The organism is uncultured Gilliamella sp. (assembly GCA_945271295.1).
Lineage (GTDB): Bacteria > Pseudomonadota > Gammaproteobacteria > Enterobacterales > Orbaceae > Gilliamella.
The window spans coordinates 1-46,747 of the sequence record CALYPG010000022.1; the positions used below are offsets into that span (position 1 = coordinate 1).

At 33.3% G+C, this 46,747-nt stretch carries 39 protein-coding genes and 1 pseudogene; 27 read left to right on the forward strand and 13 right to left on the reverse strand.

Going from position 1 to position 46,747, the window contains the following annotated elements:
• Positions 1-320 precede the first annotated feature (320 nt).
• The 16 genes from Q0K76_RS10210 (at position 321) to Q0K76_RS10285 (ending at position 13,171) form a co-directional block, all read left to right on the forward strand.
• Positions 321-539, forward strand: coding sequence for a helix-turn-helix domain-containing protein (locus Q0K76_RS10210; RefSeq protein ID WP_294615330.1), 219 nt, complete (start codon positions 321-323; stop codon positions 537-539).
• Between the two features lie 11 nt (positions 540-550).
• A complete protein-coding gene (locus Q0K76_RS10215; protein WP_294615333.1) occupies positions 551-778 on the forward strand; it encodes a helix-turn-helix domain-containing protein in 228 nt (75 codons plus the stop codon).
• Between the two features lie 88 nt (positions 779-866).
• Positions 867-1,220: an antiterminator Q family protein gene (locus tag Q0K76_RS10220; protein ID WP_294615335.1), complete on the forward strand. Its 354-nt coding sequence runs from the start codon at positions 867-869 to the stop codon at positions 1,218-1,220.
• 392 nt (positions 1,221-1,612) lie between these two features.
• Positions 1,613-1,939, forward strand: coding sequence for a phage holin family protein (locus Q0K76_RS10225; RefSeq protein ID WP_294615338.1), 327 nt, complete (start codon positions 1,613-1,615; stop codon positions 1,937-1,939).
• Positions 1,936-2,091 carry a hypothetical protein gene (locus Q0K76_RS10230; RefSeq protein WP_294615341.1) on the forward strand — a complete coding sequence of 52 codons (156 nt, stop codon included), beginning with the start codon at positions 1,936-1,938 and terminating at the stop codon, positions 2,089-2,091. The genes Q0K76_RS10225 and Q0K76_RS10230 overlap by 4 nt, the downstream gene beginning before the upstream one ends.
• 216 nt (positions 2,092-2,307) lie before the next feature.
• A complete protein-coding gene (locus tag Q0K76_RS10235; protein WP_294615343.1) occupies positions 2,308-2,979 on the forward strand; it encodes a phage tail protein in 672 nt (223 codons plus the stop codon).
• A gap of 11 nt (positions 2,980-2,990) precedes the next feature.
• Positions 2,991-3,302 (forward strand): phage tail assembly chaperone, encoded by a 312-nt coding sequence (locus Q0K76_RS10240; protein WP_294615346.1) that lies wholly within the window; start codon positions 2,991-2,993, stop codon positions 3,300-3,302.
• The gene (locus Q0K76_RS10245; protein ID WP_294615407.1) at positions 3,302-3,607 is read left to right on the forward strand and encodes a DUF1799 domain-containing protein; all 306 of its coding nucleotides are present in this window, start codon (positions 3,302-3,304) and stop codon (positions 3,605-3,607) included. The genes Q0K76_RS10240 and Q0K76_RS10245 overlap by 1 nt, the downstream gene beginning before the upstream one ends.
• Positions 3,608-3,930: 323 nt before the next feature.
• Entirely contained in the window at positions 3,931-5,202 is a 1,272-nt protein-coding gene (locus tag Q0K76_RS10250) for a phage tail tape measure protein (RefSeq protein WP_294615348.1), read from the forward strand.
• Positions 5,203-5,246: 44 nt separating this feature from the next.
• Positions 5,247-5,588, forward strand: coding sequence for a phage tail protein (locus tag Q0K76_RS10255; protein WP_294615349.1), 342 nt, complete (start codon positions 5,247-5,249; stop codon positions 5,586-5,588).
• 61 nt (positions 5,589-5,649) lie between these two features.
• Positions 5,650-6,384, forward strand: a complete 735-nt coding sequence (locus Q0K76_RS10260; protein ID WP_294615351.1) for a phage minor tail protein L — start codon at positions 5,650-5,652, stop codon at positions 6,382-6,384.
• A 1-nt stretch (position 6,385) separates the two neighbouring features.
• Entirely contained in the window at positions 6,386-7,108 is a 723-nt protein-coding gene (locus Q0K76_RS10265) for a C40 family peptidase (RefSeq protein ID WP_294615353.1), read from the forward strand.
• Positions 7,098-7,712, forward strand: coding sequence for a hypothetical protein (locus Q0K76_RS10270; protein WP_294615355.1), 615 nt, complete (start codon positions 7,098-7,100; stop codon positions 7,710-7,712). The genes Q0K76_RS10265 and Q0K76_RS10270 overlap by 11 nt, the downstream gene beginning before the upstream one ends.
• 10 nt (positions 7,713-7,722) lie before the next feature.
• Positions 7,723-11,442: a DUF1983 domain-containing protein gene (locus Q0K76_RS10275; protein WP_294615356.1), complete on the forward strand. Its 3,720-nt coding sequence runs from the start codon at positions 7,723-7,725 to the stop codon at positions 11,440-11,442.
• A 60-nt stretch (positions 11,443-11,502) separates the two neighbouring features.
• Positions 11,503-12,825 carry a hypothetical protein gene (locus tag Q0K76_RS10280; RefSeq protein ID WP_294615358.1) on the forward strand — a complete coding sequence of 441 codons (1,323 nt, stop codon included), beginning with the start codon at positions 11,503-11,505 and terminating at the stop codon, positions 12,823-12,825.
• Positions 12,826-12,838: 13 nt separating this feature from the next.
• The gene (locus Q0K76_RS10285; protein WP_294615359.1) at positions 12,839-13,171 is read left to right on the forward strand and encodes a tail fiber assembly protein; all 333 of its coding nucleotides are present in this window, start codon (positions 12,839-12,841) and stop codon (positions 13,169-13,171) included.
• On the opposite strand, the gene Q0K76_RS10290 is transcribed toward Q0K76_RS10285, so the two are convergent.
• The 10 genes from Q0K76_RS10290 to Q0K76_RS10335 form a co-directional block, all read right to left on the reverse strand.
• Entirely contained in the window at positions 13,168-13,695 is a 528-nt protein-coding gene (locus Q0K76_RS10290; protein WP_294615360.1) for a tail fiber assembly protein, read from the reverse strand. The two genes, Q0K76_RS10285 and Q0K76_RS10290, sit on opposite strands and share 4 nt — an antisense overlap.
• Position 13,696: 1 nt before the next feature.
• Entirely contained in the window at positions 13,697-14,188 is a 492-nt protein-coding gene (locus Q0K76_RS10295; protein ID WP_294615362.1) for a hypothetical protein, read from the reverse strand.
• Between the two features lie 909 nt (positions 14,189-15,097).
• A complete protein-coding gene (locus Q0K76_RS10300) occupies positions 15,098-15,649 on the reverse strand; it encodes a hypothetical protein (protein ID WP_294615364.1) in 552 nt (183 codons plus the stop codon).
• Between the two features lie 700 nt (positions 15,650-16,349).
• Positions 16,350-21,293, reverse strand: coding sequence for a DNA repair ATPase (locus Q0K76_RS10305; protein ID WP_294615366.1), 4,944 nt, complete (start codon positions 21,291-21,293; stop codon positions 16,350-16,352).
• A gap of 117 nt (positions 21,294-21,410) precedes the next feature.
• Positions 21,411-23,474 (reverse strand): hypothetical protein, encoded by a 2,064-nt coding sequence (locus Q0K76_RS10310; protein ID WP_363322470.1) that lies wholly within the window; start codon positions 23,472-23,474, stop codon positions 21,411-21,413.
• 69 nt (positions 23,475-23,543) lie between these two features.
• Entirely contained in the window at positions 23,544-24,212 is a 669-nt protein-coding gene (locus Q0K76_RS10315; RefSeq protein ID WP_294615370.1) for a hypothetical protein, read from the reverse strand.
• 101 nt (positions 24,213-24,313) lie between these two features.
• On the reverse strand, positions 24,314-25,006 hold the full coding sequence (locus Q0K76_RS10320; RefSeq protein WP_294615372.1) for a PspA/IM30 family protein: 693 nt from the start codon (positions 25,004-25,006) through the stop codon (positions 24,314-24,316).
• 31 nt (positions 25,007-25,037) lie between these two features.
• Complete coding sequence (locus Q0K76_RS10325) at positions 25,038-25,679, reverse strand: YjfI family protein (protein WP_294615373.1); 642 nt, start codon at positions 25,677-25,679, stop codon at positions 25,038-25,040.
• 424 nt (positions 25,680-26,103) lie between these two features.
• The gene (locus Q0K76_RS10330) at positions 26,104-28,416 is read right to left on the reverse strand and encodes a TonB-dependent receptor (RefSeq protein ID WP_294615375.1); all 2,313 of its coding nucleotides are present in this window, start codon (positions 28,414-28,416) and stop codon (positions 26,104-26,106) included.
• A 133-nt stretch (positions 28,417-28,549) separates the two neighbouring features.
• Positions 28,550-29,401 (reverse strand): ABC transporter substrate-binding protein, encoded by an 852-nt coding sequence (locus tag Q0K76_RS10335; protein WP_294615377.1) that lies wholly within the window; start codon positions 29,399-29,401, stop codon positions 28,550-28,552.
• Positions 29,402-29,713: 312 nt separating this feature from the next.
• Between Q0K76_RS10335 and hutW the strand changes: the two are divergent.
• The 8 genes and pseudogenes from hutW to mgtA all read left to right on the forward strand — a co-directional run.
• A pseudogene (hutW, locus tag Q0K76_RS10340) lies at positions 29,714-30,997 on the forward strand (heme anaerobic degradation radical SAM methyltransferase ChuW/HutW); the annotation flags it as partial.
• A 146-nt stretch (positions 30,998-31,143) separates the two neighbouring features.
• Positions 31,144-31,647 (forward strand): heme utilization cystosolic carrier protein HutX, encoded by a 504-nt coding sequence (gene hutX / locus Q0K76_RS10345; protein ID WP_294615381.1) that lies wholly within the window; start codon positions 31,144-31,146, stop codon positions 31,645-31,647.
• Between the two features lie 7 nt (positions 31,648-31,654).
• The gene (locus tag Q0K76_RS10350; protein ID WP_294615383.1) at positions 31,655-32,293 is read left to right on the forward strand and encodes an NAD(P)H-binding protein; all 639 of its coding nucleotides are present in this window, start codon (positions 31,655-31,657) and stop codon (positions 32,291-32,293) included.
• A gap of 47 nt (positions 32,294-32,340) precedes the next feature.
• Complete coding sequence (locus Q0K76_RS10355) at positions 32,341-33,327, forward strand: iron ABC transporter permease (RefSeq protein ID WP_294615385.1); 987 nt, start codon at positions 32,341-32,343, stop codon at positions 33,325-33,327.
• A gap of 16 nt (positions 33,328-33,343) precedes the next feature.
• Positions 33,344-34,117 (forward strand): heme ABC transporter ATP-binding protein, encoded by a 774-nt coding sequence (locus Q0K76_RS10360; protein WP_294615387.1) that lies wholly within the window; start codon positions 33,344-33,346, stop codon positions 34,115-34,117.
• Positions 34,118-34,200: 83 nt separating this feature from the next.
• Positions 34,201-35,202, forward strand: a complete 1,002-nt coding sequence (zntB, locus tag Q0K76_RS10365) for a zinc transporter ZntB (RefSeq protein ID WP_294615389.1) — start codon at positions 34,201-34,203, stop codon at positions 35,200-35,202.
• 173 nt (positions 35,203-35,375) lie between these two features.
• A complete protein-coding gene (locus tag Q0K76_RS10370; protein ID WP_294615391.1) occupies positions 35,376-37,268 on the forward strand; it encodes a DNA topoisomerase III in 1,893 nt (630 codons plus the stop codon).
• 862 nt (positions 37,269-38,130) lie between these two features.
• Positions 38,131-40,839, forward strand: a complete 2,709-nt coding sequence (gene mgtA / locus Q0K76_RS10375) for a magnesium-translocating P-type ATPase (protein WP_294615393.1) — start codon at positions 38,131-38,133, stop codon at positions 40,837-40,839.
• A gap of 362 nt (positions 40,840-41,201) precedes the next feature.
• Here mgtA and Q0K76_RS10380 read toward each other — a convergent pair whose 3' ends face one another.
• Positions 41,202-41,420 (reverse strand): DUF465 domain-containing protein, encoded by a 219-nt coding sequence (locus tag Q0K76_RS10380; protein WP_294615395.1) that lies wholly within the window; start codon positions 41,418-41,420, stop codon positions 41,202-41,204.
• Positions 41,421-41,526: 106 nt separating this feature from the next.
• Between Q0K76_RS10380 and Q0K76_RS10385 the strand changes: the two genes are divergently transcribed.
• Both Q0K76_RS10385 and Q0K76_RS10390 read left to right on the forward strand, forming a co-directional pair.
• The gene (locus Q0K76_RS10385; RefSeq protein ID WP_294615397.1) at positions 41,527-43,032 is read left to right on the forward strand and encodes a helicase HerA-like C-terminal domain-containing protein; all 1,506 of its coding nucleotides are present in this window, start codon (positions 41,527-41,529) and stop codon (positions 43,030-43,032) included.
• A gap of 91 nt (positions 43,033-43,123) precedes the next feature.
• Positions 43,124-44,212, forward strand: coding sequence for an AI-2E family transporter (locus Q0K76_RS10390; protein WP_294615399.1), 1,089 nt, complete (start codon positions 43,124-43,126; stop codon positions 44,210-44,212).
• A 28-nt stretch (positions 44,213-44,240) separates the two neighbouring features.
• Here Q0K76_RS10390 and bcp read toward each other — a convergent pair whose 3' ends face one another.
• Both bcp and hemL read right to left on the reverse strand, forming a co-directional pair.
• Positions 44,241-44,717 carry a thioredoxin-dependent thiol peroxidase gene (gene bcp / locus Q0K76_RS10395; RefSeq protein ID WP_294615401.1) on the reverse strand — a complete coding sequence of 159 codons (477 nt, stop codon included), beginning with the start codon at positions 44,715-44,717 and terminating at the stop codon, positions 44,241-44,243.
• A 68-nt stretch (positions 44,718-44,785) separates the two neighbouring features.
• Positions 44,786-46,081, reverse strand: coding sequence for a glutamate-1-semialdehyde 2,1-aminomutase (gene hemL, locus Q0K76_RS10400; protein ID WP_294615403.1), 1,296 nt, complete (start codon positions 46,079-46,081; stop codon positions 44,786-44,788).
• A gap of 158 nt (positions 46,082-46,239) precedes the next feature.
• Between hemL and erpA the strand changes: the two genes are divergently transcribed.
• Positions 46,240-46,578: an iron-sulfur cluster insertion protein ErpA gene (gene erpA, locus Q0K76_RS10405; RefSeq protein WP_294615405.1), complete on the forward strand. Its 339-nt coding sequence runs from the start codon at positions 46,240-46,242 to the stop codon at positions 46,576-46,578.
• The last annotated feature ends 169 nt before the right edge of the window (positions 46,579-46,747 follow it).

Below are 46,747 nucleotides of genomic sequence, written 5' to 3' on the forward strand. Positions count from 1 at the left end.
ATGGAATAACGCAAGGGGTTAAATATGAAAAAAGCCCCATCGGGGGCTTGAATATCAATTTAAAGTGATTTGTTTTTGAATTAAATACTTTTTTACTTAGCAATAGCTTAATTTTTCTCAGCTAATTGATGTTGAGACATGCCAGATTTTTTCAATGCCAAATTAATTCTATCAGTAAATGAAGTCATAGTTTTATCTCGTGGTAATTGAATTATCAATTCTATAACTCAAGTTATCAAATATCAAATAATAAAAGTTATTGATTTTCGGTATAACATTAGTTATTATTGATAATATATATTATCAATAAGGAGGTTAAGATGAATGAACCTATAGCAAGAGCCATACAAATTTTAGGTAGTCAAAGAAAATTGGCGATTTGTTGCAATGTTTCTCAACCAGCTATTAGTAAATGGTTAAAAGGGCAGAGAGTATCGGCAGAATATGTAAATTCAATTGTTCAAGCTACGGCTGGAAAAGTGCAAGCTTACGAACTTCGACCAGACATATTTAATATCGAACAGACTAATACAATCTAAAAGAGGTAACCATGAGTAAATTACAAGGTGACAAAAAGCAAAATCAATGTTTAAGCATTTTACAACATCTACAGAGTGGTCGAACAATTAATCCTTTACAAGCGTTAAATCAATATAGTTGTTTTAGATTAGCGGCACGCATTTATGATTTAAAACAAAGTGGTTATTTAATAGATAAACGGATGATAAAAACAGAAAACGGTAAAAAGCTTGCTCAATATTCCATGAGGATTGGGTGATGAATTAAAAAACACGAAGTAGAAAACTTAAACAGAGTAAGCCTGACTAACTAATGAATGAAATTAAAGAATAAGAAGGAAAGATGAGATGAGAGAGATTAAAGAGATTTTAAATGCCTGGAAAAATACCCGTGTGCTTACACGGATCGGAACTGAATATCCCTCAAAATCATCAGGTTTTGAAGGTGCCCCGCGCGATATAGATCATCGCCAATATTTAACTGAAACTGAAGCCGAAGAGGTAGATAATGCGGTTTTGAGTTTAAAAGAAGCCAACTATTCACATTGGGTTGTTTTAACTGCTTATTATTTAAGGGGGATATCGTGTAATGCCCAAGCAAAAGTTATAGGTAGGCGTCCTCATGATATTATTAATTTATTAAATGAAGCGGAATGCTTTATAAAAGGGTATATTTTTGAGTTTTTCAAAAAAGCATCATGATATTTTAATTTTTATGATTAAAGGGGGTTGACTTTGCGCAAATGCGCATGTATAATTACCCCATAATGTATTTTTATATATGCGAAATTCAAGCCCAATTACCTAGTTGGGCTTTTTTATTTCTCCTAATTTTCTCATTTCGTCTAAATGCCAGCTTTCAGGTTAAAATTGACTGTAAATGTAATGACAATTAGGTAGCATAAAATCAACGCTTATTAACAGTATTTTTAAATTAAACCGCTTAATTGCGGTTTTTTTATATCCAAAATTTGCCTGAACACCAATATTGGGTTGTTTCGTTTTTCGGGGTGGCAGAACAATCATAGATAATAATTTAACCTAAAAGCTGCTTAACCCTTTCTTATTTCAATAGCCTCAAACGGAGGCACATTATGAAGATTAAACGTATGCCGATAAAAGACCCTGATAATGTCAACTGGCTCGTTGTCATTTATTTATTCATCATCACTTCACTTGGTTCGTTGGCTAGCTACTGTTATCACATTTTGAACGGTGACCAATTCCGAATAGGAACGTTGATAGCGCAAATATTTATTTCCACATTTGCTGGTGCTTTAGTGGTGCTTGCCGCCAGTTATTTTAATTGGGCTTTTGAGTTGGCCGGTGGTATTGCCGGCTTGGCGGGTTGGTCTGGTGCCACATTGATTAAAGCATTGGAAGAACGATTAATAAAAAAAGCCAAAGGGGATGAACAGTGAAGCTTACCGAACATTTTACATTAGAAGAATTTACCCATTCAACTACCGCAAGTCGATTGAAAATTAATAATTGCGTACCTACTGATTTAATGTCCAATATTCAACTTGGCTATTCGAGGATTAATAAAATTATTAGTAAGTTAGCATTGTAAAATTGACTAATACTAATAAGTTAAGTCATAACTAATACTAGAAACGCTTGTTAAGTATTTTCTATCTAATTTAGAGTTTACTCTCAATGAAATTTAACTCTAATCCAATCATAAGTGCTTATCTAACTGTTTTAGATCAAATCACTTACCTAGTACCAAACAGTCTAATTACTGGGCTGATTCATTAATTTAATTATAAATAGGAGATTTTATACTATGAGTTTTGCATTACCTAATGGTGCACGTGTTTATGTACAAAAAGCGAAGGACATTACCTATAATTTTGAAACTATATCAAATGCAAAAGAAGCCGTAATTGTACTTAAAACTGGACATGGAATAGTAGTGGGTGATGAAGTTATTATTACTTCATCATGGAGTAAATTAAATAATGTTGTTGCTAAAATTGTTCGTGTTAATAATACTGAAGTTACATTAGGTAGTATTAATACTACTAATACCAATATATTTCCAGCGGGTGAAGGTAAAGGTACAATAACAAAAATCACAGAATGGGAGCAAATTCCACAAATAAAAGAAGTATCTTCAGAAGGTGGTGAACAACAGTTTGTTCAAATACAGTTTCTTGATGACAATGTAGAAAGACAACTGCCTACGATTAAATCAGCTAAAAGCAAAAATTATATCATTGCTCATGATAGTTCGTTGGCGATTTATGCTTTATTACAAGAGTTAGACCAAACTAACGATATTGTAGCAATGAAAATGTATGTGCCAAAAGCTAAAGAAACTCGCTACGATTCAGTTCGCATTTCTTTTGATCCGACCCCTGAAACTGCTGTTAATGATATTGAAACAGTTAAAATTAGTGCAACAGTTGAATCACCTGCAATTACATTCTATAAAAGTAAAGAAACTGAAAATTAAGGAAATTAATAATGGCCAAATTCAAATTAGTTGCAGAGCCAACATTTAAAAGTAAAGTTTTGATTCCTCGTCCTGGGCAAGAAAATGGCCAAATCGAATTTACTTTTAAGCATTATAAACTAAGTGATATTGCTAAATTTGAGGAAGAGTTGAAAGATAAGTCTGTAGCTGAATTTTTAATGAAAATTCTAACTGGTTGGGATTTAGAGGAAGAATTTAATCAAAATAATTTGGAGATTATGTTAGATAACTATCCTGCAACGGTTCAAGCAATTTCAGATACCTATTACAAAGAGATATTTGGACAACGCGAAAAAAACTAATCAAACTCGTCACTGCACTTTATACTTCTGAACCATCCAAAGAGGAATTAGCCGCATTTGGGTTAACTGAGCTTGATTATGAAGATGAGTATATTGAGATATGGCAAGATAATCTTGATTCGTTTAGATTGTTTAGTGCCATGTCTACGCAGTGGCGAGCGACTGTGGGTGGAATTACGGGTCTTGATTATAATTGTTTACCTTGGGTAATGAAAATGCAACATATCAAGGAAAGCGATAATATTTTCAATGATATTCAGATTATGGAAAGTGAAGCCTTAAGAATAATATATAAATCAAAATAACCGACGTAAGTCGGTTTTTTGTGTTTTATATATATATGATTATTTATTAAATAGTAATTTATCAAATAATGACTTAATTAAAAAAATAATTAATAAAGCCGTTTTTAAAACTTAAAGCGTATCTATTTATAAGTTAAGAAGTTCTATCCTTATTAAATAACATTCAATAGCTAGACTCACTTATGACGTGAAAAACATAATTATTTATTGTAAGACAATTAATTATTAAATTTTACCAATTATCCATAAAAAAATAAGTAGCTAATTATATTTTACAAATTTATAACTCGCACCTTATGTTTTTATGATTTATAGGAAAATATATGCAAGAAGATATCTCATCATTATCCATTCAAGTGAACACAAAAAATATCAATGATGCCACAAAGACTTTAGATAATTACAGAAAAAAAGCAATAGATACGACAAAGGCAAATAATAGTGTTACAAACTCTTTAGCGCAGGTTACTAATAAGTTTACAAAAATGGCAACAAAAGTGAATGGAACTCATCAAATTGTTAACAAATATAATACTTCCATGAAACAAAATCAGCAAGTTCAGTCTGATATCAATGATCCAAAAACAACTGTTGAGAAATTTCTCGAAAACCTTCAAGTATACATTGATAGATTTAAAACTGATAATTCTGTTAACGGAGCGTCATTGCAAAATGACAAAAGGAAAGCACAATTATTAAAACTTGAACAAGATGAAGAAAATGAAAAAAAGGGTGTTCATGATCCATCGGCAATTGCTGATATTATAAAAAAGTATACGGCAATCAAACAACAATTACAGCAAAGTTGGGAAGAAGAGGAAAAAAAACAGGGTAGCTGGTTTGGTTGGTTGACAGCGAGCATTGAAGACTATCTTAATAAAGCTCAAGATTTTTCAAGTATGACAAAAGATTTGGCAAAAAACACAATGGGGCAATTAACCAGTATGGTATTAACATTTGTTAATACAGGTAAATTAAATTTTAAGGATTTTGCAAAATCAATTATTGCAAATATCATCGAAATATCACAAAAACTGTTAATTTTTCAAGCTTTTCGCTCTATATTTAAGTGGATGACTGGGGGTGGGGCTGGTGCCTCAACGGGAGGGCTGCAAACAGTTTATACCGGCGGTTATGTTCGAGGTTTTGCCTTAGGTGGTATTGTTGGTTATAACGATAAACCAGGTGGTTTTACTGGACCAGGCAATAAATATCAACCCGCGGGAATAGTTCATAAAGGTGAGTTTGTGTTTACTAAAGAAGCAACAAAACGAATAGGTGTAAACAATCTTTATGCATTAATGAGAGAAGCTAACAAAGAATATGCAAGTGGTGGCTACGTTGATCTTGGCCAACCATCCACTATTGGGCTGACTCGACAACATAATAATTCATCAAGTGGTTTAAATATTACAGCGAACGTCACGGTAAATATGCCTTTAGAGAATGATTCATCTGTAAGTACAGATAATAGTATTGATCCTCAAGCAGCGACAAGTCAAATTAAGGCGATCATTCAAGAAGAGATCAGTGAAACCTTTAGAAAATCGGTTTCGCCTGGTGGGAATTTGTATAATGTTATTCACGCACGATAAAGTAGGATAATACGGCTTAGTCAAGGTAAAGTTTTGGGGAAAATATGACAATAGATAGATTTATGTGGAAAACAATGGGTACACCAAAAGGTACTGATACATCAAATATTAATGAGGTGAGTTTCGGTGATGGTTATACTCAATTATCAAGTAATGGAATCAATAATGCTAGTGAATCATGGGAATTAACTTATACCGGTCGTGATGAGGAGATAAAGGAAGTGAGGACTTTTTTAAATTCACATATTATCAAATCATTTAAATGGATAAATCCATATGGTGAGGAAAAATTATATCGGGTGGTTAATAAATCCATTGAATCAGAATTTGTTGCAGGTAAAATTGTTTCACTTTCATTCAAGTTTATCCAATCTTATGCGCCATAAATAATTAAAATATATTCACTAAACCACCTTTGGGTGGTTTTTTCATTTATGGAGAAAATAAATGTCAATTACACAAGACCTACAGACACTTGAAGGTAATCAATTAATACAACTTATAGAAGTTGATGGAACAAAGTTTGGACTTGATGAAGTGTTGAGATTTCATGCTCACAATATTTCTGTAGAAGGATGGGCGTCATTTGCCGCTGAGAACTTACCATCTATTAAATGGCAGGGCAAAGAATATCTACCATATCCTTACGAAATCAAGAATATAGAACTTAGTAGTACAGGCGCCCAACCAATACCAAAATTATCGGTCGGGAATATTGATAATAGAGTTACCCGGCTTTGTATCGATTATGATGACTTAGTACAAGCTAAAGTTAAAATTCATACCACTATGGCAAAATATCTTGATGCTGTTAACTGGAAAGATGGCAATCCACAAGCTGATCCCACTCAAGAACGAGTCCAATTATTTTTTATCAATAATAAATCGTTAGAAAATAAAACTACAGTTGAATTTGAATTATGTTCACCGTTCGATATTCAAAATCTACAATTACCCACAAGACAAATAACAACAGTTTGTACATGGTGTATGCGTGGTTGGTATCGAAGTGGTACCGGTTGTGATTATGCAGGTAACAAATATTTTACTAAAGATGGCTTAGCAACTAATGACCCATCAAAAGACGAATGTGGCGGGCTTTTAAAAGATTGTAAAGCCAGACATGGTAATAATCCACTTCCGTTTGGTGGTTTTCCTGCAGCGAATCTTCAAGGTAAATAATATGCGACAAAAATTATTAGATTTAATTAAACAACACGTTGAACGTGAATACCCTAATGAAGCGTGTGGTTTGATTGTTGATACAGGCAAAATCCAAAAATACATACCATGTAACAATATATCAGATAAACCAACCGAACATTTTGAAATATCCCCTGAAGAGCAACTTGAAGCAGAAAAACAAGGGGAAATAATCATGATTATTCACTCTCATCCAGATGTACCAAAGCTAGTACCTTCTGAATTTGATCGTATCCAATGTGACCATTCTGGCATTGAATGGGGAATTATGTCGTATCCTGATGGTGACTTTTGCACCATTTCACCAAGAATAAACCGAGACTACACTGGGCGCCAATGGTTACTTGGTCATGCTGATTGTTGGTCTTTGATTAGGGATTACCATAAGCGCGAGTATGGCATTAAGTTAAATAATTACTCTGTTGATCGAGAATGGTGGGAAAGTGGTAAAGAAAACCTATATGACGATAATTGGCAAACTGAGGGATTTATAGAGGTAAATCTTGAGGATATAAAAGCAGGTGACATCATTATGATGCGTATTAATGCTTCAGTTACCAATCATGCAGCTATTTATATTGGTGATAATCTTATTCTACATCATTTATATGGTCAATTATCTTCACGTATACCTTACGGCAAATATTTCCGAGATAGAACAGTACGTATTGTTAGGCATAAGGAGTTATTCAATGTTATGTAATTTAACACTTAAAGGCGCAATGGCTAAACAGTTCGGTAAAAAACATCAATATAATGTTCAAAATTTCAAAGAATTACTCCGAGCATTATGTGCAACAGTAAAAGGTTTTGAAAAATATATGAATTCTGCACATCTAAAGGGAATTAAATTTGCTTTTTTTGTTGATGGTAAAAATATTGGTATTGATGAATTTGATATTAACGTTAATGGTAAAAACTATATGATTATGCCAGTAACGCAAGGTGCAAAAAGTGGTGGTTTTTTACAAGTCATTATTGGTGCAGTAGCTTTGGTGGCAGCATTTTTCACAGCTGGTATGTCACTGGTTTCATGGGGAGCCGCAATGACTGCTAGTACAATTTCGGCAACATCAATTTTAACAGGTATGGGTATTAGTATGATGTTAGGTGGCGTTGTTCAATTGCTTACTCCCCAACCTAAATTTAATGCGGGTACTTCATCTAGCACAGAAAATAAACCTAATTATGGATTTGGTGGGCCAGTTAATACTAATGCAGTCGGTTATCCGGTTCCAATTTTATTGGGTGAGCGCGAAATAGGTGGTGCGGTGATTAACGCCGGTATTTATTCACAAGATCAATAACAGGTGAAATATGCAACTAATACAAGGTCAAAAAGGTGGCAGTAAGAAACCACATACACCATATGAGCAGCCTGATAACTTACTTTCTACAGCAAAACTCAAAGTACTTTTGGCATTAAGTGAAGGTGAAATTCAAGGCGATTTAACAGCACAAAATATTTTTATTGATGGTACTCCGTTAGCTAATCAAGATGGTTCTTATAATTTTACAGGGGTTAAGTGGGAGTTTCGTAATGGTTCACAACCTCAAGATTATATTCAAGGTATTCCTGAAATTAGTAACGAGCTAAGGGCTGGGTTTACAATCAAAACCGACAAACCATGGGTTCGTTCATTTTCTAATTTAGATCTTGACGCAATAAGAATTAAACTGAGTTTACCTACCCATGTGCAATATAAAGATAATGGAGATACAGTTGGTACTGTAACTCAATATGCCATTGATCTATCAACTGATGGAAGTGCATTTGAAACCGTAGTAAATGGAAAGTTCAATGGTAAAACGACGTCAGAATATCAACGTGATCATCGAATCAATTTACCGGATGCAGTAGAAGGTTGGACGATACGTATTAGAAGAATAACACCTGATTCTAAGTCAAGTAAGTTAATTAATGCTTTTGGTGTATCTTCATATGCAGAAGTAATAGATAGCAAAATGCGATATCCTAATACAGCATTACTGTATTTAGAATTAGATGCAAGTCAGTTTAATGGTTCGGTACCTAAAATCAGTTGTTTGTTAAAAGGCAAAGTTATTCCTGTTCCTGATAATTATGACCCGATAAGCCGAACCTATTCAGGTATTTGGACCGGCGGTTTCAAAATGGCCTATACGAACAATCCTGCTTGGATAGCTTATTATCTTATGCGTGATGAAATAGCAGGTATGGGGCTAAGAATTGGTACTACAATGTTAGACAAATGGTCAATCTATCAATTAGGCCAATATTGTGATCAAATGGTATCTGATGGGCAAGGTGGTAAGGAGCCAAGATTTGCTTGTAATGAATATATACAAAATCAGGAAGACGCTTACACAGTACTTAAAGATCTAGTTGCTTCTTTCCGTGGTATTATTTTTTGGGGTAACGATCAAATATGTTTAACAGCAGATATGCCGCAAGATGAGCCGGATTTTATCTATCATCCGTCAAATGTAATTGGTGATTTTGCTTATTCTGGAGGTTCTTATAAAAATCGCTATACCTCTTGCTTAGTTGCTTATTCAGACCCTAATAACCACTATAATGATGATGTTGAAGCTGTTTGGGATCATGACTTAATGCGTCGATATGATGTTAATGTCATGAAATTAACGGCAATTGGTTGCACATCTCAGGCCGAAGCTCATAGGCGTGGGCGTTGGGCTTTGCTTTCAAATGCAAAAGATGGAGCTGTTACATTTACCGTTGGTTTAGATGGTTATATCCCTTTGCCTGCCAGGATTATTGGTATCGCCGATCCGTCTTTTTCCGGTAAGGAAAACGGAGGGCGCATTCATGAAGTAGTTGGGCGAAAAATAACGCTAGACAGGGCCGTAGATTATCAAGCAGGTGATCGTCTAATTATCAATTTGCCAGATGGCACCGCACAAAGTAGAACAATAAAATCCATTAGTGCAGATAAAAAAACGATTACTGTTACAGCTAATTACAAAGTTGAACCTGTCGTTGGAGCAGTTTGGTGTATTGATAGTGATAATATTGCCATTCAATATTATAGAGTAACATCGATATCAGCAAATGGTAATGGGCAATTCACAATAACAGCTATTCAACACGATCCAGATAAGTTCAAATATATCGATGATGGTGTAAGGATAGAGCCTAAGCCAATAACTATCACGCCTCCTAGCTCAGTTACCGTCCCGAAAAATATTGTGATTACTGAAAATAGTTATGTGTCTCAAGGATTATCAGTAGCATCGTTAAATGCAACTTGGGATGCTGTTGATGGTGCGACTAATTATGTTGCACAATGGCGAAAAGATAATTCATCTTGGATTAATGTTGGTTTCACAAATGGAACAAATTTTTCAGTAGATGGTATTTATTCAGGTGTTTATGATGTTCGTGTGCGTGCAATCAATGCAGTTGAAACTTCGTCGCCGTGGGGTTATTCTGAATCAACCTATATCAAAGGTAAGGTAGGCAAACCCGACAAACCTGTTGGATTTACAGCGAGTGACAACGTTGTATTTGGCATCGATTTAAGTTGGTCATTCCCAGTTGGTAGTGGTGACACCAGTCATACTGAGATTCAATATTCAACTAATGAAAATGAAGAAAATGCATTGCCATTAACTAACGTTACTTATCCAAGTTGCAACTATTCACAAACAGGTCTAACCATTGGTCAGGTATTTTTCTACCGCGCTCGCTTAGTCGATAAAATCGGTAATGTCAGTGATTGGACTGGGTGGGTAAGGGGTATATCTAGTACCAATACTAATGATCTAACCGATCATATTTTTGAGGAAATAAAACAGACTGATGCTTGGAACTCACTTGTTGATTCGATTGATAACACTACTATTAGTTCAATTGAGAATGCTAAATCAATTATTGAAAATGCGTTAGCAATTGATAGCGAAACAAAGCAACGCAGAATTGAAAACGGCAACTTATCAGCAGAGATTAAAGAAACAAATGCTGTTTTATTAACTGAAAAAGAAGCGACAGCAATTGCACTAAAAGAGCTTAATTCCAAATATGGTGATGTAAGTAGTAATTTATCAGAGTTAAAGCAAACGACTGCAGAACAAAATGCCGCAATGGCGCAATCTATCCAAACAATCGGCACTAAAGTTGGTGAAGTATCAACCTCAATTTCAGATGTTAGTAAGACTGTAAATAATCTCGACGGGAAAGTCTCCGCGCATCGCACCATGAAAGTTGAAGTTGATGATAAAGACCAACAATATGTTGCTGGCATGACAATGGGGGTTGAAAATTCTGATAAAGGTATGCAATCAAACGTCATCTTCTTGCAAGACCGATTCTCAATAATGAATGGTGCAGGAGGGAAACCCAATGTTATTTTTACAACTAATGGTGATCAGGTCATTATCAAAGATACGGCTATTGGAAATGGATCTATTACTAACGCTAAAATTGGTAATATCATTCAATCAGATAATTTTAAGGAAGGTGTCTCCGGTTGGCAGTTATCAAAAAATGAAGGAAAACTGAAAGCTGTAAATGCTGATATTTCAGGAAAATTGAAAGCCACATCAGGTGAACTAAACAATGTTGTAATTAACGACACTTGTAAAATTAATAAATTGAAAGTAGATCAAATTGAGGGTGACGTTCTGAAATGTGTTTATCTCAATGCTAATCAATCTATTACAGTACCCCCAACGGATTATGATAGAAACATTTTCTTACATCAGATATTTATTACAACCTATGGTTATAATGGGGAATGTTTGATTAAAATTAATAACATTGATGTTGTGAAATTATATGTTAAGGGATATTCATATCATCCAAAAACTAGTAAAGATAGTGACGCTTATCATAATTATTTTATAGGTATAGATCAGGGAAGTTTTAGTCATTTTATTCCAAAATGGCAATCATTAAAAATTGAATATCTAATAAATAATCTAACTTTCAAAAAAAATACAAATGGAAACAAAGTTGCAGCAATAGGATTTCATAGACCAGAATGTTGCTTTTTTACATATCCAAAAACGTTATGTTTATTAGTAACTAAAAATTAATTGATATTCTAAAAAATACTTTTGTAGCGGTTTTTTCACGTTCAAATTTTGAGGAAACATATGTCTTGGTATAAAGAAGGCTCTGTTAATATAGAGCAAGGCAGTAAAACAGTAATAGGAAATGATACTAAGTGGACAAACCCTTTAATTGGGGTTTGCGCTGGTCAAATGCTGATATTAAAAACAGCAGAAACAATTGAAATTTATGAAATTGCATCGATTCAGTCTGATACACAATTAACTTTAGCAAATAAATACAATGGAGTGACTAAAGCTGGCGTTAGTTACGAAATTCCGACTGCTCCTAAAGTTTCAATTGAAGCTTTAGCGTTGCGACTATCTGAAATGCTTAATTATTATCAAAAACAGATGGATGGGTGGCAGTCAATATTAACAGGAGAGGGGGAGGTAACTCTAACTGCTCCAGATGGTAGAGTTGTTACGATAAAATCGCAATATTCAATTGCAAATGAATTAATAGAATATGTTAAAGCAAGCGAAAAATTGGCAGAAAGTTCAACGAAAAGCGCAGAATTAGCTAATCAATCTGCAACTAGTGCAAATAGCGCCAGTTCTTCAGCGAAAAACAGCGAAAGTAGTGCCAAAATAAGTGCTGAAACCGCATCAAAATCCGCACAAGCAGCTAGTCAATCTGCTAAAGAAGCAAGTAATAGTGCTGCGTTAGCTAAAATATCAGAAATAAATAGCAAAACATCAGAAGCTAACGCTGCACAATCAGCAATAGACGCTAAAAATGCCAAAGAATCCATTGATACATCAAATTTCATACAAAAAAGTGGAAAAGAAAATCAGTCAATTTCAGGTTCATTAAATATTAACGAATTAACAGAAAATGGTGAAAGAGTTTATTCACCGAATAATAAGCCTAGTGCTGATGATATCGGGGCTTTAGCTGCTACTAAAACGATGGTAAATAATGTACCTATTTACATGATAGGTGATCAAATTAATTTTGAAAAAACACCGAAAGTAAATGGAAAATCGGTCATTACAGATATCTCAGAGATTCAATCTAAATTAACGGAGCTGAATAACAGAGCCTATATTACTGAATCATATCAAAATGGCGACAGCTGGTACCAACGTTTTTCGAACGGTTTTATCATGCAGGGTGGAACACGAAAAATTGGCGATGTCGGAGCATTATCTGGTGGTGGCGTAACATTTAATATGATAACACCATTTTCAACCACATTTTGGACGCCTCAACTAGAGCAGATATCAATAAATCAGGGGTGGAATTATTTAACAAATTGTATACCACAAATTTATAACGATAGATTTGTTTTGTATATTTATAACAATCACCCATCATTAGTTGCACTTCAGCCAGTATTTAGATGGTTAGCTTGCGGTTATTAGAGGAGATAAGATTATGACATATACGAACGAAGAATACGCAGAAATGGCTATTAAAGCGAATGAAGAAGGCAAAACTTTAAAAGAGGTAAAAGGAAAGCTAAAGCTGGTTGAACCCGACTCTATTCATTTGTCTGACGAACAAATTGTCTCGCAAAATCAAGTTATAAAGAATTCACTAATTAATGAAGCCAATGAAAAAATATCGTTATTTAAAGATGTTATCGATTTAGACATGCAGGAATCAAACGAAGAGGAGCAACTCAAGCAGTGGAAAAAATATAGAATTATTCTTACTCGTATTGATGTATCAGACATTAATGTTATATTCCCCAAAAAGCCCGTTTAGGGCTTCTCTGGTAATTCAATATCTAATTTATTTGTATCAATAGATTTTAGCTGTATACGATAAAATTTCCATTTTTTCAGTAGTTTTTTATCATCATCTGTTGCTATTTCAAGCTCTATTTTGTCATTCAAAATATCTATCTCATTGTTAGCATCAGATAGCAAATTTGCAATATTTAATTGTTGTTGTTTGATAATAAAGGTACTTTTCTGCTCATCATCAACCACCCATTTTTCACCATTCCATTTACAAAATTCGAATGGCTCAAGTAACGTAAATCCTGCTTTAAGTTCACCAAGGTAGTCAATTTTAACGGCGTCTTTTGTTTCTATATTAAAGGCTGTTTTTTCGCGGTTATCCTCGACTAAAACCCATTTACCATCTTGCTCACACGGACAAAATCCATCTTTAAATTCAGGAGCAATCCGTAACGCATTGTCAGGTGGCATTGTGTCGTCGTTAGCCTCTAATTGATGTGTGTACGGTTTTAGTTCATCTGTATTATCAAAATAATAATTAATCATATCAAACTCCAAGGTAAATTACAGGTGTCATACCAATGTTAAGTGGGCGATTTTCATTTGCTGTTGGTACTACATTTGATGCACGAAAATCGTAGCCGTATGCCGGCCATTCCTTTTTTGGTGCAAATGCACCATTTTCCGGATAGATTGCATTCGCACCTACAAACGCGCCGCGAGTATATAGACCGTGACAGTCAACGATGCCAGTGTCGAAATGCCCCCAAATTTCTCGAATGGCATCATCTTCCCAGCTACCTACTTGCCGAGTAGTTCCATTAACTGCTCGCTCAAAAAAACCACGCCCATCTGGAGCAAATGCCGTTGGCACGTTAATATATTGTTGTCCATTTATAGTTTTAATCGTAATACGATGGTCGTTTTTATAATTGGCAGATAAACCATTTAAAACCTTGCCTTGCGGTGAACTTAATAAGTAATTATCGCCATTACGAAAATACCATCCAAACGGCAATTCATCACGTCGAAATGGCATTAAACGTTGGTCTCCAATGGTATCTTTGAATACTACATGGCTACCTATCATGTAAGTAGGTTAAATTTTCATGAACTTTCATTAGCGTCCACGACTATCATTATAGCGGTCGGTCATAGCTTGGGATTTGTGACTTAATAGCATCATCATATCTATTTTTTTCGCTTTATGATAAACAACATAGTTCCTTCTATTTTCTTAAATTCGGTTATTCTAAATTTTAAAAATAAGAAATTTACTATCCATTTTCGGTTTATAAAAACCAATTTCTGAAATTAAACACTAAAAATTAACTTTATCATGAATATTTGTAGGCGTTTGATGCGATATATAATTATTATTATCGTCGTCGCTATCTATGATATCGCAGTAGTGCAGTTATTCTATCTTAAGATCTTTAACTGGTATTTTTAAATAAATTGATAATATATTGTTTAATTTTAGACTTATTACTAATAGTACCGGTTGTTAGTAATAGTATATTTTTATCTTATTTAGGTAAGTGTGGTATCTTAAGTTTAATTAGATAGACATTAATTGCCTATCAGCTAACACTCTAATGGACGCAATGTTAAAGGTGAATATTGGGTTAATAGATTTATTTTATGCATATTTTGGTAAGGAAAAATGAATCTAAAATTGTTGTATTTATATATAATTTAGCTAGTTGCTAAATCTTGTTACCATATTAGTATTGCGTAATATGGTTAATTTGTTGGTAATATTTGTTGTTTTACCGTGATAATCTTTAACAATATCTTTTATGCATAAAACAATGTGTTATGGTTTCTAATATATATAAAAGACTGAGTTTTAGTCAGCTAGTTTTATAATTAATGTTACCAGCTATGACTAATATAAATATCTATTTGGTTGCTATAAATTTTATGCAAAAAAAATGCATGACAGTTAGTTATATGCATTATCGTTAAAAAATGATTTTTTGATAGCCATGATCTCTTTTATCATTATTTTTGCATTTTCTTTATCTATCAACAGATATTTTACAATATTATGGATAAAATAATCATCCAAATTTTGTAGTGCTAGATATGGAGTATTGTCTTCTGTCACATATAAGGCAAAAGGAGATTGTTTATCTAATTGGAAATCAGTTTTTAGTCTGGTTTTTTCATCCAATTCAGCCCACGCAATGAATTGATTTATTTCTGAAATTTGTTGTTCAATTTTATATTTTTCAATGGGTGCAACTAAATAATTATGAAACTCCGCATTATGTACAAAATATATATGAGTATTCTTTTTTATTCTTACAAATAAATCATAACCGCTCTTAATTTTTTCTGAGCATTTGCCTATTTCAATATCAACTTTACACATACTAGCCAATACATTAGATCGATATTCCGAAATTCCTGCTTCATTTTCATAATAATTATTATATAAAGCACAACCATTTAGTGTTAAAAAAATAATTAGTAAAATAAATACCTTTTTCATTATCATTCCTTACTTTATTCCTATTTTCCGTGTTTGCTTCGTTTCATTGATTGAATAACCTCACGTAGCCATAAATGGATAACAAATCAAATTCATCAATAACTATTATAAAAACTAACAACTATGTTAGGTTGCTTTATGGCATACCATTAGATAGCACTTTTAAATATATTCATTTCATTTTCACATATTATATAACTACGTCTATTTCTTTATTCAAAAAACACTTTATATACTTGCTATCTATAATTTCAATCAAAAATTATTATTTTGTTAGTAACATCTATCATTTTGTTTTATCGGAAGTTCTATTATTCTTATTAACTAAATAAAATTCATGCACACTATAATCTAAATATAAACGTTGATCAGATTTTTTACCAAATTAATCCTTTCCATTTATTAAAAATATATAGATTTTTAAATGGATATTGTGAATAGCATCTTTTAGATTTCACTTCTATTAATAGATTAATCAGAAAGTAATAAAAAAAGTATTTAAAAAAGGATTGCTTTTATACCAATTAAATAATTTATTGTTATTTTATGTTAGCAATTGAGTGAATTACTATCAAACTAAATAGTCTGTTTCTAACAAAGTATAATATTGATAATAAGAACAATAATAGGGTTAGATAATTTGTTTCTCATTTATTATCTATTTCCCTATTTTTGCTCTCAATTAGTTACAATCGCTTTATTATAATTTTAGTGCTTGAACACTTTGTACCAAATCAGCAAGTTGAGTGACAATTTGTATACCTGTATTAGTTTCATCACCACCTAACGATTTATTACGCATAAAGTCGTTTTTTATTTGTTGCCAACGTTTGGTTTGTTTATCTGTGAGTTGATTACGGATTTCGGCTAACTTAAGTAAATTTTCTTCTGCACCATTAGTGAGTAATTGTGCTTCGCCAAGATAATGATCATCAATAATTTGATTAAGCTCTTCATCATTCATTACTGCCGATACTTTTTCGGCTAACTTATTCATATTTCGATAGCTGCCTTGTAATTTAAATGGGGGTTCGGTTCGATATTTATCTGATTGAGCTGCACTTATTATATATTGTTGGTTGACTTTAAATACTACTTCACGAATTGTTAATAAGTGGCGAAGTACCGCGATAATTTCACTAATTTCAGCTTGACTATAGGCATAGCTTAATTCATTGGTGTTGAGTGGTTTACCTTGTGCATGATCGATAAATAGATAAAGGTCATTTAGGTCTCGTAATGCCATTGGAGATAAAATTGGATTACTGGTTAAGCAATTTTCGATATAACTTGAAGCGAATACTTCATCCATACCGCCTAACACTTCACCTAAATTATAGATATCGGCACGATTGGCTAACATGTCAGGAATTTTAAATACTTCGCCTGATTCAGTATAAGGGTTGCCTGCCATAATAACGCAGAATTTCTTACCTCGCAGATCGTATGTTTTGGTTTTTTGTTTCCATACCCCTTCAATGCGCCGTGAACCATCACAAAGTGAAATGAATTTTTGCAAGAATTCAGGGTTAGTATGTTGAATATCATCGATATATAACATAACGTTATTACCCATTTCAAAGGCTAAGTTAAGTTTTTCTAGTTCTTGACGTGCTGTCGCATTAGGAGCTTGTTCTGGATCAAATGACACTACACTATGACCCAAGGCAGGCCCGTTAATTTTCATGAAAATTAAGCCAAGTCGATTAGCGATATATTCCATTAAGGTCGTTTTACCATAACCCGGAGGAGAAATAAGTAATAATAATCCCATTAAATCACTACGGCGATTTTCACCAACTGTCCCCATCTGTTTTGCTAAGTTATCGCCTATAATTGGAAGATAGACTTGATTGATCAATTTGTTACGCACAAATGACGTTAATGGTTTGGCTTTGAATTCCTCAAGATGTAATGATTCTCGTTGTTCATTGAGTACCTCTTGGCGTAAACATTGGTAATCTTGAAACTCAGGGATAATGACTCTGGATTGTTGACGCATACGGCTAAAGAAATCGTCTAGATTAATATTTAATCTACCTTGTATAATACGAGGATGTTCGCCTAATAAATCATCAACAGAAATTTCAAGATCAACTTCACTGATAGTGGTTGTAATATTGCTTTCTTTACTAAACATACATAAAACGACTGCTTCAGCGATATAATTACTGATTTTTTGATATTGCTCTAATGTACAAAGTCCTTTAAACCAACTTTCAATTAAATGCCAACGGTCAGCAATCCGTTCATTAAGATTTAATTGCGACTGGTTAAAACCTACCCACATATGAGATTGTTCTAAATGCGTTTTTAAGCCTTCAAAAAGATAACCACTGTATTTACTTAAAATAAATTGTTGTGGAGTTTCAATTAATACATAGCTTAAATATTCAGCGGCTTGTTTGATATGATATTGTTGATGTTGTATCGGATTTGTTTGCAAAAATTTAGATATTTCTGCCGCTATTTCACTACGGAGATTTGTTAAACCTTCATCATGACCAAATAGAACATAAATATCCATGCAAGTTTTAGCACGTTCAGGCCATAATTTAGCAATATCATTTTTTTGATTATAATGCCAATAGAGCATAGCTATACTACGTGCTAATGGGTTATAACGAAGTAAACCGGCTGTTTCACCAAGAGGAATTAGCTTAGATAAAATTTTCATGGCATCATGGTCGTGAATACCTTTTTCATAGCCTTCTCGGTAGCGCATAGCTGCATAATCACGTACTGTTTTGTTTAAAATATCGGGTTGATTTAATTGACTAATTAAGTCGGCATAAGTAAACTCGAATTCATTTTTTAAAGCCGAACTGATAATTGAGTAGGCAAGATATTCAGCACGATAAATTGTTGGTGTTTCTGATTCTAAAGAAATCATCCAATAGGGTTTATAACTTTCTAATTTAGGATGATCTATTTTTTCTTGATAGTTAGTTCCTGTTAATTGTAAAAACAGATGATTATCTTTAACAACTATAGTTAAATCGAGTTCCTGAGTATTAACACTAAATTTATGTCTAGGTCCCAGTTTAATAACATTGCCACCTGACTCAAATATTTCTGATTTGTCACGTAAAGATCGAATAGCTTGATCTTTGGCACTTTTGAATTGTGATTCAATATCATCAGCTTTCACATTATCAAATAATGCCCTTAGTTTTTCGACAATTTCTCGAATTTTTAATGCTAATGGATCTGTGATAAAAAAAGCATTAAGTTCGGTAAGATTCGAAAATTTAGCTGTTCTTCTTGGAATGCTGTCTAAAATCCGTTGTGCTGCGGTGAGTAGAGCTTCAGTGCGTCTTGATCTTTCTTCAATTAATGTTTGTTTATGCGTTTCAAAAGATTCTAATATTTCTTCTCGTTTAGCTAAAATATCATTAAGAAACTCTTCGCTTTCGCTAAATTGATTTTCCAATTCTTCTAATTGGACTAACAATCGTGCGAGCTCATCTTCACATTTTTCTGGGGTAGTAGCTAAATTTAATGCACTGGTGATGCTTTGGTTGAATAGTTTAAATTGTGCACCAAATTGAGCAACCATTTCAATATTGGAAAGATTTTTTCTTTTTTGATTAATTCTGGCTTTGGTTTGATTTAACTTGGCATAAACTTCCGCAATAGACTCAATGATTTTAGTCTGCAATGTGACATCATCAAATTTTAGTGATGCGATTAATTGAGAAAGCATATCTAAATCGCCAGACATTTCTTCTGATATGTTTATTGGTTCAATAAGCTTAGCAACGGTATCTGCTTTTGGAATACTGTTTTCAATATCATCTATTTTAGAAATAAAGGGTTCTAACGATTTCTCACTACCTAAAAATTGAGCTGTCGCTAATGTGACTAATGATTGGCGTTCCTTAAGTTCATTTTCCATTGTATCAATTTGATCTAAATCGATATAACGGTAAGTTCTTAATGTAACTAAACTACCTAATTGCAACTTAATCGCATTAAGTGCATCGACATATTCTTGTGTTGCTTGCCAGCCATCAGGATAAAGTTTAGCTAATAGATCTTGTTGATTGGATATTGCTTCACGCATGGCGCTAGCAGATTGGCGACGGATACTTTCAACTTTTTCATATTCGTCAAGCACCAATTCACTTGTTTGTGAAATATTACGTAAAATTGGTGCAATTGATAAATTTTGTTCATCATTGAGCCAAAAATAGTTATCAAATAATCGTTTTGTATCTTCGCTTAATTTACTATATAGCTGAGATGAGACACTTTGATTATCAATTTGACGAGCAATAAAGTAGAGATCGGAAATCCCACGAACAAGTTCGGCATTACCAATTTTACCTAAAAAACTATTATTTTGCGGTTGCTGGGCAGCGAATTCGTCGCTATAAAAAGGTGTTTGCCAGATTTGCATGGGATGAACCCTAGTCGGTTCATCATTTTGACCTTCAAAGACCACCATTCGCCCGTCTTCGAAAACTGCATAACCGTGACCAAAAATAGGGTTATCCAACTTTCGTTCAATCATATTGTAATTGAACAAAGCAAGTCGCCCGGAATTAGGATCATAAAATATATATAAAACATCTTCACCATTAGGTGAGCGTCTAATGCGTCTAAATCGCATGCCTGACATAGACTGATCAAAAGTTTTATATTCACCATTTTGCAAATAGTAACCACCGGGAAAGATGACACCATGATCTTCCGGAAGTTGTATACAAGCTTGACCGATAGAATCTATTCTTTGTACTTTTTGCGTTAAGCTGTTATAAATTAAATAGCGCCAATTATCTTCGCGATACGGTAAAACCTTTAACAGGATTAGTGATCCAACTTTTGCATATTCAATTTTGGCATCATTGATTGATTGGTTTTTATCAATTACATCTTCACGGTAAATGCCAAGCCCATCATTTGTATTGTTTTCACATTTAATGGTTAAATCACCACCAATTGTTTCGACAAAAACGGTATCTAAAATATTTACATGTGAAAAACGTCCATTAACAATATTCTCGCGAGTTGTTGCTATCCATTCGAAATCGTAAGCTGGAGGTAAAGCTATATCTCGTTCTCCACGATTATCGATATAAGTAATGGTTTTTTTATCACTGGAAATAGACCAGCGAAAAACACGTATATCATTCACGCGTTCGCCAATTTGAAAACTAGCAAGTAATTTACCATCACGTTCAACTAATTGAAGTAGTTGGGCATTTTTATAATAAGTATAAAGTTCGCTAAAATCTTGAACAAAACGATCAATGCTTAAAAATGTTTCAGAAATATTAACGGGATCGGCTTCATAATTACCATCCCTTTCAACAAGTTGATAAAGTGAGAATACATCTTCAATTTTAGTTTCTTTTTTTAGTCCTAAAAAAACGTTATAACCAAATAATAACCAGTCACCAAAACGAACAATATCACGAGCTATACAATTATTTTCAGTCCTAATGCGAATTCGGTTAATGATTGACATGTCACTTTTGCCAAATTCGGTAAGACGTTTTTGGTTTAATGCTTCGGTTTGTTGATTTAATTCTTGTCCTAATGATGTTAGACGTTTACGAAGAATTTCATAAGCTCCGCCTTCTGCGACTGCTTTATCTAATGTGGTGGGTTGTTGATTATCTTGTTGTGTTTCTGCCATTTTTAACTCATCAATCAATATGCTGAAAAGCTTATTTGTTTTCGATAGAAATATATAACTCTACCGAAAACAGATAATAGTGATAATTCTGAATAAGAATTATCAAATTAAGTATTGTTATTCACTTTCATTTTTGGAAGATAAAAATTGTTTTGCTAATGCTTTTAAATCAGTATTTTTTAACGTTTCTTTAAGATCGACATTTTTATTTCCTGATAAGCGAGACAATACTGATTGTAATGCAGATTGAAGAACAGGACTTTGATTAACAGTACCTTCAATTGCTTTACCAACACTAATTGCTTTAGAGAAACTATTGAAGAAGTTATCATTACCCCCAACAATTTCAATATTAGCTTTACTAAACGCTGCAGCAAGAACATCAGCTTGTTCTCTAGCAATATCTTTATTGGCAGCAATAGCAGCCATTGCTTGTTCAAAGATTTTTTCTAACGCTAAACGGAATTCTTCATGGCTTTGCGATTGTTCATTCATTGTTCCCATAGCTTGGAATTTCTCAACTAAGCCGTTTGCTTCAGCAATTAAGCGTTCGCGAATTACCAATGCTTCAGCAAGGCCTTGTTCTTTGGTTGCCGAAGCCTTTGCCAAACCAATTTTTTCATCACCACGAGCTTGTGCTGATAATTTTTCTTCCAGTACTTTTGCTTCAGTCAAACCTTGTTTTTCAATTGCTATAGCTTTAGCTTCAATAACTTTTGCTTCTGATAAGCCTTTTTCTTGGTTACCTTTAGCTTCAGCTAATAACGTTTCGGCTGTAATATTTGCTTTAACTAATCCTTCTTTTTCTTCAGCTTCTGCTCGTGCTTTGCGTACTTTTGCCTCAGCCAAGCCGATTGCTGCTTCTTCAGCTTCAATACCTTGAGCAAGTTGCTTTTTCGCCTCAGCTTGTTTAGCAGCTGCCTCAAGTTCAGCTTGTGCGATAGTGCTGATTTCAATCGCACGATGTTTTGATGCTTGTTCATCGGCTTCCGCTTGCTTAACTTGTTTAACTAATTCTTGCTCAGCTCTTGCTTCTGCTTCGATAATAGTTGTTTGTTTTTCGCGATCTGCTTTTGATACTTCTCGAACTTCTTTAATATTTTCTTCTTCAACAGCAACGGTTTTTTCAACAGCAACCCGTTCACGAATAACATTAGCAATAAGTTTTTTTTCTTCTTCGAGTACTTTATCTTTTTCAATACGTTGTAATTCAACTTCTCTTTCACGGGCAACGATCTCAAGTGACCTGGCCCTCTCAACTCGCTCTTCTTCGATTGCAATGGCACGAAGACGATTTTGTTGTGCTACTTCTACTTCACGTAAACGATTTTCTTCTCGTACTTCGATCTCTTGTTGTGATTGAATTCTGGCCTGTTCAGCTTTCAAACGTTCTTCTTCTTGAACTTTCAATGTTTCTGCCGCTTCACGCGCTCTGATTGTCTCAATTTCACGTTTTTGACGTGCTTCTGCATCGGCTTGTTGTCGTTCAAGCTCAAGTTTTGCTTCGATTGTTTCGGTGTCTTTTTTCTTTAATGCTAATTCAAGATCTCTTTCGCGTTTATTGGTTTCATCTTTATGAATAGCAGTGATTGAGGTAATTTTATTAATACCTTCAGCGTCAAAGATATTATCTGGATCCAGTGATTTAATAGGAGTTTGTTCTAAATAATCAATGGCAACATCTTCTAGGGCATAACCATTTAAATCTTTACCAATAACATCAATAATACGTTCACGAAAATTCATCCGATCTTCGAATAATTTGGATAACTCAAACTGTTTACCTACAGTTTTCAATGCTTCAGAAAATTTGGCACTAAAGAGAGAACTCACTGCCTTTTGGTCTGAAGCTCTATCGACACCAATTGATTTTGCTACTTTTAACACATCTTCTGTCGTTTCATTCACTCGTAAATAAAAAGCAACACAAATATCTGCACGTAAATTATCTTGACAAATCAAACCATCTTTCCCTCGACGCTCTACATCAAAAGTAATTAATGATATTTTCATAAATTCTTTTTTATAGATAACAGGATAAACTAATGCCCCTGTGAAATGTACTTTCGGTTTTGAGCTAAGATCGTTGACTATAAGTGCTGTACCTTGTGGCACTTTGATATAAAAAGCTTTAAATAATAGAAAAAAACCAAAAATAACAAGAGCGATAATTGCTATCATTAAAAGAAAAAATATTACTGTATTAGTACTTATATACATAATTTACTATTCTCCATAAATTAATCCTCACTATCCATTAAAATCTTTTAAACTAATAATTTCATAACTATTATTGGTAGTATCATATTTCAATAATACAGCTTTATCACCACGTTTGAATTGGTATGATTCGATACATCTAACTTGTAATATCAGACCCGCACCACCATTATCTAAAGTAGCCTCACCTTTGTTGTTATTTACAGTACTTGAACGTATTTCTACTATTTGACCTAGAAGTGATTTATAGCTCTCAGTAGCATTAATTTTTCTAAAGAAAGGTCGAATGGGTTTTATGATAAATGCGGTTAGATACACAGCTATGATGAAAGCTATAACAAAAATTAATGTTCCGATTAAGTAATAAAGTAAAACATAATCATATAAAGGTAAAATGAGTAAACGAAAAGAAAAATAACAGATAGACCATCCAATTAATGAAATTAAAGTGATAACTAATGTCATTGGTACTTCATTAAAACCGAATTTCATTAATAAGCCGCCAAATCCGGACGATGTGGGTATCTCAGTTCCAAAACCATCAACATTATTAATACTATCTATATTAAAATCAATATTTAAACAATCAATACTTAATATACCAATTGCTGCCACTAACCAGTATAAGACGCATAATGTTAATAACCCACTAAAAATAATTACTGGAAAAGAAAAAAAGATTCCCCAGAAAAGCTCCATTATATTTCCTTCACTTTTAAAAACTAGTCATCATGAACTAGCTATTCCATTTTTATTATTATTGATATTTATTTTAACAAAAAAATACCAAAACCAATAATTTAATTCGCTTGCTTATTTTTTAATTTTGCTAAAATAGCTACAGCATCTTGATTACCTGACTTAATACCTGCAGCTTCAAGTTTACTATCAAGTGAATCTTGACCTTCTGACATAGCTAATTCATTTTTAGCTTCAATGGTTGCAGCTGTTTTTTCTTGACGTTTTTTTATGCGTTCTAGAGAATCTAGCGCTGTTTGTAGTTTAGCTGTTGAACCACCATAACGTTGGGCAATAGCTGATTGTGCTTTTTGTACGCTTTCAGTTGCTTTTACAATATCAACTTGTTGTTTTAAATTGCGTATATTTATTTCTGTTTGTGAAATGGATTGACGCAAATTTTTTACACTTTCAGCAAAATATGTCGCCTGTTTTTTATGATTCTCATTTTGATTTTCAAGTATTGAAAGTTTTTCAGCTACCTCTAAAGCTAATCCTTCATTATTACTTTCTAATGCTTTAAGAGCATAATTTTCATATTCAGCTATTTTGGCTTGGGTAGTTTGTACCTCTTTATCAGCCATTATTTGTTGAGCGAGTAAATTGGCTAATGATTCTTTAGCTTGTTTTAATTCAGCGTCAGCATCTCTTATTTCTTGATCAAGAATTCGTAAAGCTTGTGCGTCTATTACTGATTCACCAGCTTCATTTATACTACCACGAAGCGCTGTCACTAATTTTTTGAAAATAGTCATTGTTAACCTCTCATTATTGATTTAAATTCAATTAGTTAATTTTTATAAAATGTTCATAGGCTTCAGTAGCTTTAATTACATTATCAGACAGTGTTTCTAATTCATAAATAATATTACTTAATAATGAGGAAGAACTTAATGCTCCATACATGATGTAATTTAATGAACCATCTCCTGTTTTTTCAATGGCTATCGTTGATAATGGAAATAGCTTGCGAGTACATAAAACTTCTTCATTAAATTGAGTTGGTTCTGTTACTATATCAACTGGCCAAAGCAGTGCCTCTACTATAATTTGTTGATTGGAAATACTTAAAAAAAGTGGTAAATCACCATATTCATGCATAATAATATGTAAACAAGCATCAATACCATCAATTATTTCAAGGCTGGCAAAGTTTTGCTTGAATATATCAGAATTTATTAATGCATCATAAAGATTTGCTATTGTCCAAATTTCGTTTTTTTTCATTACATTATTTCCCTGTTTATCGTTAAAGCTATTATTGTTATTTGTTTGAGTTTGTCGAAACATTTTTTCAATCTCAAGTAATTTTGGTGCGTTTTCTGGTAAAATCCAGACTTCTTTTTTAATTAAACCTTGTTCTCTTAGACGTTGCCGATATTGTTGTTGATAAAATGCTGAACTTTTGGTTTCTTTATTTTTTTTCATAGCATTAACATTATATTTGTTAGTTAGTAGAATTTTATATTAACATAAAAATATCACATGTAAATATTACATGTGATATTTCTTGAGATTATGTTTTATTTAACTACTTTAGTATAGGAAAATAATTATAGTAATATTTTTCATAACAAAGTTAGTTTAGCTAATAATAAACTCATTGCATCTTAAATAATTATTTATTAACCCAGATTGAATAATAGTAGAGATGAAGAAATTTTTTAGAATTGAATAATAATTTTAGGTAATACAGAAATAATAAATAAAAGAATTAAAAGTAACATATATAACATTATAATTTAAAACAATTTTTCTTATTATCGAGTAATTATAAAACAAATTAACCCGCTTTAGCGGGTTAAGTACTATTGGTCAACTAGTTAAAACACTAATTCTTTTAATTGTTAACCTAAAAATCGATATCTAAACCTAACTGGAATGTCCTGCCAGGAGCAGTAAACATTTCAAGGTATTTGTGATCTGAGGTACGGTATAATTTGTTATTACTTAAGTAATCCCAATATTTTTGGTTGGTAAGATTATAAATACCACCACTTAATTTTATGTTTTTGGTTATGTTAACATAACCAGTAAGATCAAAAATTCCATGTCCTGCTATTCTGAAGTACTCATCATTTGAATCAGTAATAGGTTTTCCATCATTATTATATGAATTGCGGTTATTTGATTCTGCTTTTTTACCTTTTTGGAAGGTCGAAATTAGTGATAAACCATAAATTTTACTTGGATCATCCCATGCTAAACCAATTGTTGTTTTCATTGGCGCGATGGAATCCATTTCAATATATTTATCGCCTAAATAACTTGATTTAGATTTACCTTGGTTATAACCAATTGCGAATCGTGCACTTAACCCATTAACTGATTCAAACCAAGTACCGAGGTTAAATTCACTGCTTAATTCTGCACCATAGATATAAGCTTTATCACGATTTTCAGCTTGATACACTAAGCGATTTCCAGTTCCTACAAAGTTTTTACGATAACGTGTATAGGCAATAAAATCTTTGTATTTATTATAAAATGCAGCAGAGGAGAATGTAATACCGGCAACTGGTTGTCCTTTTAAACCTAATTCAAAATTATCACTTGTTTCAGTTTTTAGATTTGAATCACCGACTAATAAATACATGGTGCTATGCGCTAAATAAGAACCGTACAATTGATTCTGATTTGGCATTTGGGCACTACGTTTATATTGTAGATAAGCAGTTAAATTAGGTTTTAAGTCATACATTAATGCTAATGATGGTAACAGTTTAAAATCACTATTGCTTTTGTACTGTTTACCTAATTGTGAGGCATTTATTTTTGTGACTGACATATTTTCAAGGTTACGCGGTTTTGTCTTTTGATATACCGCTCTTACACCAGGCACTATATAGTAATTATTGCTATCTTTAATTTTGAAGCTAATGCGATCTTCAAAGAAACCACCTAACTGATAAGTACGGCTATCTGCTTGAGGTTTTGCATAATCACCATCAGGGAAAATCATACCATATCTTGGTTTGGCAGAAGTATAAAAAGGTGATTCATCTTCGCTCCATTTACCATTCAAACCAGCGCTAATTCTATGATTATCTGTGCTTTTTAATAATGTGGTAATAAAGTTGTAAGCTTTGGTATTATAATGAGTTTGAATATTATAATTTCCATGAGCTTTTGAATGCAGATCAGTATTATCATAAACATTAGTTCTTTGGTAATTAAACTGAGTAGTTAGACTGTCAATCCAGTTGATATTAGTTGGTTGCCATTGATCTTTGATGGCTAAGTTAAAGCGGTTATTTTTACTGCGTTGATGATCAAACGATTCAACCTTTTTCCCTTTTTGATCCCAGGTATCATAATGGGAGTTTTTAGTTTTGCTATTAAAATCAATGGTGGCATTTAATAAATGCTCATCAGTCATTTGCCAACCAAATCCAGCTAATATTGAATTAGAATGCCAATTTTCTGGATAACTACTGATGGAATCGCCATGATTTCGTGTTTGTTGACCATCACGACGACTTAGCACTAAAATACCATTAAGATAGTCATCTCCTGCTGCCATGGTTAAACCTTGATGGTAACTTCTATCAGCACTATCATAATTATTTTGGAAACCAAAATAACTTGTTTTACCAGGGTAAAGATAATAATTTGCAGATTTTGTTTGGAACGAAACGGAACCACCCAGTGCGTTGTTTGCATTGCTAACCGAAGTCGCTCCAGATTGAATATCTACTTTATTGTACATATAGGTATCAAGGTAATCACGACCAATACCATAAGAACCAAAGCCTGCACGTCCGACAGAGTTAACTCGTCCTTGAGCAATAGGTAAGGGCATACCATCAATATCAATTGATACTCGGTTTGCATCCAAACCGCGAATATTATAGCCAGTAAATCCACTTCTATCCCAACTGCTCTTACCACTACCTGAACCAGAGATACTTCCTGGAGCAGAAATAAGCGGTTGATAACGCATAATTGTACCAAAATTGGTTCCACCATTTCGTCGAATGTCATGTTCCGATATTTCAGTTTTGGAACCGGGTTCTTTGGACTCAACTTGAGCGGTTACTGTTATTGTATCTTTGATCTTTTTTTCATCATCAGGTTTTTCAATTGCTATAACAGGTACAACAAATGTTAAACCTAAACTTAAGCTTAAAATACTTGTTTTTTTTGAATTTATAAAATTGAACATTTTTATCCTTTAACACATAATAAAATAAATAATCTTTTCAATTGGTTATAATAAATAATCACATAATTTCTAACTTTTATATTCGGCATTATCATCAAATTATTTTTCAAAATAATAAGTTACAAATTATAAATTAATCTTGATAAAAACCTTGATAAAGTATATTAGCTACTTCATCAATTCTTGGCCCAATGCCAAAAAGATAGCTATCATCTATAGTAATAATTCTGTGATTTTTAAAAGCTGCGGTTTCGGTTATTCCAGGTATGGTGTTGATCTTATCTATTCCTCCTAATTGATCAATTGAATAAGTGTTTAGTACAATGACTTCAGGATTCATTGCAATTATTGATTCAGCAGTATAGCTTTTATAACTTGTGTGAGTAGCAAGATTTTCACCACCTGCAATGGTGATTAACGCATCAGCTGTAGTATTTTTACCAGCTACAGAATTTGTTCCCCCCATACTCATAAGGAATAATATTTTAGCTTTATTTGGATGAGTTAAGATTTTTTTTTGAAGTTCAGAAAGGTTGTTTTGTATTTTGCTGATTAATTGTTTCCCTTCTGCTTGTTTATTTAACCTAGCTGATATTTTTTCAATATTACTATAAAGTAAATCAAGGGTTCCTGGTACGCGTTGTAAAGTTAATACATCAACTTTAGCTTGATTTATTTGATTTATAACATTTTCTGGTTCGACATCATTTAAAGTAATAAAAAGAGAAGGTGACAGCGATAATATTCCCTCAACATTCAATAATTTCCAATATCCTATTTGTGGTAGCTGTTTTGTTGTGTCTGGATAATTACTCGTTTTATCGACACCAACGACTTGATCTCCAGCCCCAAGAGCAAAAACAATTTCAGTTAAGGAACCCCCTGCGACAACAATTCTTTCATTAGTTGGACTATAGTTAGCCATACTATTAAAGGCGAAAATTAACCAAAACAAACTTATTTGTGCAATAATTTTTTTCTTCATTATTTATTTCCTTATTTATTACCTTTTAGAATAGCACCAGAATATAATATTGAAAATAATAACTATTATCAATAAAGTGTGTTCAAATTTTTTACTAATTACATTTAGTTACATTATTTGATTTACAATAAACTTCGATTTATTATTAACTCATTACTTTTTTTATAATTATTAGTAATTAATTAAATAGTTAACAATAGATTTAACCAATTAATTTTCCTATTAGTTTAAAAAAAACAAATAAAAACATTGATAAACGATAATAATTATTATTTAATTTATAAAGGATATATAGATATAAGAATTGTTGTTATGGAATCATTAGACGTCAGCTCATATTATGCTTTAAATTCAGTTTTACCTTTTAAAGACCGTTGGGCTGTAATGCCTTTGCAAGCAAGCTTGCCACTTAACCCTCAAGAAATTGATAAAAATTGGGAAACAATACAAAGCAATAACTTATCTGGGAAAAAAAGATTAATATACATACACATTCCTTTTTGTGATATTCATTGCCAATTCTGTGGTTTTTATCAAAATCCTTTACGAAAATTTGATACTAAAATTTATATTGATTATTTATTACAAGAAATATCACTTGAAATAAATAATCAGGCTATGCAATCGGGACCCATTCATGCTATCTATTTTGGCGGAGGCACGCCTTCGGCTTTAGCCGCAGGTCAATTAGGGCGAGTTATTAGTTATCTAAAACAAAAAGCGCCGTTAGCACCTGATTGTGAAATTACGGTTGAAGGTCGTATTTCCGATTTTGATGATGATCGAGTGGATAGTTATATTGAAGCTGGAGCTAATCGTTTTTCGATCGGTATCCAAACATTTAATACTAAAATTAGACAAAGATTAGGTCGGCAATCTACAGAACAACAAATTATTCAGAATTTTGAGCGTATTGCATCGCGCGATAGTGTGGCATTAGTTTGCGATTTAATGTTTGGATTACCCAATCAAGATTATGATACTTGGCAACAGGATTTACAAATTGCCAATGATTTACCATTAGATGGGGTAGACCTTTACTCTCTTAACTTATTACCTACTACACCTCTAGCCAAAGGGGTTGCAAATCAGCGGATAAACTTACCATCTGTTACAGATAAATGTGATTTTTATCATCAAGGTGCCAAGTTCTTGAGCAAACAAGGCTGGGCGCATTTAACTAATGCGCATTGGGCTAAAACGACGCGTGAACGTAACTTATATAATTCTTTGATTAAGCAAGGTTCGAATTTTTTTGCTTTCGGTTCTTGTGCAGGGGGTCGATTAGGTGGTCAGTCATTTATGCTGCATCGAGATTTAACTCCTTATTATGCACTTTTAGATCAAGGTAAGAAACCTTTGATGATGTTAACCGGTAAATCCTTATTAGGTGATTGGTTACATCAATTACAAGCAGGTATAGAGAAGGGTAGAGTTGATTTGACCAAATTAACTACTCGTAGTGAATTATTTGATCCATTAATAAAACAATGGCATCAAGTTGGCTTATTGCAAGATCAGGATCGTTGTATGAATTTAACGCTATCAGGGCGTTTTTGGTCGAGTAATATTTTACAAGCATTACAACAACTGTTATTACAACTTAATAATCCTGAATATATTGAAATGCAAAAACAAATGGCACAAAAAAAACCATCAATGCCACCTAATCATGCTATGCCATCAACGCACCCACATAAACAAACTATTAAAACAACGTTACCCAATTAAAGGATATTATTATGGTAGATAAACAAACTTTTAATAAAAAATTAACCGAATATATGCAAAATAATCCTGAGGAATTATTAGAAAAAATAGCTCAAGATCATCAAGTTACATTGACTCAAGTTATTCAAGCTTTACCAAATGCAACAATAGTAGATGGCAACAATTTTGATACGGTTTGGAGTGAGGTTTCAACTTGGGGTGACGTGATGTTTTTGATTCATTCTGGAGATATTATTGCTGAAATATCAGGTGAATTACCTCCGGGCAAACATAGTGATAAATATTTTAATTTGCGTCATCAAAAAGGATTGAGTGGTCACATTAGAGCTGAGCATTGTCAATATATTGCTTTTATTGAACGAACATTTATGAAAATGTCTACCGCATCAATTATTTTCCTTAATCATGCCGGACAATCAATGTTTAAAATTTTTGTTGGTCGAGATGATAAACATCAATTAAAAACAGAACAATTAGAAAAATATAGAACATTAGTAAAAAACTTAGCTAAGTAAAAACAATATGAAAACATTATTAATTTTTGGTGTGAGTCCTAAATTGGGGACTGGCTATCAAATTTCTCAATTAGCAATACAATGCCAACCAAAATGGCGTTGTATTGTTTTAGTCCGTGACGCCGATTTTGCTCAACAACTACTGCAACAAGGGATTGAGGCACATGTTGGTGATGCCAGTGATGTTTCGACAGTAAAAAAACTATGTGATTTAGCTGGTGCTGACGCAACGATTATTTCGACTTTAGGTGGCAGTACCGGTAATTATATTGCACAGCGGATTATAATTGATTGCGCTGAACAAGTTGGTATTAAACAAATGGTATTAGTTACCTCATTGGGCTGTGGCGATTCATGGCCAACTTTATCAACCCGGGCTAAACAAGCATTTGGTCAGGCAGTAAGAGAAAAATCCTTGGCTGAAGTATGGTTACAAACCAGTAAATTAAATTACTTAATTTTAAGGCCAGGTGGCCTAGTTGATGGTGATGCAACCGGTAATGGCTGTTGCTATTACCAACAAGAGGTACATGGTTTTATTCATCGAACTGAACTGGCAAAATTAATTATTAAAAAAATCGATGACCAACAACTTGATAATCGTGTCTATAGTGTTATTGAACCCGATCTAGTAATAAACTATTAGTATATATAATTATATGATTAAATTGAAATTAGTAACGAGGTCTTTGGGTGCGGAATTGTAATCATCGTTTATTGTTGTGGGGGTTGCTTGCTCTTCTTTTAGTGCTAATAATTTATTCAGCTAATACAGGTGCTTTGAAACTATCTTTTTCACATTTATTCAATATGTCATTCGAAGATCCATTGTTTAATATTTGGTTAAATATACGTTTACCACGAATTGTATTGGCAGTAATTGTTGGGATGGCACTCGCTACATCTGGTGCGGTAATGCAAGGTTTATTTCGAAATCCATTAGCTGATTCTGGATTATTAGGGATTAGTAGTGGTGCCAGTTTAGTAGTCGGTTTGACTATTATATTTCCTGCAATATTTCCTCCAATTATTATGTTATATGGCAAGATGATTGCTGCTTTTGTAGGTAGTTTGTTTATTTGTTTATTGATTTATATTTATAGTCTCAATGAGCAATGTAATTTGGCTAAAATGATATTATTAGGCGTAGCAATTAATGCAATTATTGGCGCAATAATGGGCTTTTTGAGTTACATCAGTGATGAATCCCAATTACGCCAATTATCTTTATGGTCAATGGGGCATTTAGGCAAAGGTTCTTGGGATCTGGTATTTGTAGCGATGTCGCTTATCATACCGTCATTAATTTGTGTATTTAAACTTTCTCAGCAACTCAATATTTTACAACTTGGCGATGAAGATGCTCATTATCTCGGTGTTAATGTACAACGTATAAAACGATATTTATTGTTACTCTCTTCGGTACTTATTGGCACATCTGTCGCAGTAAGTGGCATTATTGCTTTTGTTGGCTTAGTGGTGCCGCATATGATCAGGTTACGTATTGGTGCTAATCATAGCTGGTTATTACCAGGTTCAGCGCTAGGTGGTGCTTGTTTATTACTATTAGCCGATACGTTAGCCAGAACAGTAATTGCTCCAACTGAAATTCCTGTTGGACTTTTTACTAGTTTAATTGGTGGCCCTTATTTCCTCTGGCTGATTTTAAGGCATAAATAATAGATGGAATTTGTATATGTTAACCGCTAAACATTTAACTTTTCATTGTAAAACTCGAACTTTAATTGATGATGTGTCTTTAAATATCAAAGCTGGTGAAATCGTAGTGATTATTGGGCCTAATGGTGCCGGCAAATCAACCTTATTACGTTTATTAACTGGATTTCAACCGCCGTCTTCAGGTGAATGCTATTTACTAAATAAGCCATTATCCCAATGGTCAACTAAGCAATTGGCGAAAATAAGAACGGTAATGTTGCAACAGAGTCAATTATCTTTTCCATTTAAAGTTAAAGAAGTTGTTGCTATGGGGCGTTCACCTTATGGTAAAGCGTACGCTGTGGAAGCAATCAATGAGACTATGCAACAAACAGATTGTTTAAAATTAGCTGATCGCGATTATCGTAGTTTATCTGGTGGAGAGCAACAACGAGTACAATTGGCACGAGTGTTAGCACAATTATGGCAGCCAGAACCAGCGGAAAAATTACTCTTTTTAGACGAGCCTACATCCGCACTTGATTTATATCATCAACAACATACGTTGCGATTACTGAAACAATTAGCGAACAAACAAAATTTGGCGGTATGTTGCATTTTACATGATTTAAATTTAGCCGCATTATATGCTGACAAAATACTATTACTTAGTCAGGGAAAGATTGTTGAACAAGGAACACCTGTCGAAGTATTGACTGAATATAATATTAACCAATGGTATGGCGTAGAATTAGGTATTTTTTTTCATCCTAGTAATAATTTAGTTCCTCAAATTTATTTAAATCCATAAGACAAATTAGCCACTATCTGTCACTGCATTTTGATGCAATTTAGGTATATAATTATCAAAAATTAATCTAATGGTGATACATTATGGCTAACGTAGATAGTATTGAAGTTGTTCCGGTTTCACGTTTTTTAGCCTCTGAACCGGTTTTTAGTTGTCAATTAGATGGTAAAGGAAAAGCAATTTCATTAAATAAAGAAAGCGAAGCTTCGGTGCAACAACCGTGTTGGATCCATTTAGATTTTGCTAAAACTGAAACAATCAATTGGATAAATTCAACCGATTTGATTCCTGATTTAGTTAAAACAGAATTGATTAAAACTAATCAAATTTCCAAAGAAATCCGTTTTGATTCTGGAATTTTAGTAGTTTTAAAAGGGGTAAATTATATACCTAATGAATTGCCCGATCCAATTGTGACTTTCCGATTCTATATTACTGATAACTTAATTATATCTGCTAGACATCAACAAATTGATGCGATAACGCAATTAAAAGAGAATTTAGAAAAAGGTATTGGACCGGTTGATGTGGCAGATTGGTTAATTCAAGTATCTGAGTTAATCAGTGATCAAGTTAATCTATCATTTGATAGTGTACACAATAAAATTGTTAAACTTGAAGATTTAGTTTTAAATCAACGAATCTTTTCGCATAAAGAAATAGGTCGTGTCCGTAAACAATTAATTGTTTTACGCCGCTTATTATCACCGCAACGGGATATTTTTGTTAAAATTTCGACCGAAAGAATTTCTTGGATTGACGACAATGATCGCCAGCGGTTGCACGATATATCAAATCAGCAGAACCATTATGTCTCAGATATTGACAGTTGTTTACTGCGTATTGCTTCAATAATGGAACAAATTAATAGTTTTTTGGCCGAATCTACCAATAAACGCATTTATTTAATGTCATTGTTTACTATTATATTTACGCCAATTACTTTTCTAACTAGTTTACTTGGAGTGAATTTAGCTGGTATTCCTTACAATGAACAACATTGGTCTTTTGTAGGATTGGTATTGTTGATAATTGCTATTTGTGTAGGTTCTGTGATTTGGTTAAAGTTTAAAAAATGGTTATGATGAAGTGAATGGTTTTATGGGTAAATGTGAATTAAAAAGTATGTTACTTTATAGTGTTGAGACCAAACATTTTACTAACTTTTTATTAAACAATAGTTATCAAGTTCTATTTTCAAATTTTGTCAAAAAGGGATTTTCAGTTGTTTGCAACTTTTAATTAAAACTAGACATTTATGCAATCTAATCAATCTTATCGTTTATTTATCGCCGAAAAACCTAGTCTAGCTAGGGCTATTGCCGATGTGTTACCTAAACCACATCAAAAGGGTAATGGTTTTATCAAAGCTAGCAATGGTGATGTGGTTAGTTGGTGTATAGGACACTTATTGGAGCAAGCAACTCCCGAGGTTTATGATGCGCGTTATAAAAAATGGTTGCTTGACGATTTACCCATTGTGCCTGATAAATGGATCTTATTGCCGAAAAATAACACTAATAAACAGTTTAACGTTTTAGTTGATTTGATTAAGTCTGCCGATCAAATCGTTCATGCCGGAGATCCAGATAGAGAAGGGCAATTATTGGTTGATGAAGTATTAAATTATTGTCAATTATCAGCTGATAAACGTAAATCAATTAAACGCTGTTTAATTAGCGATTTAAATGCTAGCGCTGTGGAAAAATCCATCCAATATTTGCGTAGTAATCAAGATTTTGTACCACTATCCATTTCTGCATTAGCTAGGGCAAGAGCTGATTGGTTATATGGAATAAATATGAGTCGGCTTTGTACTATTGTTGGTCAAAAAAATGGTTATCGTGGGGTTTTATCTATTGGGCGAGTGCAGACACCAATTCTTGGTTTAGTCGTAAGGCGTGATTTAGAGATTGAACAATTTGTTCCCAAACCCTTTTACGAAGTTTATGCCGTTTTAGAAACTAAAAACAATGAAACCTTTAAGGCTAAATGGCAACCCAGTGAAGCTTGTGCACCTTATCAAGATGAAGAAGGCAGGGTATTAGTTAAAGGGCTAGCTGAAAATGTGTGTCAACGAATTAAAAATCAAGTAGGTACGATTGATAAAGTAAGCAATAAAAAGAAAGAATTAGCACCACCGTTACCTTTTAATTTATCTGCATTACAAATTGAAATGGCAAAAAAATGTAGTTTAAGTGCTCAAGATGTTCTCGATATTTGTCAGTCGTTATATGAAAAACATAAATTGATCACTTATCCAAGATCGGATTGTCGTTTTTTACCAGAAGAGCATTTGAAACAGGTTAATGGTGTAAAATTAGCGATTGAAAATAACTGTTCAGAGTTACAAACAGCCATAGCTAATGCCAATTTTGATTTACGCTCTAAAGCTTGGAATGACAAAAAAGTGGAAGCACATCATGCCATTATTCCTACTTTACGCAAAGCAAAAATGGAGAATCTAACAGATAATGAAAAAATCGTTTATCAAGTTATTGCAATACAATATTTAGCTCAATTTTACCCAGTTTATAAATATGCTGAATTACAAATTGATGTGGATATTCAGGGTGGAAAATTTGTTTCTAAAGCTAACCAAATGCTTGATGAAGGTTGGAAAGTCCTGTTTAAAACTAAAAGCATTAAAATTGATAGTGACGTAGATAATGATGAAGGTAATGCATTATTAACAAAATTGGTCAAAAAGGGGGAAACAGTACAGTGTTTAGATGCTGAATTAATTAGCAAAGAAACTCAACCGCCTAGACCATTTACCGATGCAACTTTACTTTCGGCTATGACTGGTATAGCTCGTTTTGTTAAAGATCCTGATATCAAGAAAATACTCCGCGAAACTGATGGTTTAGGCACTGAGGCAACGAGAGCCGGAATTATTGAACTTTTATTCAAACGTCAATTTCTAACTCGGCAAGGAAAATCAATTCGCTCAACAATAGTAGGACGAAACCTAATTTTAGCATTACCTGATATTATGTCTACACCTGATATGACAGCACATTGGGAATTACAATTAGAAGAAATTAGTAAAAAGGAGTTTTCATATCAACAATTCATGCAACAATTAAATATATCACTTTTCAATTTAGTTAATCAGCTAAAAAATACACGATTGAATATTAAAACTTAACCCATATATTGTTTACGAAAGATATAAAAAATTGACTTGCAGTTTTTTCGTTTTTATCTTTAAACTTAGAATGCAATAAATTGTAATGTTACTATGTTTAAAATATTAATGGCTTTTACCGTATTTTTTCATTCATTTTTTTTAATAATTTTACAAGTTTCATTAAAAAATATGAGATATAAAAGTAACGATGAATTATAACTTATATTAATTATACTTGTATTAATTATATACTAATACGCTATTTTGAAAGCGAAACGTGCTTTTTTCACTCAATCACTTATTTTATTCGAGATTAACAGTTGACTTCTTATTCCTAAAGGCGTATAAATTGCCCGCCTTTGAGCTTTTCTTACTTTTTTAACTATAAAAGGTGGTTAAAAATGAGGGCTAAGAAAAGTTGAAATACAAAGTGTTGAGTTCAAATATATAGGAGACATATGGACGCTCAATCGGGTCACCCCAATAGGTGGGGAGATAAATTCAAACAAATCACAATCGGTTACTGAACCTGTCGGAATATCCATTTTTTCAGTTCACAAACCGAATTTGATAAAAACGGTAATGGTGAACGATATGCAATTTTTTACACGCTATCACACAAATTCAAAACATTATTTTGCACAATCTTTATTGTTTTGTGTTTTATATCTTTCTGAAAAACATTTAGAACCCCCAAGTTGTATCTAAATCTTAAATAATTTTTTTATTGGCTAATTTATATTGAGCAATAGCTTCATCAGCTAGCTTTGCCATGCAATAAATTTTTAGCTTATCACCAATTTTACTTACTTATAATTACTGCGTTAATTATGGGTCAGCAATCTTTTGTCTAAAAAATATATAAGTATAGGTACATATGATGACCAAAAACACATCAAAAAATATGACAGAAACTAAATTAGAAATAAAAGCTATTCGTGAGGCGCAAAATAGTCTTGATAGCATTTTATCGAAATTTCAATCCAATCTTTCCGGGTTAACTCAGGAAACCGCTAAATCACATTTGGAAACATATGGTAAAAATGAAGTAGCTAGGGAAAAGGTACCATCAGTATTTATGCAATTATTAATGGCATTTAATAATCCATTTATTTTTGTATTATTAGTGCTAGCTAGTGTTAGTTTTGTTACCGACTATTGGCTACCATTACAACAAGGTGAAGATACCGATGTTACTAGTATTATCATCATTGTTACTATGGTAGCACTCAGTGGTTTATTACGGTTTTGGCAAGAATTCAGATCGAATAGAGCGGCCGAAGCACTGAAATCTATGATTCGTACCACTGCAACAGTGTTACGACGTGCCCATAAAGATATGAGCCCTGAAAAAATAGAAATCCCGTTAAATGAAATCGTACCAGGAGATATTGTTTATCTATCCGCTGGGGATATGATTCCTGCCGATATCCGTTTAATTGAATCACGAGATTTGTTTGTTAGTCAAGCCGTGTTAACCGGCGAATCTATCCCGGTAGAAAAGTATGACACCTTAGGCGCCGTGTCACAAAAAACTACCGACGAAGTCGATGTGTCGGAAATCACTAAAGATAATGTTTTAGATGTAAATAACGTGTGCTTTATGGGTACTAACGTTGTGAGTGGCACAGCCAAAGCTGTTGTAGTTGCAACCGGTGCTGATACTCATTTTGGTACCCTAGCAAAATCTATTGTCGGCTCACGAGCAGAAACTTCATTTGATCGTGGTGTTAACAGTGTTAGCTGGTTGTTAATCCGATTTATGTTAATTATGGTACCAATTGTACTGTTGATTAATGGTTTTTCTAAAGGTGACTGGGGTGAAGCAACATTGTTTGCGCTTGCAGTTGCGGTAGGCTTAACCCCTGAAATGTTACCAATGATCGTTAGTGCCAATCTGGCTAAAGGCGCGGTAGCTATGGCTAAACGCAAAGTAGTGGTTAAACGTTTAAACGCCATTCAAAATTTTGGCGCCATGGATGTGCTTTGCACTGATAAAACCGGTACCTTAACTCAAGATAAGATCATTTTAGAACATCACCTAGATATTAATGGTCAAATCGATCCATCAGTTTTAGAACTAGCATGGTTAAATAGCTATTACCAAAGTGGTATGAAAAACCTAATGGATAAAGCGATTATCCGTTTTGCTGAAGAAAAAACCACCATTAAAAAAATTGGTGTAGGGCACTATAATAAGATTGATGAATTGCCATTTGATTTTGTGCGTCGACGTTTATCCGTAGTGGTGCAAAATGGTGATGATAATCATTTAATGATCTGTAAAGGCGCCGTTGAGGAAATGCTGTCAATTGCCAGCCATGTGTATTTAAACGGTGAGTATTTACCCTTAGATGAACAGCGTAGACAAAATCTAATCGCCTTAGCTCACAATTACAATAAAGATGGTTTTAGAGTTTTGGCGGTTGGCATTAAACAGATACCAGCTGCACAGACTAAAAAACAATATAGTGTAAAAGATGAAAAAGAACTGGCAATACGTGGTTTTTTAACTTTCTTAGATCCACCAAAAGAAAGTGCTTATGAGGCAATTTCAGCATTAAATGAACATGGTGTTGGCGTTAAAGTCCTAACCGGAGATAACGAAATCATTACCATCAAAGTTTGCCGTGAAGTTGGATTAGAACCAGGAGTCCCACTGCTAGGTACTGAAATTGAACAAATGGACGATGTTGAACTTAAAGAACAAATTGAACAACGTACGATTTTTGCCAAACTGACACCATTACAAAAATCACGTATTATTCGGTTATTGCAAGATAATGGTCATACGGTTGGTTTCTTGGGTGACGGTATTAATGATGCTCCTGCATTACGTGATTCTGATGTGGGTATTTCAGTTGATACAGCAACAGATATTGCTAAAGAGTCAGCAGATATCATTTTGCTAGAAAAAAGCTTGATGGTATTAGAAGAAGGTGTGATTTGTGGTCGTGAAACCTTTGGTAATATTATGAAATATCTTAATATGACAGCAAGTTCTAATTTCGGTAATATTTTTTCAGTATTAGTTGCTAGCGCGTTCCTACCATTTTTACCAATGCTAGCAATTCATTTACTAATACAAAATTTACTGTATGATATTTCGCAACTCTCATTACCATGGGACAAAATGGATGAAGAGTTTATACAAAAACCGCGTAAATGGGATGCGCCAAATATTGGTCGTTTCATGATTTGGATTGGTCCAACTTCATCTATTTTCGATATTACAACTTATGTATTAATGTGGTTTGTGTTTAGTGCCAATAATATTGAAGCTCAATCACTATTCCACTCAGGTTGGTTCATTGAAGGTTTGTTATCACAAACATTAGTTGTACATATGCTAAGAACGCAGAAGATTCCATTTATTCAAAGTACTGCTGCGTTTCCAGTTATTGTAATGACCATGTTAATTATGGCTGTTGGTATTTATATTCCATTTTCGCCAATAGGTAACTTAATTGGTTTAGAGGCATTACCTTGGTCATACTTCCCATGGTTGATAGGTACATTACTTTGTTATTGCTGTGTAGCTCAATTTATGAAGCGTATTTATATAAAACGTTTTGGACAATGGTTTTAAGCAAACAAATCAATGGCTGAAAATCAAACTATGTTTGCTTATTGAGTCAATAATAAAGGAAAGTTCATATTTATAAATATAAATGAGGTGACATTTTTTTTTGCACCAATAATATTATATTTAATATATATTATTTTAGAGTCATATAACTATAACAATAAGGAGAAATAATTATGAAGACTCCACATAAAAATTTAATTTCGCTAATCAAAAGCCGTAAACAAAAAAAGGCTCAAGAGCAGTTAAATCGATGAAAGTTAATATATTATAAGAAAAAATAAACCCCCATATATTGGGGTTTATTTGCTTGTTACTGTATATTTTTATCAAGCTAATTTATCAAGTGTAAATGGATTGAATGACTACAAAGAAGACGCTTTTTTTAAAATCTCATGCATTTCATCTTTTAGTTTAAGTTTCTGCTTTTTCAATGTTTCAATTGATTCTGAAGTATCCACTGCAATCCCAGATTCAATATTTTTGATTTTTTGGTCAAGTTCGTTATGTTGATCAAACAATTTTTGAAAACGTAAATCTGTTTTTTTTAATTTAGAAATTAATTCTCGGTATTCTGGAAACATAGTGGCTCCTTATAAGCTAGAAGAATAATAAAAATAGAAGTTATTGCTGTTTCAGCTTACAATATTCCTAATTATTTTAATAGCAATTTTAATGAGGATTTGTACCATGAGTGAATCTATCGTTATCGCCAAAAGCAATGGTAAAGATTTAGCCATTTTAGCAAGTTTTGCCAATCGTCATGGTTTAATTACCGGAGCAACCGGAACTGGTAAAACCGTCACTTTGCAGAAAATAGCAGAAAGTTTTTCCAAGATAGGGGTTCCAGTTTTTTTAGCTGACGTGAAAGGTGATCTTAGTGGAATAGGTGAACAAGGTACTTTATCGGAAAAATTACAAGCTCGTCTCAATAGTATAGGTGTAACAGATTGGCAACCTTATGCATCACCTGTTGAGTTTTGGGATGTGTTTGGCGAGAAGGGATTACCAGTACGTAGTACAGTTTCTGATATAGGCCCCATTTTACTGTCAAGATTACTTAATTTAAATGATACCCAATCCGGAGTATTACAATTAGTCTTTAAAATTGCTGATGATAATAATTTACAATTACTGGATTTTAAAGATCTGCGAGCTCTAGTGCAGTTTGTGGGTGATAATGCTAAAAAGTTTACCACCGAATATGGCAATATTTCTTCATCATCAATTGGTGCAATCCAACGTAGTTTATTAACGCTTGAGCAACAAGGTGCAGAGTATTTTTTAGGCGAACCAATGCTTGATATTCAAGATCTGCTGCGCGTTAATAACGATGGTCAAGGGATAGTAAATATTTTAGCAGCCGGCAAATTATATAATAGCCCTAAATTATATTCTGTTTTTTTATTATGGTTACTATCTGAACTCTTTGAGCATCTTCCGGAAATTGGCGATCCGGATAAACCAAAATTAGTTTTCTTTTTTGATGAAGCACATTTGTTGTTTAATGATATTTCGCCAGCATTATTGCAAAAAATAGAACAGGTGGTGCGTTTAATTCGTTCTAAAGGCGTAGGTGTTTATTTTGTTACCCAAAACCCTACCGATATTCCTGACACTATTTTAGGGCAGCTTGGTAATCGGGTACAACATGCATTACGTGCTTTTACACCGAAAGATCAAAAAGCCATAAAAGCAGCAGCACAAACCATGCGCAGCAATCCCAACTTTGATTCAGAAAAAGCAATTATGGAATTGGCAGTGGGTGAAGCATTAATCTCATTTTTGGATGAAAAAGGGCGTCCAAATATGGTCGAAAGGGGATTTGTGATTGCGCCTGATTCACGTATGGGACCAATGTCGCTTGAAAAACAAAATGCAATTATTAATCAATCCTATTTCTATACTAAATATTCAGATGCAGTAGATCGTGAGTCTGCTTACGAAAAACTCAAAGCCGGTTTTTCGCTCGACACAGCTGCTAATACTACTAGTAATAGTCAAAGTGATTCACAAAATGGAAGTTCAGGGGGATGGATGGACGTTCTGGGTTCATTATTTTTTGGTAGTCAAGGTCCAAAAGGTGGTCAGCATGATGGATTAGCGCAAAAAGTCGCCAAAAGTGCCACCAGGCAAGTTGCCAATGAAATTGGTAAACGAATTACTCGGGGTATTTTAGGTGGATTTAAACGCTAAATGACAAAATATTCCCGGATGATAACTGTAACTAATTTTCAATTAGCCACAACTTAACCACTATAAAGATAGCAAAATAGGAGTATTTGCAATGTTTAAATTGTTCGTTGAATGGTACAAAAGACGATTTAGTGATCCGCATGTGGTTTCGTTAATGGCTGTGATTATTTTCCTGTTTTTAATAATTTATTTTTTCAATAAAATATTGTTACCAGTTTTAATTGCCATTGTACTTTCTTATTTACTCGATACCCCAGTTAATTTTTTGAACAAAAGGAAAATCCCACGCACTTTGGCAGTTATTTTAGTGTTGCTGGTGTTTATTATGGTGGTATTAGCGGGTTTTATGATTCTGTTACCCTTAATTTGGCAACAAAGTATCAGTTTGATTACCAATATTCCAAATATGCTAAATTTTGCTAACAAGTTTTTAATGTCTTTACCGGAACATTATCCTGAATTAATCGATGTTGGGTTATTTGATTCGATCATTCAAGGTATTACCAGTAGAGTGGTACAAACTGGAAATTCCTTATTACAATTTTCTATTGTTTCTTTATTTAGTTTAGTTTCGGTAGTAATCAATGCGGTACTGATCCCAATAATGATGTTTTTCCTTCTTAAGGATAAAGCTAAAATATGGGAATATTGTTCAAAAATCCTGCCCAAAAATCGTACTATTTTAAATAAAGTCGCTAATGAAATGGATATGCAAATATCTAATTATATCGTTGGAAATGTATTACACATTATTATTTTAGCTGTGTGTGTTTATATTCCCTTTTGGTATTTTGGTTTAGATTATGGTTTATTATTAGCGGTGGTCGTGGGATTATCGGTATTAATTCCTTATATTGGTATTATTATTTCTAGTATCCCAGTGGTATTAATAGCGCTATTTCAATGGGGATTAAATGCTGAATTTAGTTACTTAATTTTCTGTTATATTATTATCCAGGCTTTAGATGGTAATTTACTTGTTCCATGTTTATTTTCTGAAAAATTGAATCTTCATCCACTAGTTATCATTCTATCAGTAATTGTATTTGGTGGATTATGGGGCTTTTGGGGAATATTTTTTGCAATACCTTTAGCCACTTTGGTAAAAGCAATTGTTAATGCTTGGCCCAAATCTGAAGAAATAAATAATATTAACCAAGAGGGAATAAAAGCAGATTAGCTTTCTAATCTGCTTTTGTTGTATTAACTTAACTTAGCTGGTTTTTAAGATAGTCTAATACTACTTCATGATGATTATTAGTTTTAAAATTATTAAATACTTTTTCAATTTTGCCATCTTTACCAATTAAAAAACTAATACGGTGAATACCATCAAAGGTTTTTCCCATAAATTCTTTTTCTCCCCAAGCACCAAAAGCTTGGGATACTTCATGGTTATCATCAGAAAGTAAAGTGAAATTGAGTAACTCTTTTTCCATAAAACGTGATAACTTTTCAGGTTTATCTGTACTTATACCAATAATTATTACCTCATATTTTTTAAATTCTTCAGCACTATCACGTAAATTACATGCTTGTACTGTACAACCCGGGGTCATTGCTTTGGGATAAAAATAAATTAAAACACGTTGACCTTTAAAATCATTTAAGCTTATCTGCTCTCCATCTTGATCTGGCAACGAAAATTGAGGTGCTTTTTCACCTTCTTTGAGTGGATTAACCATATTTTTTCCTATTTTAATCGTTTAATATTTTCATCTTCATTGGTATCTAAAAACTTTGTATTATTGTCTCAGTTAATGTTACTAAAAAAACGATTTGCTGCATCAATGGTATGATTGACTTCTTTATCTGTATGCATAATAGACATAAAACCTGCTTCAAATGCTGACGGAGCAAAATAAACTCCTTCTGCAAGCATATGATGATAGAATTTTTTGAATAATTCAATATTACTTTTCATCACATCTTGATAACTGATTACTTCAGAAGCAGAAGTAAAAAATAATCCAAACATAGCACCCACATGATTAATAACTAATGGAATGTTATGTCGTTTAGCTACGAATAATAATCCTTCAGCAAGTTGGTTAGTTTTATCTGTTAATGTTTGATAAATACCTACATCCATCAGTTTAGTTAAGGTTGCATAACCGGCAGTCATGGCAACAGGGTTTCCTGAAAGAGTACCTGCTTGATAAATTGGTCCTAATGGGGCTAATTGTTTCATGATATCGGCTCGCCCGCCAAATGCACCTACAGGCATACCTCCACCAATGATTTTTCCTAAACAAGTAAGATCGGGGACTATATCATAATAATCTTGCGCACCACCCAATGCGACCCTAAATCCTGTCATTACTTCATCTATAATTAATAAGGCACCATATTCATTACAAAGATCTCTAAGGCCTTGCAAAAATTCCTTTTTTGCTGGGACACAATTCATATTGCCAGCCACAGGTTCTATTATGATGGCCGCAATGTCATTTGGATATTGCTCAAATTGTTTCTTAACAGAATCAAGATTATTATAATCACAGACTAATGTATGTTTGACAAAATCGTTTGGGACTCCGGGTGAAGTAGGGTGGCCAAACGTAAGTGCTCCGGAACCGGCTTTAACTAATAAATAATCGGCATGACCATGATAACAACCTTCAAATTTAATAATTTTATCGCGCCCGGTATAGCCGCGAGCCACACGGATAGCACTCATGGTTGCTTCTGTGCCTGAATTAACCATACGTAGCATTTCAATAGATGGCATAATCTGAGTGATTAGATTAGCAACTTTTGTCTCAATTTCTGTGGGTGCTCCAAAGCTAAGACCATTATGTATGGCATTAATAACAGCATTTATTACATCAGGATCATTATGCCCTAAAATCATCGGGCCCCATGAGCCTACATAATCAATGTATGCTTTTTCATCAACATCATAGATATAAGCACCATCAGCTCTTTTAATGAACAAGGGCGTACCGCCTACACCATTAAATGCTCTAACAGGGGAATTGACTCCTCCCGGTATTACTGATAATGCTTGATGATAAAGCATTTCAGACTTAAATGTAGTATTTAGCATAAAAATGATCTCTGTAAAAAAATAGAGTTGTATTTATTCATAAAATTAAGCTAATTTCAAGTTAGCTATCAGAAATATTATGTCATTAAAGTTTTCATTTTGTATTTTATTTTTTCCAAGGTATATAATATATAACAAATAGCACTAGGAGATTAAAAATGAGCAATGCATTACCAATTAACTTTACTGATGCTGCTGCAAATAAAGTTAAATCTTTGGTTACTGAAGAAGAAAACCCAAATTTAAAATTACGAGTCTATATAACTGGCGGCGGTTGTAGTGGCTTTCAATATGGTTTTACTTTTGACGAAAAAGTGAATGATGATGATCTTGCGATTGAAAAAAATGGAGTTTCATTAGTCATCGATCCGATGAGTTTACAATATTTGGTCGGTGGTACAATTGATTATGTAGAAGGATTACAAGGTTCACGTTTTGTTGTTGATAACCCTAATGCAACAACTACTTGTGGCTGTGGATCATCATTTAGTGTTTAATAATGTTTTTAGTTACCATTTTATGGATTCGCTGAATTATTCATTGAAAATGTAACAAACATTGAACAATTAGATGATTATATCAATTTTTTTATTGACTGAATAAATAAGATCGGTAAAATGCACAGCATTCAAAGCGATGTTGTAACAAATATCTGTTTTGAGCCCG

Bases quoted from the DNA above. Each gene is read 5' to 3' on its own strand.
- Q0K76_RS10210 (WP_294615330.1), top strand. From the start codon at position 321: ATGAATGAACCTATAGCAAGAGCCATACAAATTTTAGGTAGTCAAAGA.
- Q0K76_RS10215 (WP_294615333.1), top strand. From the start codon at position 551: ATGAGTAAATTACAAGGTGACAAAAAGCAAAATCAATGTTTAAGCATT.
- Q0K76_RS10220 (WP_294615335.1), top strand. From the start codon at position 867: ATGAGAGAGATTAAAGAGATTTTAAATGCCTGGAAAAATACCCGTGTG.
- Q0K76_RS10225 (WP_294615338.1), top strand. From the start codon at position 1,613: ATGAAGATTAAACGTATGCCGATAAAAGACCCTGATAATGTCAACTGG.
- Q0K76_RS10235 (WP_294615343.1), top strand. From the start codon at position 2,308: ATGAGTTTTGCATTACCTAATGGTGCACGTGTTTATGTACAAAAAGCG.
- Q0K76_RS10240 (WP_294615346.1), top strand. From the start codon at position 2,991: ATGGCCAAATTCAAATTAGTTGCAGAGCCAACATTTAAAAGTAAAGTT.
- Q0K76_RS10250 (WP_294615348.1), top strand. From the start codon at position 3,931: ATGCAAGAAGATATCTCATCATTATCCATTCAAGTGAACACAAAAAAT.
- Q0K76_RS10255 (WP_294615349.1), top strand. From the start codon at position 5,247: ATGACAATAGATAGATTTATGTGGAAAACAATGGGTACACCAAAAGGT.
- Q0K76_RS10260 (WP_294615351.1), top strand. From the start codon at position 5,650: ATGTCAATTACACAAGACCTACAGACACTTGAAGGTAATCAATTAATA.
- Q0K76_RS10265 (WP_294615353.1), top strand. From the start codon at position 6,386: ATGCGACAAAAATTATTAGATTTAATTAAACAACACGTTGAACGTGAA.
- Q0K76_RS10270 (WP_294615355.1), top strand. From the start codon at position 7,098: ATGTTATGTAATTTAACACTTAAAGGCGCAATGGCTAAACAGTTCGGT.
- Q0K76_RS10275 (WP_294615356.1), top strand. From the start codon at position 7,723: ATGCAACTAATACAAGGTCAAAAAGGTGGCAGTAAGAAACCACATACA.
- Q0K76_RS10280 (WP_294615358.1), top strand. From the start codon at position 11,503: ATGTCTTGGTATAAAGAAGGCTCTGTTAATATAGAGCAAGGCAGTAAA.
- Q0K76_RS10285 (WP_294615359.1), top strand. From the start codon at position 12,839: ATGACATATACGAACGAAGAATACGCAGAAATGGCTATTAAAGCGAAT.
- Q0K76_RS10290 (WP_294615360.1), bottom strand. From the start codon at position 13,695: ATGATTAATTATTATTTTGATAATACAGATGAACTAAAACCGTACACA.
- Q0K76_RS10295 (WP_294615362.1), bottom strand. From the start codon at position 14,188: ATGCCATTTCGACGTGATGAATTGCCGTTTGGATGGTATTTTCGTAAT.
- Q0K76_RS10300 (WP_294615364.1), bottom strand. From the start codon at position 15,649: ATGAAAAAGGTATTTATTTTACTAATTATTTTTTTAACACTAAATGGT.
- Q0K76_RS10305 (WP_294615366.1), bottom strand. From the start codon at position 21,293: ATGGCAGAAACACAACAAGATAATCAACAACCCACCACATTAGATAAA.
- Q0K76_RS10310 (WP_363322470.1), bottom strand. From the start codon at position 23,474: ATGATAGCAATTATCGCTCTTGTTATTTTTGGTTTTTTTCTATTATTT.
- Q0K76_RS10315 (WP_294615370.1), bottom strand. From the start codon at position 24,212: ATGGAGCTTTTCTGGGGAATCTTTTTTTCTTTTCCAGTAATTATTTTT.
- Q0K76_RS10320 (WP_294615372.1), bottom strand. From the start codon at position 25,006: ATGACTATTTTCAAAAAATTAGTGACAGCGCTTCGTGGTAGTATAAAT.
- Q0K76_RS10325 (WP_294615373.1), bottom strand. From the start codon at position 25,679: ATGAAAAAAAATAAAGAAACCAAAAGTTCAGCATTTTATCAACAACAA.
- Q0K76_RS10330 (WP_294615375.1), bottom strand. From the start codon at position 28,416: ATGTTCAATTTTATAAATTCAAAAAAAACAAGTATTTTAAGCTTAAGT.
- Q0K76_RS10335 (WP_294615377.1), bottom strand. From the start codon at position 29,401: ATGAAGAAAAAAATTATTGCACAAATAAGTTTGTTTTGGTTAATTTTC.
- hutX (WP_294615381.1), top strand. From the start codon at position 31,144: ATGGTAGATAAACAAACTTTTAATAAAAAATTAACCGAATATATGCAA.
- Q0K76_RS10350 (WP_294615383.1), top strand. From the start codon at position 31,655: ATGAAAACATTATTAATTTTTGGTGTGAGTCCTAAATTGGGGACTGGC.
- Q0K76_RS10360 (WP_294615387.1), top strand. From the start codon at position 33,344: ATGTTAACCGCTAAACATTTAACTTTTCATTGTAAAACTCGAACTTTA.
- zntB (WP_294615389.1), top strand. From the start codon at position 34,201: ATGGCTAACGTAGATAGTATTGAAGTTGTTCCGGTTTCACGTTTTTTA.
- Q0K76_RS10370 (WP_294615391.1), top strand. From the start codon at position 35,376: ATGCAATCTAATCAATCTTATCGTTTATTTATCGCCGAAAAACCTAGT.
- mgtA (WP_294615393.1), top strand. From the start codon at position 38,131: ATGACCAAAAACACATCAAAAAATATGACAGAAACTAAATTAGAAATA.
- Q0K76_RS10380 (WP_294615395.1), bottom strand. From the start codon at position 41,420: ATGTTTCCAGAATACCGAGAATTAATTTCTAAATTAAAAAAAACAGAT.
- Q0K76_RS10385 (WP_294615397.1), top strand. From the start codon at position 41,527: ATGAGTGAATCTATCGTTATCGCCAAAAGCAATGGTAAAGATTTAGCC.
- Q0K76_RS10390 (WP_294615399.1), top strand. From the start codon at position 43,124: ATGTTTAAATTGTTCGTTGAATGGTACAAAAGACGATTTAGTGATCCG.
- bcp (WP_294615401.1), bottom strand. From the start codon at position 44,717: ATGGTTAATCCACTCAAAGAAGGTGAAAAAGCACCTCAATTTTCGTTG.
- hemL (WP_294615403.1), bottom strand. From the start codon at position 46,081: ATGCTAAATACTACATTTAAGTCTGAAATGCTTTATCATCAAGCATTA.
- erpA (WP_294615405.1), top strand. From the start codon at position 46,240: ATGAGCAATGCATTACCAATTAACTTTACTGATGCTGCTGCAAATAAA.